Below are 55,797 nucleotides of genomic sequence, written 5' to 3' on the forward strand. Positions count from 1 at the left end.
GTCGACGCGGACGCCGCCCTGCCCGCCGTCGCGTCCGTGGAACACACGATGGTGCTCTACACGGTCGTCATCGTGGTGGTGACGCTCATCATGAGCCTGGTGCTGTGGGCGCTGCGGCGCCCCGCCGGCGAGGTCTCCGTGCGCGCCCGCACCGACCCCCTCACGGGCCTGTCCAACCGCCACCACTTCGAGGTGCGCGGCAACGACGTCCTCCAGGCGGCGCGCCGCCGCGACGGCCAGGTGGTGGTCGCGGTGTTCGACCTCGACAACTTCAAGGCGGTCAACGACGGCGCGGGCCACGAGGCGGGGGACGATGCGCTGCGCGCCGTCGCCGACGGCCTCGCCAGGGCGTCGGGTCCCCGGGACGTCGTGGGGCGCCTGGGCGGCGACGAGTTCGCCGCGGTCCTGTGGCTCAGCGCCGACGAGGACCCCGGACACGCGGTCGAACGGCTGCGCACCAGCGCCCACATGACGCTCGAGCGCGCGGTGGGGGAGCGCTTCGAGGTGGGGGTGAGCGCCGGCTGGGCGGACACCGCGAACGGCGAGTACCGCCTGCCTGTCCTGGTGCGCGCCGCCGACGAGGCGATGGTGGGCGGCCGCCGCAGCGGCAAGGGCGTGTCCTACGAGGCGACGCGGCGCTGAGGTGGGCCGGGCGGCCTACCCGGCCGCGGCATCGTCCTGCTACGGTGGCCGCATGACCACGAGCCAGGCCCGCATCATGCGCCGCGCCGCCGTGCGTCTGTTTCTCTAGGCCCGGGGAGAACCCCCGGGCCTGAACGCATGCCGCGCGCCCGCATCGTCCCGCGCGCGCCCGCTAGACTTCCCCCGGTTGTTTTCGAGGCTGTGAAGGGCCACCCATGACTGAACTCTCCCCGCTCGACGCCGCCGGCGTCGACGCCGCGGTCGCCGAGGCGCTGGCCGCCTTCGCCGCAGCATCCTCCCTGGACGAGCTGAAGGAGGCCCGCCTCGCTCACACCGGCGACAAGGCCGCGCTGACGCTCGCCAACCGGCAGATCGGCGGGCTCGAGCCCGCGGAGAAGGCCGCCGCCGGCAAGGCGATGGGCGCCGCCCGCGCCGCGATGGGCCGCGCGCTCGCCGCGCGCACCGAGGAGCTCGAGGCGGAGCGCGACGCGCGCGTGCTGGTCGAGGAGGCCGTGGACGTCACGCTGCCCGTCTCGCGCCAGGCGCCGGGCGCCCGCCACCCGCTGGAGACCATGCAGGAGCGCATGTGCGACGTGTTCGTCTCCATGGGCTGGGAGGTCGCCGAGGGGCCGGAGATGGAGGCGGAGTGGTTCAACTTCGACGCCCTCAACTTCGACCCGGACCACCCGGCGCGCGAGATGCAGGACACGTTCTTCATCGACCCGCCTAGCTCGGGGCTGCTCATGCGCACCCACACCTCGCCGGTGCAGGTGCGTGCCGCGCTGGAGCGCCGCGACGCCCTGGAGAACGAGGGCCGCGGCATCTACGTCGTGTGCCCGGGCAAGACGTTCCGCACCGACGAGCTCGATGCGACGCACACCCCGGTGTTCCACCAGATCGAGGGCCTCGCGATCGATCGCGGTTTGACGATGGCGCACCTCAAGGGCACGCTCGACCACTTCGCGAAGTCGCTGTTCGGGCCGGACGCGGTGACGCGCCTGCGGCCGTCGTTCTTCCCGTTCACGGAGCCGAGCGCGGAGATGGACCTGCGCTGCTTCGTGTGCGGCGGCGAGGACCCCTCCTGCCGCACGTGCCGCGGCACCGGCTGGATCGAGTGGGGCGGCTGCGGCATGACCCACCCGAACGTCCTGGTGGCGGCGGGGATCGACCCCGAGAAGTACACCGCGTTCGCCTTCGGCATGGGGATCGAGCGCACCCTGATGTTCCGCCACAACGTCACCGACATGCGCGACATGGTCGAGGGCGATGTGCGCTTCTCTCAGCAGTTCGGGATGGAGATCTGATGCCCAAGATTCCGCTTTCTTGGCTCGCGGAGTCGGTCGCCCTGGTCGACGGCGCGACCCCCGAGGACATCGCCACGTCGCTCGCCCGCGTCGGGCTGGAGGAGGAGGGGATCCACGGCTCCGGCGTGGTCGGTCCGCTCGTGGTGGGCCGTGTCATGTCGTTGGTCAAGGAGGAGCAGTCCAACGGCAAGACCATCAACTACTGCCGCGTCGACGTCGGTGCCTTCAACGACCCCGCCGGCCCGGGCCACAAGCCCGACAACAAGGTCGACTACCCGTCCTCGAAGGGCATCGTGTGCGGCGCGCACAACTTCGTCGAGGGCGACTGGGTGGTCGTGGTGCTCCCGGGCGCGACGCTGCCCGGCCCGTTCCCCATCTCGGGCCGCAAGACGTACGGCCACTGGTCGGACGGCATGATCTGCTCGGCGCGCGAGCTGGGCCTCGGCGAGGACCACTCGGGCATCATCGTGCTCACCGAGCTGGGGTTCTCCGCTGACTCCCTCGAGCCTGGCCAGGACGCGATCCCGCTGCTCGGCCTGGACCAGAAGACCATCGAGATCAACGTCACGCCCGACCGCGGCTACTCGTTCTCCATCCGCGGGGTGGCGCGCGAGTACGCTCACGCGACCGGCGCATCGTTCACCGATCCCGCCGGGCTGCCGGTCACCGGGACCGTCGGCGACGGCTTCGCCGTCGAGATCAGGGACGATGCGCCCGTGCGCGGGACGGTCGGATGCGACCGGTTCGTGGCACGGGTGGTGCGCGGGTTCGACCCTGCGGCGGCGTCGCCGTCGTGGATGAAGCAGCGGCTCGAGGCGGCGGGCATGCGGTCGATCTCGCTTGCCGTGGACGTCACCAACTACGTCATGCTCGAGCTGGGTCAGCCGCTGCACGCGTACGACCTCGCGACGCTCGCCGCGCCCATCGTGGTGCGGCGCGCGCGTCCGGCCGAGCAGATCGTCACGCTGGACGACGCGACGCGCGTGCTCGACGGCGAGGACCTGCTCATCACGGACTCTGCTGGTGGGCGCGGCGCTCGCGCGATCGGCATCGCCGGTGTCATGGGCGGCGCGCTGACCGAGGTTTCCGCGTCCACGACGGACGTGCTGCTCGAGGCGGCGCACTTCGACCCGATCACCATCGCGCGCACGGCGCGCCGTCACAAGCTGGGCTCGGAGGCGTCGCGGCGGTTCGAGCGGGCCGTCGACACCGCGCTGCCCCCGGTCGCGGTGCAGCGTGCCGCGAACCTGCTCGTGGAGCACGGCGGCGGCGTGATCGAGGAGATCTACACCGACGTCGACGACGTCGCGCCCGTGCAGGCCATCGAGATGGACCGCGACTACCCGTCGCGGATCGTGGGCGTCGAGTACTCGGTCGAGGAGGTCACCGACTCGCTCGAGCAGGTGGGCTGCACGGTCGAGCGCGATGGCGAGGTGCTCATCGTGACGCCGCCGACGTGGCGTGCCGACCTCGAGGGCCCCATCAACCTGGTGGAGGAGGTCGCGCGCCTGCGCGGCTTCGAGAACCTGCCGTCCGTGCTGCCCGTCGCGCCTCCCGGGCGCGGGTACACGCACTCGCAGATCGTGCGGAAGTCGGTGGCGCGGTCCCTGGCCGAGGCCGGGCTGACCCAGGTGCTCACCTACCCGTTCATCTCGGAGTCCCGCCTCGACGACTGCCTGCTGCCGTCGGACGACGTCCGCCGCGACGTGATCCGCCTGGCGAACCCGCTGTCCGCCGAGCAGCCGCTGCTGCGCACGGCGCTGGTGGAGACGCTGGTGGACGCGGTGCGCGTCAACCTGGGCCGCGGCGCGCAGGACGTCGCCGTCTACGAGACCGGCCGCGCGTACCTGGGCCGCCTGGTGGGTTCTGTGCCTGCCACCTACTCGGGTGACTCGATCACGCCGGACGACGTCGAGGCTCTCAACAAGGCGATCCCGGGCCAGGTGCGCCGCGTTGCGGGCGTGATGGCCGGCAACAAGATCGCCGCCGGCTGGGACGGCCACGCCACGCCGTGGAAGTGGACCGACGCGATGGCGATGGTCGAGAAGGTCGAGCGCGCGTGCGGCGTGGTGCTCGACATCTCGAACGAGGCGGGGGAGCGCCAGTCGACTGCACCGTTCCACCCGGGCCGCGTGGCGATCTACCGCCTCGACGGCGAGATCGTGGGCGCGGCCGGCGAGCTGCACCCGAAGGTGTGCGAGAACCTCGGCCTGCCCGCGCGCACCGTGGCATTCGAGGTCGCGCTCGACCCGTTGATCGAGGAGTCCGAGGGCGTGCTGGTCACGGCGTCGCCCGTCTCCGGTCAGGTGCTCGCGAAGGAGGACTTCGCGTTCGTGGTTCCTGCCTCGGTGACCGCCGGCTCGCTGGTGGACGCCGTGATCGAGGCCGGCGACGGCCTGGTCGAGGATGCGCGTGTGTTCGACGTCTACACGGGCGAGCAGATCGGCGAGGGCAAGAAGTCGCTGGCGATCAACGTGAAGATGCGCGACGCGGACCACACGCTCTCGGCTGACGAGGTGCTCGAGGTCCGCAACGCGATCATCGCGGCGGCAGGGGAGAAGTTCGGGGCCGTGCTGCGCTGACCCGAGCCCCATGGGGAACTCACTGACGCTCTTGCGAGGTCTGGAACTCCTACGGGGAACTCACTGACGGCGGCCGGCAGGAACACCTGCCGGCCGCCGTCTCTGCGCTTCGGGGTGAGACGAGTGCGCCCAAGGGAGTCCCTGTGTGCCTTTCGTGGAGCATCGCGTTGCCATGCTCACCGGCGAGGCGCGCGTCCGAGTCCCGCGAGCGCACCTCACGTCGGACCCATCCCGGCAAGCGTCGTTGCGCGCGCCCGCGTCACCACCGCGCATCGTGCCTCTCTAGACTGGAGGGACAGCAGGGAAGCGTGGATCTGTGACCAGTGCACCGGCACCACCACACGGCGAGTCCTCTCAAGGGCGCCGCGGACACCTCGCGCCGCCCCAGCTGCTCCGCGGCGAGGACTACGTCGCCGACGCGACTCAGCGAGTCCACGACGCGAAGCGGCGCGTGCTCCTGACGACGTTGACCATCGCGCACGACCACCGCACGGACGACCTCATCGAGGCGCTCGTGTGGGCCGCGAGGCGCGGGGTCGAGGTGTCGGTAGCCGCGGATGTGTTCACCTATGCCGACGCCGCCGGCACGTTCCTCCCTACCGGGTATAGGACCAAGTCGTGGCGCAGGTCCGACACCTTGGCCTCCAAACTCATTCGCGAAGGCGTGCGCTTCACCTGGCTGGGGCGCGAGAAGGGTCTCCCGTGGCGAGGCCGGACGCACACGAAGTTCTGCGTCGTGGACGACACCTCGTATGCGTTCGGCGGGGTGAACCTGGACCGCAAGGGCGTCGAGAACGCGGACTTCATGCTCCGGATCGCCGACGCGCGTCTCGCCGACGACCTCGAGACGGTGTACCACCAGATCCAGCACATGAACCTGCACGAGCGGGGTCACGAGTCGCTCGAGTACCGGTACGGCAGCGACCGCGTGCTGGTGGACGGCGGCATCCCCGGCGACTCGATCATCTACCGGCGGGCGGTGGCGTTGGCGCGGCAGTCGGACCGGGTGCTCCTCATGTCGCAGTACTGCCCCACGGGAGAGCTCGGCAAGGTCATCAGCGAACGCGACAGCGAGTTGTGGTTCAACCCGCCGCGCAACGCCAGCCCCGCGAACCGGGTACTGATCGCCTCCTCGATGGCATGGACCGGCCATCGGTCGATGTACACGAGGAGCCGCTATCTGCACGCCAAGGCGATGGTCTTCTTCCGGGTAGATGGTGCGCGTGCGGCGATCACCGGGTCGCACAACTTCGTGGAGGGCGGTGTGCGGCTCGGCACGCGCGAGATCGCGTTGGAGACCCACCGGCCCGACACGATCGATCAGATTCTGGACTTTCACGCACGCCACGTCTGCGGCGACGGCGACGGTGACGACTGAGCGCATCCGCGAGCAGGCCGAGGGCGGTCCCGGGCCGCCGAGAGCGACCCGGGACCGCACTGGTGATCGCTACTCGGACTCGGGCTTCGCTCCAGGCCAGCGGCCGGCCGCGATCTCGGCCTCGAGCTCCGCGCGCGTGACCCACGGCCTCTCCCAGACCTTGAGGTCCTCGAATGCGGGGCATTCGCGCCAGCGGTCCGGCGGCACATACGAGACCTTGCGATCCATGATCTCCGCCAGCCCGTATGTGTACGCGCGGATGTGAGTGCGGTGTCGCGCGATGGCCGCGTGGGCGATCTCGCGCCACTCGTCGTGCATGCACCAGGTCTCGACCTGGTCGCGTGCGTCGAGCGTCGCGACGTAGATGCCCCGTTCGTGGGTGCCGACGATCCGCATGTCACGCGGCGGCCCGTCGCGCAACGCGCGCTTGATCTGGATGATGTGGACGAGGTGTCCGCTCGCCGAGTACAGGCAGCGCGGACGCGTGGCATCAGCCATGGCTCTCTCCTTCAGAGAATCCGTTCTTCCGCGCGCCGGGCGGCGTGCGGCGGATCTTCCTCCAGGGGCACCGTGTCGGGACGCGGTTGCCAGCTGGCCGGCTGGAGGGCTTGTGGCCAGGCTTCGTGATCCAGCACCGACCGTACCAAGGCGCGCCGACACCCGCCAGACCCGGACGGACCAGGCGACATGCGCATCGTCCCTCGCTACGGTGGGAACGCGCCCGCACCGCGGGCTCTCACCGACGAGGCAAGGAGCACGGCATGGACGTCACCATCTCCGCGGGACCCGCGTTCGCGATGGGCACGGTCACGCTGCCACCTGGCGGCTCCGTCCGGGTCGAGGCCGGCGCGATGGCGATGACGCGGGGCGACATCCAGATCGAGACGTCGACCCGGGGCGGGTTCATGAAGGGCCTCAAGCGCTCGCTGGGCGGCGAGAGCTTCTTCGTCAACGACTTCCACTCCGGCAGCGGCGGCCAGGTGGGCGTCGCCTCCACGCTGCCCGGCGACATGGCCAAGGTGACGCTCGATGGCAGCGCCGGGCTGATGGTGCAGTCCGGGTCGTGGAGCGCGTCCGACCCGAGCATCGACGTCGACTCGAAGTGGGGAGGTGGCAAGTCGTTCTTCAGCGGCGAGGGGCTCATCCTGCTGCGCTGCTCGGGCGCGGGCGACCTGCTGCTGTCCTCCTACGGCGCGATCCTCGCCGCCGAGCTTCAGCCAGGAGAGACCATGACGCTCGACACCGGCCACGTGGTCGCATTCGACGAGACCGTCCAGTACAGCGTCCGCAAGGCCGGCAGCTGGAAGTCCACCATCCTCGGCGGCGAGGGACTCGTCACCGACTTCACCGGCCCCGGCCGCGTGTGGCTGCAGACCCGCTCCACCAACGACCTGGTCGAGTGGATCAAGCGCGTCAACCCGCAGCGCACCAACTCATAGCGGGCGGTCGGAGGGCTCCCCGCCCGACCCGGTTGGCGCATCGTCCCCGTCGACCGTGACTCGCGGGATGCCGTGCGTGAACTGGCTCGCGCGCTCCTCGGCCTCGGCGGAGCCGGTGAAGAGCCCACCACCGTCGGCGTGCTCCGCGGGCGCGGCGCTGCGACGGCCGCGCGGGGCGGGCGCGGCGGCCTCGGAGACCAGCACCCTCTGCGCGGGCGCCGCATCCGGCATGACGGACTGGATCCACAGCACCATGGCCTCGCGCACGAAGCAGCGGAGGTCGTAGAGCGTGGGCGCGTCCTTCGCGGTCACCAGGATCCGCACGCGGACGTAGCCGCCGGTCGCCTCGGTCACCTGGAGCACCGAGGCGCGGCCGTCGTACAGCGGCGTCTGCTCCAGCACCGTCTCGAGGTGCTCGCGCATCCGCTGGGGCGACACGCGCCAGTCGAGGTCGAACTCCACCGACCCGAGCAGCTCCGACCCCTGGCGGGTCCAGTTCTCGTACGGCGTGGTCGTGAAGTACGTGCAGGGCAGGACCAGCCGGCGGTCGTCCCACAGGTCGAGCACCACGTAGCTGAGCGTGATCTCACCTACGCGGCCCCACTCGCCCTGGGCCACGATCACGTCGTCGACGCGCAGGGCATCCGAGAACACCAGCTGGATGCCGGCGAACATGTTGCCGAGCACCGATTGCGCCGCGAGGCCCGCGACGATCGACGCGATGCCCGCGGAGGCCAGCACCGACGCCCCGACCGCGCGCACGGAGTCGAACGTGAACAGCGCCGCCCCGATCCCGATCACCACGATCAGCGCGATCGCGAGCCGCCTCACGATGAGGGTCTGGGTACGCAGCCGCCGTGCGAGCCGGTTGTCGGGGATGTCGATGCGGTTGTGGTCGAGCGCCACATCCGAGACGAACCTCACGACCGCGATGAGCAACCATGCGAGGATCGCGATCGCCGCGATGGTGAACACCTGCGAGATCGCGGGCATCCAGTCGCTCCGGCGAAGCGACGCGTGCACCCCGAACCACAGTCCCAGCAGCAGCGTCAGGGCCCAGAACGGCGCGCGCACCTGCGTGACCAGCTCGCCCGCCCACGCGCTCCTCCGCGCGACCGCGCGCATCACCAGCTTGACCGCCAACGCGATCACCACCGCTACCGCGACGCTTGCCGCCACCGTGATCCCGAATCCCAGCCAGTCGTCCACGATCGATCTCCTCCCGTGTCAGTGCTCGCCCTCGACCCTACGAAGGGGATGTTTCGCCGCGATGACGCCCGCCGCATCGTCCCCCGTCACCAGGCACGATGCGCGGGCCGGGGCTAGCGTGAGCGGTGGAGGGGAGGTCCCACATGGCCGAGCAGCCCGCAGCGCCCGCCCACACCCACGAGAAGCGCGAGCACTGGTCCGGACAGACCGCGTTCATCCTGGCCGCCATCGGCTCCGCCGTGGGACTGGGGAACATCTGGCGGTTCCCCGGCCAGGCCTACGAGCACGGCGGCGGGGCGTTCATGATCCCGTACCTCATCGCGCTCGTGACCGCAGGTATCCCGATCCTGTTCCTCGAGCACGCGATCGGGCACCGGTTCCGCGGCTCCGCCCCTTTGGCGATGAAGCGCGTCCACAAGCACGCCGAGGGCGTCGGGTGGCTGCACGTCGCCATCTGCTTCGTCATCGGGCTGTACTACACGGCGATCATCGCGTGGGCGCTCAGCTACTTCTTCTTCAGCTTCAACCTGTCGTACGCGGACGATCCGGCCGGGTTCTTCACCGGCGACTACCTGCAGCTCGGGGAGGCCGGCACCTTCTCGATGTCGTTCGTGCCTCAGGTGATCATCCCGCTGGTCGCGGTGTGGCTCATCACCATCGTGATCCTGGCGCTGGGTCTGCACACCGGCGTCGAGCGGCTCAACATCATCGGCATCCCGGTGCTGGTCGCGACGTTCCTCGTGATCGTGGTGCGCGCGCTGTTCCTCGACGGCGCGGGCGACGGCATCGAGGCGCTGTTCACCCCCGACTTCGCGGCGCTGAGCGACCCGCAGGTGTGGATCGCCGCGTACGGGCAGATCTTCTTCTCGCTGTCGCTCGCCTACGGGATCATGATCACGTACGCCTCCTACCGGCGGCGGCGCTCCAACCTCACCGCGCCGGGCCTGGTGGTCGCGTTCGGCAACAGCTCGTTCGAGCTGCTGGCCGGCATCGGGGTGTTCGCGACGCTGGGCTTCCTTGCGAGCCAGCAGGGCGTCGGCGTGGGCGAGCTCGACGGCATCGCTGGTCCGTTCCTGTCCTTCGTGACGTTCCCTGCGACCATCGCCGAGATGCCGGGCGGCGCGTTCTTCGGCGCGCTGTTCTTCGCGTCGCTCGTGCTCGCCGGCCTCACCTCGTTGGTCTCTGTGCTCCAGGTGGTGTCCTCGGCGCTGCAGGACAAGCTCAACCTCAAGCCGCGCACCGCGGCGCTCCTGGTGGGCGGCGTGAGCGCGGTGCTGTCGATCATCGGGTTCGGCACCACCACCGGGCTGTACCTGCTCGACACCGTGGACCAGTGGTCGAACCAGCTGGGAATCGTCGCCGGCGCGATCACCATGATCGCCGCGGCCGTGTGGATCGGGCGCCGCGGGCACGAGCTCGAACGGCACCTCGCCGCGGTCTCGACGCTGCGCCCGGGCAAGGCATGGCTGTGGCTCGTGAGCGCGGTCGCGCTGCTGCTCATCTACATGTTCGTCGAGAAGGCCGTCTCTCTCGCGATCGACGGATACGGCGGATATCCCACCTGGTACGTCGTGGTTTTCGGGTGGGGGACGGTGCTGTTCCTCGCTCTGGTCGCGTGCCTCATGCCGCTGGCGCGATGGCGGCGCGACATCGTGCACTTCCATCCGTGGCCCACGCGCGAACAGCTCAACCTGCCCGCGGACGTGGGGGAGCGCCACACCGAGGACTACGACCCGAGGAGCCCGTCATGAGCACGTCCGCGGTGGTGCTGCTGGCGGTGTCGATCGCGCTCGTGTGGGGCGGGCTCGCGGTGTCGATCATCGTGCTGGCGCGCCGTCCCGAGAATGACCACATGCCGCCTGGCGGCGAGGACACCGTGGTGCCCGACGAGGTGTGACACCTCTTGCCCGTGCCGCATGGGGAACTTACCGACGGTTGCGGTCGATCTCTGAGCGCTGCGGGGAAGCCACCGTCGCCGCGCACCGGCGGCTCACCCCGCGACGGCCTGGGCGGCGTCCACCACCTCGCCGACCAGCCGCTCGATGACGTCCTCGAGCATCGCCGCGCCCAGCACCTCGCCGTCCGCGCCGCGCACGAGCGCGAGGTGCGTGCCGCGCGACTGCATCGCCGTCAGCGCCTCCTCGAGGGACGCGTCGGGGGAGATGTCGGTGAGCGGGCGCACCGCGTCGGCCGGGACGGGCTTGGTGGCGCCGCCGCGCGGCACCTGCGCGAAGTCCTTGAGGTGGAGGTAGCCGGCCCACTCGCCGGAGGCATCCACCATGGGGAAGCGCGAGTAGCCGGTGCGCACGCACTCCTTCTGCGCGCGCTGCGGCGTCACGTCCACCGGAAGCGTCACCAGGTCGGAGGCGGGCACCATCACGTCGCGCACCGTCTCGAAGCTGAGCGTGAGCGAGCCCGTGAGCACCCGGTGCTCGTGCTCGTCGAGCAGGCCCTCGGAGCGGGACTCCGCGAGGAAGCCCTCGACCTCCTCGGCGCGGAACGTCGAGGCGACCTCGTCCTGCGGCTCGACCTTGAGGAGGCGCAGCACCAGGTTCGCGCTCATGTTGAGCAGCCAGATGAGCGGCTTGAGGACCCACACGATGCCGTACAGCACCGGGCCGAGCGCGATGGCGGACCTCTCCGGCCCCGCGATCGCGATGTTCTTGGGCACCATCTCGCCCAGCACCATGTGCAGGTACACCACGATCACCAGCGCGATCGCGAACGCGATGCCGTGCACCCAGGCGCCCGTGACGCCGATGGCCTCGAGCGGCACCTCGAGCAGGTGCGCGATCGCGGGCTCCGCGATGGCGCCGAGGCCGAGCGAGCAGGCGGTGATGCCGAGCTGCGCGCCGGCCATCATGAGCGACACGCGCTCCATGGCGCGCAGCGTGACGCGCGCGGCCCACGACCCGGCCGCGGCGCGCGGCTCGATCTGGGTGCGGCGCGCGGAGATGAGCGCGAACTCGGCGCCCACGAAGAAGGCGTTGCCGAGCAGCAGCGCGACGGCGATGAGCAGGGCGGTGTAGTCGTTCATCGTTCGACCTCCTCGTCGGCGGACGCTTCCGAGTCGGGCGCGACATCGACCGCCTCGACCACCACGCGATCCACGCGGTGCCCGTCGAGGCGCGTCACGCGCACGCGCGCGATCACGGGCACGGGGATGCCGTCGTCGTCGCGGCGGGCCTCATCCCGGGCATCGAGCGACACCACGTCGCCCACCTCGGGGAAGCGCTCGAGCAGCTCCGTCAGCAGGCCGCCCAGGGTGTCGGACTCGCGTGCCTCGGGCAGCTCGAGGCCCATGACCTCGCCCGCCTCGTCGGGGCGCAGCAGGCCGGACAGCGACCAGCGGCCGTCGCGCAGGCGACGGTGACGGCTGACCGGACGGTCCTGCTCGTCCTCGATCTCGCCGACGATCTCCTCGACCAGGTCCTCGAGCGTGACCACGCCGTCGGTGCCGCCGTACTCGTCGACCACCACGGCGACTTGGGACCCGGACCGCAGCGCCGCCAGCACCGCGGACAGCGGCATCGTGGACGGCACTGACTCCACGGGCAGCGCGATCTCTGCGACGGTGGTGGTGCGACGCGCCCGTGCCGGAACCGCGAGGGCGCGCTTGAAGTGCGCCACGCCCACGATCTGGTCGACGTCCTCGCCGGTGACGGGGAAGCGGGCGTGACCGGTGCGAGAGGCGAGCTCCAGGACCTCGGTGACCGGCGCATCGTGCCCCACGAAGTGGACGCGCGTGCGCGGCGTCATCGCGTCGGAGGCGGTGCGCTCGCCCATCTCTGCGGCGCGGGCGAGGCGCTGCGCGACGCGGGGCTCGAGCGTGCCCTGCTCGGCGGACCGCTCCGCGATGGACTGCAGCTCGCGCGCGGACCGCGCGGACGCGAGCTCCTCTCGTGGCTCGATGCTGAACGCGCGGACGATCCGGTTGGCGGACCCGTTCAGCACACGGATCAGCGGCCCGGCGAACCAGGTGAAGCCGCGCTGGGCGCCCGCGACGGCGCGGCCGATGCGCAGCGGCTCCGCGATCGCCCAGTTCTTGGGCACCAGCTCGCCGAACACCATCTGCGTGCCGGTGGCGATGATGAACGCGAGCGTGAGCGCGACGCCCAGCGAGGAGGCCTCCGGGAGGCCGGCCGCCTCGAGCGGCACGCGCAGCAGCGTCGCGATCGACGGCTCCGCGATGAAGCCGACCATGAGCGACGTCACGGTGATGCCGAGCTGCGCGCCCGACAGCTCGGTGGACAGCTTGCGCAGGCCCTTCTGCAGTGACGCGGCGCGGCGGTCACCCGCGGCGGCCTCTCGGTCCACGGTGGGGCGGTCGACCGTGACGAACGCGAACTCGGCCGCGACGAAGAGCGCGTTCGCGGCGATGAGCAGCAGCGCGAGCAGGAGGAGCAGCCAGGCCTCGGTCACGGGCGGGCTCCCTCACGCGAGGGGTGGACGGGGGCTGGCGCCGGCTGCGGGTCGGTGACCTCGCGCCGGCGCTCGGGACTATGGCCGTCGGACATGGGGAACACTGTAATCGACGTGCGAGGTGTCCTCGATGTGCGCGACCCGCCCGCCATCATGCATAATGATGCATAGCGATGCATGACCCGCAGCGGCGGCCCGCCACCGAGCGGCCCCGAAGGGAGTCCCCACCCCGGACCCGCGGAGTCATGCGCCCTCACACCCTCGAAGGAGCACCCATGCGCACGCCTGCCCTGGTCGCGATCGCCGCGATCTCCGCCGTCTCCCTGTCCGCCTGCACGTACGCGTCGCAGGAGACCGGCTCGACCTCCGGCTCCAGCGCCGGCGCCACCGTCGCGGCCGGCTTCGACCCCGCCACGATCGCGGTCAACGAGGAGGCGGCCGCGCTGCTCCCGCAGGACGTCGTCGACCGCGGCACCCTGCGCATCGGCATGGAGACCACCTATGCGCCCGCCGAGTACCTCGACGTCGACGGCCAGACCCCGATCGGCTACGACGTGGAGATCTCCGAGGCGATCGCCGCGGCGCTCGGCCTCGAGGCCGACATCGAGTCGGCGGCGTTCGACTCGATCATCCCGTCGATCGGCACCAAGTTCGACGCGGGCATCAGCTCCTTCACCATCACGCCCGAGCGCGAGCAGGTCGCCGACATGACCAGCTACCTCAGCGTCGGCGAGGCCTACGCGGTCGCCGCGGGCAACCCCGCCGGCATCGACGCCGCCGACCTGTGCGGCACCACCATCGCCGTCCAGACCGGCACCGTCCAGCAGGACGAGGCAAACCAGATGGCGACCGACTGCGCCGACGCGGGCAAGAACGCCATCGAGGTCCTCAACTACGACTCGCAGGCCGACGCCGCGACCAACGTCGTGGGCGGCAAGGCCGACGTGCTGTTCGCCGACTCGCCCATCATCGGTTACGCCGTCGAGCAGACCGGTGACAAGCTCGAGCAGCTGGGCGACGCGTTCGCGACCGCGTCGCAGGGCATCGTGACCGCGCAGGGCTCGGAGCTCACCGACGCCCTCGCGCTCGCCCTGCAGGGCCTCATGGACGATGGCACGCTGAAGACGATCCTCGACGGCTGGGGTGCCTCCGAGGGCATGCTCACCACCGCCGAGGTCAACCCGGCTTCCTGACCCGAGCCGAGCCGGCGCATCGTCCTCACGGGGGACGATGCGCCGGCCGCCTCGCGTCCGAGAGATGGAGACAGCGATGAGCCAGTCCGCACATGCCGACCCGGTGCCCAACCGCATCCACGCGCGCGCCGTGCCGCGCCCCGGCCGCTGGATCGCGGCCGCCGTGGTCGCGGTGCTCGCCGCCATGGCTATCCACGCGCTCGCTACCAACCCGGCCTTCGGGTGGGACACGGTGGGCCTGTACCTGCGCGACGTCACCGTGCTGCGCGGGGTCGGCTGGACGCTGGTCCTCACGGTCGGCTCGATGATCATCGGCATCGCGCTCGCGGTGATCCTCGCGATCATGCGCCGCTCGGACAACCCCGTGCTGCGCTCCGTCGCATGGTTCTACATCTGGCTGTTCCGCGGCACCCCGATCTGGACCCAGCTCGTCTTCTGGGGCCTCATCTCGGTGCTCTACCCGACGCTGTCGATCGGCATCCCGTTCGGCCCCGAGTTCGTCACGTTCGAGACGCAGGCCGTCATCACGGCCTTCTGGGCGGCGCTGCTCGGCCTGGGCCTCAACGAGGCGGCCTACCTCGCGGAGATCGTCCGCGCCGGCCTCGCCTCGGTCGACGACGGCCAGGAGGAGGCGGCCCGCGCCCTCGGCATGAAGGAGTCGGCGATCCTGCGCCGCATCGTCATCCCGCAGGCCATGCGCGTGATCGTGCCGCCGCTCGGCAACGAGACCATCTCGATGCTCAAGACCACGTCGCTCGTCTCCGCCGTTCCGTTCACGCTCGACCTCACGTTCGCGACCAACGCGATCGGCAACCGCATCTTCGAGCCCATCCCGCTGCTCATCGTCAGCGCGTTCTGGTACCTGCTCATCACGTCGATCCTCATGGTCGGGCAGCACTACCTCGAGCGCTACTACGGCCGCGGCGGCGGCGGAACGCCCCGCGGCAAGGGCCCGCGCAAGCCGCGCACCGGCCGCCAGGCCGCGATCGCCGCGGCCGGCACGGCCAAGGACGACCCCTTCCTGGAGGTGACCCCGTGACCGCGACCGCTGCAGCGACCCCGATGGTCGACGTGCGCCAGGCGCACAAGATGTTCGGCGACCTGCACGTGCTGCGCGGCGTCGACCTGACCGTGCAGCCCGGCGAGGTCTGCGTGGTGCTGGGCCCCTCGGGCTCGGGCAAGTCGACCCTGCTGCGCTGCCTCAACGAGCTCGAGGTGCTCACCGGCGGCTCCGTCCACCTCGACGGCGAGCTGCTGGGCTACCGCGAGGACTCCGCCGGAAGGCTCCACCGCCTGCACCCGACGGCGATCGCGAAGCAGCGCTCGCGGATCGGCATGGTGTTCCAGCGCTTCCACCTGTTCCCCCACATGACCGCGCTCGAGAACGTCATGGAGGCGCAGGTCCAGGTCCTCAAGCGGTCGAAGGGTGCGGCGAGGGTCAAGGCCGTGGAGCTGCTCGAGCGCGTGGGCCTCGCGGACCGCATGGACCACTATCCGGCTCAGCTGTCGGGCGGCCAGCAGCAGCGTGTCGCGATCGCGCGGGCGCTCGCGATGGACCCCGAGATCATGCTGTTCGACGAGCCCACCTCGGCGCTCGACCCCGAGCTGGTGGGCGAGGTGCTCGCCGTGATGAAGGACCTCGCCGCGGGCGGCATGACCATGGTGGTGGTGACCCACGAGATCGGCTTCGCCCGCGAGGTCGCCGACCACGTGGTGTTCATGGACGAGGGCGTCGTGGTCGAGGAGGGCGCGCCGGCCGCCGTGCTCGACGCGCCTCGCGAGGAGCGCACCAAGGACTTCCTCTCGCACGTGCTCTAAGTGCCGGGACCCCACAAGTGGGGGGTGCCTCTGCTCACGTAGCGACTGCTATACCTGGGGCGACACCGCTGAGGGGGACGATCGTGACCATGGTGAGGGTGCCGCTCGGCGGTTCGGCGATCGACGTCCCCGTCCCGCCGATTCCCGAGGTGACGATGCTCGAGCCGGGCCGCTTCGGCGGGCCCGGCTTCACGTCGGGACTGCTGGGCCTGGGCCTCGTGTCGCTCGGGGTGGTGGCGCTCCTCGCGGTGGTCGTCGTCGTAGTGGTGCTCGCCGCGACCAAGCGGTCCTCCGGGTCGGGGCTTCGCATCGCCGCCGGCACCGCGCTCGCAGCGCTCGCGACCGGCACGGTCCTGCTGGTGACCAGCACGCGTGCGAGCGACGCGGCGCAGGCCGAGTACGACACCGCCATCGCGACTCAGGAGGCGGAGCTCGCCGCGCTCGCGGACACCCTCGCGCGCGAGGTGGACGCGGGGCTCGGGGTGGAGCTGGCGAATCCGCTGGACGTGCTGCTGGTCGGGGACGGCCTCCTCGAGTTCCACGCGACCGACGCCGCCGGTGCGCCCGTGGCCTGCCTGGCCTCCGGCACGAGGGACGGCGCCGGCTGGCTCATCCACGTGGAGTGCCCGGCGCCCGCGTGACCCGGGCGGCGCACCTCAGCGCACGTCGCGGCTGAGGTAGAAGGCCCGCTCGCCGGTGTCGGGCTGCATGAGCGCGAACCGGTGGCGCGCGTAGAAGCGCAGCGCGTCGCCGTCGTCCTCGTCCACGTTCACCTCGATGAGAGCACATCCCCGTGCGCGCGCGTCCGCCAGCATCGCCTCGACCAGCTCGGTCCCGGTGCCGCGGTCGCGGTGCTCGGGGTGCACGTAGAGCTCGTCGAGCAGCGCCACCGGGCCGTCGTGCCACACGTTGGTGCGGTACGTCACCAGCGCGATACCGATCGCCCTCTCACCGGCGAGGAGTGCGACCGTGTCGCCCGTGGTGAGGAGCCGCTCGATCCGGATCGCGAGCACGGCCGGTCCCGGGGTCGGGGTGTCGAACTCGCGATTGAAAGCGTCGAGCAACCTCGCGACCTCGGCGGCGTCGCCGGGTCCCGCCGTGCGGATCACCCCACCACGGTACGTCCGCGCGGAGGTGAATGTCCCGTGCGGGGTCAGCTCGCGCGGTACGCGGCCGCCATGTCCTCGTCGCCGTGGCCGTCCGCGACCACGCGGTCGAGCCGCGCCTGCGCCCCCTCGAGCCCGTCGAGGCGCACCCCCGCGAGCGCGGCGGCCGCGAGGATGAGGTCCGCGTCCTTGGCAGCGGTGGCCGCCCCGAAGCTGGCCTCCGCGAGCCTGTCCTCGAGGATCAGCGCCGACTTGGCCCGCAGGTACCCGGAGTCGAGCGGGCCGCCGTCGATCAGCTCGAGGAACAGCTCCGGCGGCACTCCCAGCCCCCGTGCCAGCGCCATCACCTCGCCGGCGGCGTTGTTGAGCGCGAGCACCCAGGAGTTCGCGACCAGCTTGAGCCGCTGCGCGGACCCGGCCGCGGCATCGTCCCCCGTCCAGAAGGTGCGCGTCGCGAGGGCGTCGAAGACGGACGATGCCGTGGCCCGGACGTCCTCGGGCCCGGCGGCGAGCACGGTGAGGGTGCCCAGCTCCGCGGGCTCGCGCGTGCCCAGGACGGGCGCGTCGATGAGGACCACGCCGAGCTCGTCGGCGAGGGCGGCGATCGCGGGCTGCAGGTCGAGCCCGACGGTAGCGGACTGCACCCACAGGGCGCCCGGGCGCAGGCCGGGCGCGGCGTGACGCATCACCTCGAGGGTCACGGGGCCGTCGTGCAGCATGGTGAGGACCACGTCGGCCTCGTGGACGGCCTCGGCGGGGGTGGTGGTCGCGGTGGCGCCGTCCGCCACCAGCGCCGCGGCGGTCGCGTGGGTGCGGTTCCACACGCGCACGCCGTGGCCCGCGCGGACCAGGTTCCTGGTCATCGCCGCACCCATGATGCCGGTGCCGAGCACCGCGATCTCGAGCGAACGGAACACGCCCTCGGGGGAGGGGGTGGGGGCGGTCTGCGTCATCGGGTGCTCCTGACGTCGGCGGATGGGTCCGGAGGGACAACGAGCGGCGGCGCCCACTCCTTCCCGGGTGGTCGACTAGCCTCGTCGCGTGCCCCGCCTCATTCCCGCCGCCCTCGCCGTCCTCGTGCTCGCGGGCTGCGGGCTCGTGGGCGGCGGCGAGGCGTCCGAGCCGCCCGCGCCGTCCTCCGAGGCCGCCACGACCACCCCGCCCACCGCCGAGGCGAGCCCGACGACCGAGGCGACCGGCGAATCGTCCACCGAGGTCCCCACGGACGTGATCGACCTGGGCGAGCACGGCTCGTACGGGGTGGTGACCCTCGCGCTCGACGCGTGGGACGTGCGCGTCGACTGGCCGCGGGATCCCGACGGCACCGACCTGGGGGAGTACATCGAGGCCCATCCGGGGATCGCGGTGCTCACCAACGCGGGGATCTTCTCGGAGGACCTCACGCCCGGCGGCCTCCTGGTCGCCGACGGTGAGGAGCTGCGCGCGCTCAACCTCGCCGACGGCTACGGCAACTTCCACCTCAAGCCCAACGCGGTGTTCGAGATCCGCAAGGACGGCACGGCTGCGGTGGTGGACTCCACCGCCTACCAGGCCAAGGGCGTGCGGCAGGCGACCCAGTCGGGGCCGGCGCTGCTGCTCGACGGCGAGATCCACCCGGAGTTCGCCGAGGGCAGCGAGAACACCGCGCTGCGCACCGGCGTGGGCGTGAGCCCCGACGGGCGCACCGTGTACCTGGTCATCACCCGGACGTACGTCAACCTCTGGGACTTCGCCGTGATGTTCCGCGACGAGCTGGGCGTCGAGGACGCGCTGTACCTCGACGGGCAGATCTCGCAGCTGTGGGTCGAGGGCCACGCGGAGCCCACGCCCTACCTGGGCCCGTACGCGGGCGTGATCGCGGCGTACCCCCGCTGAGGCAGGGCGGCATACGCTGGCGGCATGGCCATCGTCGACCTCGCCGAGCTGCTCGCGGACCTCAGCGTGCGGCTGGACCCCGAGCGCTACGTGTGGTCGTCCGTCGCGGCGGTCCCGGACGGCTGGGACCCCGTGGCGACGGTGGTGGAGTCCGAGGGGACCACGGTGGTGCTGCGGGAGGACGATGCGCTGGCGCTGGGTCTCGCGCACGAGTTCCGCTCCGCGCGCATCACCCTCGAGGTGCACTCCTCGCTCGAGGCGGTGGGACTCACGGCCGCGTTCGCCCGCGCGCTCGCGGACGCGGGCGTGAGCGCGAACGTGGTCGCCGGCTTCCACCACGACCACATCTTCGTCCCCTGGGACCGGCGCGAGGACGCCCTCGCGGCCCTCGAGCGGCTCGAGGCGCAGGCTCGCGGGTAGCGGGATACCGCGGTCGCGGCACGCTCGGCGCCCGCGGCGTACCGCGTTCGCGGACACTTCGGCGCCGAGGGACCGACGTCCCCCGCGACCGCCGTCGCCGTCGCCAAGACTGCAGGTATGAGCCCCATCACCGCGACCGTCACCCGGATCGCCACCCTCGCCGCCACCCGCGGACCCGGAGCGTGGCTGCTCGCCGTCGCCCCGGCCGCGGGGCTCGCGCTCGCGTTCGGCGTCGACGCCATCGTGGGGCTCGGGATCGCCGAGGGGGTCGGCGTGGGTGTGCTCGGCATCATCGATGCCGTCGTGAAGGGGATCGCGGGCGGGCACTAGGCCTGCGATCACCTTCCTCCGCGCGCACGCCGACCCGGCCTGAACGGGCGGGCCGCGGCTGCCGTGGCGGGGGCGTGCGGGCGCGGATAGATTCGAGGCAGAGCCATGCCCATGTCCCTGACGCCGCGCGAGCGGGAGCAGGTCGACGCCGCGAACGCGGCGGACGGCCCCGCCGTGCTGCTCCTCCACGAGATGTGGAGCCTGGCAACCGCGTGGGAGCCCTGGCGAGAGCCGCTCGCGCGCGCGGGATTCGCGGCCGTCGCGGTCGCGTGGCCACACGAGCCCGTCTCGGTCGAGGACGCGCGACACCACCCCGATGCGCTCGCGGGCGTCGGCCTGATCGACATGCTCGACCACGCCGCCGACGTGGCGCGCGTGCTGCGCGAGCCGCCGCTCGTGGTCGGCACCGGCGTCGGGGGGTTGACGGCGCAGCAGCTCGCCGGCCGCGGTCTCGCACGTGCGACCGTCGCGATCGTGCCCGCACCGATGCGCGGCGCGCGCCCCGCGCCGGACACCGTGCTCACCTCGGCGTCGCCCATCCTGCGCGACCGCGACAATCGGGCGCGCGCCGTCACGCTCACGTATCCCGAGTTCCGGTACGCGTGCGCGAATACCCTCACCCCCGACGAGGCGCACGAGCTGTGGGAGACGCAGCACGTCGCGGCGCCCGGGCGCGTGGGCTTCGAGGTCGCGTCGCAGAAGCGCGAGGCGCGCGCACCTGCCGGGGTCGACACCGTCAGTCGCGACCGGGGGCCGTTGCTGGTGGTGGCGGCGGGCAAGGACCGCCTGGTGCCGCCCGAGTCCGCGGCGGAGACCTTCCGCATCCAGAGCCGCAACCCCTGTCCCACGGACTACATCGAGTTCTTCGACCGCGGGCACACGCTCACCGTGGACGGCGGCTGGCCCGAGGTGGCGCGCCGTGTCATCGAGTACCTGGCCCACCACGGTCCCGCGTAGGTCATACGTCGAGGATCGCGTACAACCGGCCCCGATTCGCGCGGATGGACGCGCGATGGCCGTCGAGCCAGTCGCCGGTGAATCCGCGCGGCGCGATCTCCGTGAGCTGCACCGCCATCGACCACAGGCGGTACAGCGCGACGCGAAGCTCGGCGTCGCGGTCCATCACGAGCCGCTGACCCGTGGCCGCCTCGAAGCCGCGCATCTTGTCCGCATCGAAAGGGCCCGCCGAGTGGGTCTCGCCGCCCGCGAGGCCCCACAGAGGGTCGCCGAACAGCGACCGTTCGAAGTCCACGATCCCGGTCACGTCGCCGGTCTGCGGATCCACCAGCACGTTCCCGTGCCAGAGGTCGGCGTGCACGAGGGTGGGCTCGGCGACCTGCGCGAGCGCGGCCTCCGCCGCCTCGACGGCGGCCAGGAGCCGCCGTGGCTGGACGTCGACGCCCCAGGCCGCCGCATCGTCCACCGCGGAGTCGACCAGCCGGCGCAGGAATCCCGGCCACGTCGCGTCGCCCAGCCGGAAGCCGTCCGCAGGGAACCCGAAGAGCGGGCCGTGCAGGGTGCCGAACGCGGCGAGCGCCTCGCCGACCTGGTGGAACGTGCGCGCGTTGCTCGCGGGGCTCATGACGTCCGTCGCGGAGTCCCACGGCATGCCGGGCAGGAGCGACATCACCAGCACCTCGACGTCCACCGTCGCGCGGGTGAGGTCCTCGTGCAGCACGCGGGGGGTCGGCAGGCCCAGGGGCTCCACGAGGCGCAGGTGGTCGCGTTCGGAGCGCAGCATGTCGTGCTCGTAGCCGAGCAGGCGGCGGGTGTCGGGGACGGAGGTCTTCACCGCCACCGTCTCGCCGCCGGTGAGCTCGACGCCCTGGACGGCGGAGAAGGTGCCTCCGGACAGCAGCCAGTGATCCGTGACCGTGCCGAGCGGCGCGAGGACCGCGTTCAGCTCCTCGCGGGTGAGGGCCCGCTGCGTGGGCAGGAGGTCCGTCACGGCTACAGCGTCCGGATCACCTTCGCCGGATTGCCCGCGACCACGGACATCGGCGGCACATCCTTGGTCACCACGGAGCCGGCCGCGACCACGGAGCCGCGGCCGATCGTGACGCCCGGGCAGATCACCACGGACCCGCCGAGCCACACGTCCGCCTCGAGCGTGATGGGGAACGCGCGCTCCCAGCCCTCGCGACGGATCTCCACGTCGAATGCATGGTTGACCGTGTAGAAGCGGGCGTCCGGGCCGATCAACGCGTTGTCGCCGATGGTCACCACACCCGAGCCCAGAATCATGAGGTTCGCGTTGATGAACACGTTCGCCCCGAACCGGACGCGCTCCCGGTACTCCAGGTAGAGCGGCGGGCGGTAGTCGAGGCCCGGTCCGCACTCGCCCACGAGCTCGCTCAGGCCCGCGGTGGAGCCCACCGGGTCGTCGTAGTACCCGGCATTGAGCTCGCGCAGGCGGGCGAGCGTCGCACGCTGCATGTCCGCGAGCTCCGGCCCGGCGCGGTAACGGAACCATTCGTCGTGCGCGAGCTTCTCGTACTCGGTCCGGGTGGGGTCCTCGACGGGAACCTCGGCCATCGCGGCCTTCATCTGCTCGGGGCTGGTCACGGGTACCAACCTACGGCCGCGCACGACCGGCGAGAGCGCCCGAGGTCCTACTCGGCGGCTACTCCTCCTCGACCTGCTCGAACAGCGTCAGCTGCACGCCCACGGGCGTCTCGAGGCGCGCGTTGAGGGAGCCCCACGGCGTGCGGGTGGGCGGCGCGACGTGCTCCGCGCCCGCGGCGAGGGCGGCCGCGGAGGCGACCGCCGCATCGTCCACCTGCAGGGCCAGGCGCACCTCCCGGGCGACGGGACGGCCCACCTCGACCGCGTCGATGTGCGCGCGCTGCGGCGTGTTGACCAGTTCGAGGGTCGCGCGACCCGCCTCGAGCACCACGACGCGGGCGTCGCCGTCCGCGGTCGGGGTCTCGAGGTCGAGCGACACGGGCATGCCGAGCGCGTCGCGGAACAGCGCGAGCGCCTCCTCGAGGTCGGGGGCGTGGAGGACCAGGCGCAGCTGCAGGGGAGCGGTCATCACCCCACCGTGCGCGCGACCGTCCCGCGCGTCAACCGCTCACAGGTACATGGGCGTGAGCGCTTCGTAGTCGTCCACGCCGCCGTCGACGAGGCAGGTCTCGATGATCCGCCTGCCCAGCGGGTCCAGGTCATCCGTCAGGAACTTCGCGAGCTCGGACTTGAAGAAGCCGGTGAGGATCGCGCAACCCGCGTCGTAGGCCGCCTCGCCCACGTGCGACTGGGTCTCGGGGCGCAGCAGCGTCCGGCGGATGGGCTGGCCGTCGAGCGTCATCTCCTTGGGTGCGTAGCCGAACAGCGCGCAGCGCGCCGGCTCGAGCTGGTCGGCGCGCATCCGGCCGCCGCCCTTGCGCGCCAGCCACTCGCGGGTCAGCCACTCCGCGGAGAATCCCACCTGGTAGGCGCCGATGTGCTGGTTCGGGGTGAGGACGTAGCGGGTGCGGTTGAACTCGAGGATCTGCCGCAGCAGCAGGTTCGCCGCCTCGACCTGGGTGCCGGTTGAGAACGGCCAGTACGAGCCCACGCCCTCCGAGACCATGCCGCCGTGCTCGAGGGTCTTCACCGCGTCCGCGGCCTCGCCGATCGACGGATTCTTGTCGCCGCGCGGTGCGATCAGGCGCCACAGCCACGCGATCGCCGGCGGCACGAAGTGCGTCATGCCCATGATCCCGTAGGTGGGCTTGTCGGAGGTGCACGCCGGCATCCGGACGCCGAACGTGCGCACGTCGACCGGCTCGGGCTCGTGCACGATGCCGTGGATCATGGTGCGCGGGATCACCACGCGCGGGTTCGGGCAGGGCTTCCCGGTCGAGTCGAGCGTGTGCTCCCACGGGAGCGCCGTCGCGTCGGGGACGCCGTCGATGCTGAAGAACACCAGCGGTTCGTCGGGGTGGATGACGGCGCGCTCGAAGTGCACGTCCGCGCCGTAGGACTTGAGGTTGTCCACCCGCACGAACCAGCCGGCCTCCGCATCCGCGACGACCATCTTGCCGCTGCCGTCCTGGACGGCCGGGTGGCACAGCGTCATGTCGTCGGTGACGGGCGCGAGGTCCGAGGTCTCCGACAACGTGATGAGGTAGGGCTCGCCGGTGGCCACGTTGGTGCCCAGCAGGATGCGGCCGTCGTCCTCACGGCGCAGCTCCTGGCACATCTCCGACTTGCCACCGCCCGAGGCGCCCTCGTGCATGATGACGGTCTCGTTGTCGTACGGCGTGGTCACCCGCACCGACGAGGCGTGCGCGGTGATCCATCCCTCCTGCTCGCCGATGTCGAGCAGCACCGAGAACACGCCCTTCTTCGCGCTGGGTCCCGGGTACAGGTTGTACGCGAAGATCTCGTGGAGGGTCTCCGAACGGTCGTGGACCACCACCTGCTTGCCGTCGAAGTGGGTGTGGCGGAACGGGGGAGCGACGTACAGGATCGAGCGCGGCGAGAAGTCTCCGAGCTCCTCGAACGTCACCCAACCCTGGAGGTCCACCAGCGCGGTCGCGAAGAACGCCGCGTTCGCGGGCACGATCGCGATCGACGGCGAGCCGTGCCGCGGCCCGCCCGCCTTGAACGGCACCACCACCAGGTCCTGGTGCGCGAGCCACGCCATCGTGTCCGCGCGCGTCGTGTCGAACGAGTGGCCGAAGCGGTCGGCGAAGCGGGTCTTGTCCGTGGGGTGGTCGTCCGCGATCACCATGCACTGCGGGTCGCGGCGGCGCATGTAGTCCTCGGGGTAGTTGACGGCGATGCCGTTGCGACAACGCGTCACGGTCGCCTCCGTCACCACCTCGCCGTCGACGTCGTAGTCGACCCAGAACGTCCGGCCGCCGTCGGGGCCGAGCGAGAGGGCGTACAGCTCGTCGCGCGTGGCGGGGATGGTGACCGACGGCGCGGCCTCGAGGGCGGCGCGCACGTCCGGTGCGAGCTCAAGTCGGTCCAGCTGGGTGAGGGTGTGCATCTGGTCGGCTCCTTCGGCTTCCAGGCGGCTGCTTCCACTGTGCGCCCGTCCCGGCGAGTCTGCCCATTCAAAAGGAAAGGTAAAAGGGACGTAGGTCCGGGGGTTGCGGCGCGGCCCCGCGCGGGACGATGCGCCGGTCGCCCAGGGTGGGCGAGTCGCCCGGTGGTACGGTCGCGGTGGGACGCGCCGGACGCGGCGTGCACCAGGGGGGATGTCATGAGTCGTGGCTGGTGGACGGCCGGTGCGGCCGCGCTCGCGGTCGGCGCGTGGGTGGTCGCGCGGTCGCTGCTGGGCGGGGTGCCGGAGGCCGAGGAGCCGCCGGCCGATCCCGAGGCCTCCGCGATCGGGGTCGCCGGCCTGGAGCCGGTCGCGTACGCATGCATCGGGGGCGGGTGGTACGAGGACGCCCGCACCTACGAGCTGCTGATGGTGGAGACGGTCACGAGCGGATGGCTGGACACGTGCATGGAGGTGTTCCGCGTGCCCGACGAGGACGACTCCGCCGACTACTTCCACGCGGCCGCGACCGCCTACTGGACCACCGAGGGCGGTTGGTCCGCGTCGCCGTGGGCCGCGATCGACGCGCCGCCCCTGGGGCCGGAGACCATCGCGATCCACGTGTCGGAGCCGTCCGTCGACAATGTGTTCCTCGCGGACTCCGCGGCGCTCGAGCCGTGCGCCGACGGCGAGGAGCCCGCGTATCCGGGTCTGGGCTGGGTGCTCTCGGGAGGGTGCGCCGTCGACGCGGACATCGAGCAGGTGATCGACGGCGACGTCGCCTCGTGGACCATGGCCGAGCCGTCCGCGCTCGACGTCACCGTGCACACCCTCGAGGTGAAGGTGGCCCAGGGCGCGACCCCGACGTTCACCCTGGTGACGTCCTCGGCCGCGGGGGAGAGCCGTGCCGAGGTGCGGACCGACGTCGGCTGATCGGGGTGGCTCCGCGCTCGCCTGCCGGTGACGCGCTAGCCTCGCCGCAGACGTACCGAACGATCAGAGGGCGGTGGCCGTGTGCGCACGATGGTGATGATCCTGGTGGGGATCGTGCTCGTGGGGATCGGCTGGTTCTGGTGGCGAGGCGACGTGGTCGACAACGCGCCCACGGTCGACGCCGCCGTCGCCATCCCGCTGCCCGTGGTCACCGGCCCGTACGACCCGGTCGCCTCCGACTGCCGTGAGGGCGTCGCGTGGACGTCGACGCACACGCGTCCCTGGCAGTCGCTCGCGCAGGAGTACGAGGGCACGGTCGACGCGTGCATGGAGGTGTACCGGATCACGGACGAGGAGGTCGGGGACGGTGACTTCTACGTCGCGGTCGTCACGTCCTCGTGGACCCGCACCGACCGCGAGGACTTCTGGTACCCGTGGGACGGCGGCGCCGACGCGCCCGGCCCGGTCGCGATCGAGGTCACGGTCGCGCCCGGGGCGATCGGCAACTCCTACGATGCGTCCCGGCCGTCGGTGGAGGACTGCGCCGCGACCATACCCGACGCCCCGGTGCTGCTCGACGGGGCCGACCCGCTGGGCACCCCCACGTTCGTGGCCGGCGCCTGCGGCGGCACCATCGAGCGCACGAGCTGGGACGCCGATGGTGCGACGTGGACCGCGACGCGCCCCGAGGAGTTCGATCTCACCGTGACGTCGTTCCAGGTGAAGGTGCCCGAGGGCACGGTGCCGCGCTTCCAGCTCTCGGTCGCCCAGGGCTGAGCTCGCGCGTCGCCTTGACCTCGGTTCGAACAGGTGTTCGAATGAGGGCATGCGGTGGGAGGGACAGGCGCTGCGCGCCGAGACGGACGATGCTCTGCCCGCGCTCGCGCGGATGTCGAACCTGGTGCGGACGGTCACCACGCCCGAGTTCGCGGGGGTGACGTTCCACGAGGTCCTCGCGAAGAGCGCGCTCAACCGCGTCGGGCCGGGGTCGGCCGTGCCGTTCACCTGGACCGTCAACCCGTATCGCGGCTGCACCCACGCTTGCGTCTACTGTTTCGCGCGGCCCTCGCACCGGTATCTCGAGCTCGATGCCGGCGCGGACTTCGACAGGCAGATCATCGTCAAGATCAACATCGCCGACGCGCTGCGCAAGGACCTCGCGAAGGGCTCGTGGGCCCGCGAGCACGTCGCGCTCGGCACCAACACGGATCCCTACCAGCGCGCCGAGGGTCGCTACCGGCTCATGCCCGGCATCATCCGTGCGCTCGCGGACTCCGGCACGCCCATGTCGATCCTCACCAAGGGCTCGCTGCTGCGCCGCGACCTGCCGCTCCTCGCCGCCGCGCGCGAGTCCGCGCCTGTCGACCTTGCCCTGTCGATCGCGATCGCCGACGACGACCTCCAGCAGGCCGTGGAGCCCGGCACCCCCACCACCCAGGCCCGCCTCGCCACCGTCACCGCGGCGGCCGAGGCCGGCTTCGAGGTCGCGGTCTTCATGATGCCGATCCTGCCGTTCCTCACGGATTCGGAGGAGCATCTCGACGCCGCGCTGGGCCGCATCAAGGCTGCCGGTGCCGCCTCGGTGACCTACACCGCGCTGCATCTCCGGCCCGGCGTGAAGGAGTGGTACGCGCGGTGGCTGCACGCGCATCGTCCCGACCTGATCTCGCGCTACCGGGAGCTCTACGCGGACGGCTCGTACGCCCCGAAGGAGTACCGGCGCGCGCTCGCCGCGCGCATCAAGCCTCTCATCGCCGCCCATGGACTTGCGCGCACGCCGGAGGACCCCAACACGGGCACGGTCGCCTCGCGCGCCCACGCGCGCGACGACCAGGGCGAGTGGCGCCGCACGCGCGCCCGGGGGGACGATGCGCCGGTCCCGCCGTCAGCGCCCCTCACCCTGTTCTAGGGACGGCTTTGCGTCTGTGCGCGCCGGTGGCCTAGGGTCGGGGTGGGCCCACCCGGGCCCCTCCTCGAGTCGAGTTCGAGGGCGTGCCGCGACGTCGCGGACCGCCCCGCCGCTCACCCGCGGTCGTGTTCCTCGTCGGGACGCGCCCGTGCCGACCACGTCGGCCCACCGCCTCGCGCGAGACCACTGCAGTCCGCCGCGTCCTGACCCTCAGCTCCTCCGTGGCCTCACCGAAGGAGCACCCATGTTCACCGACGACCTCGTGTCGATCGCCCAGGCCATCCGCCTCGTCGCCGCGGCGCTCGCCCGCCGGAGCCGGCGCGGCGCGGCACGCGAGTAACGTCGACAGCAGGGGGGGCCGGCAAGGAGGCCTGCCATGGAAGCCGAGCGCACGTTCCTCGCGTGGATCCGCACCGCGCTGATGCTGGCGATCGCGGCGCTCCTGCTGGTCGCGCTCGACGTGCCGGTGGCTGAGGTCTGGCGGCTCGCCGCCGCCGGGCTCCTGCTGCTGTTGGCGGTCACGGCGGCGGCTCAGGGCCTCTACTCGTGGCGCGTCCACGCGCGTGCGGCCGGCGACGAGGAGCCCCCGCCCGACCTGCGCGTCGCGAGGTGGCTCGTGTGGGGTGTGGTCGCGGCCGTGCTCCTGCTGCTCGTCGGTTGGGTGATGACCTGACCGCACTCGTCGTTTTCATGCACTCTCGCGAGCGCGTGCGGGGGATTCCTCCATGCGCGCGCCGCTTCGTTGCGCTGCGGCCCGCCTCGTGCACGGAATCGGCACGTGAGGCTCCGACACGCGGCCGCGCAGGCGCCTCGAGCCTGCGAAAGTGCATGAAAACGACGAGCGCGGGTGCACGCACCTTGCCGGCGCGCGCCGGTGGTGCGCGCCGGTGGTGTACCTGCGCGCTACTCGCCCGTGGGCTTCTCCTCGTGGCCGCCGAATCCCTTGCGCATCGCGGAGAGGGTGCGCTGGGCGTAGTCGTCGAGGTCGCGCGACGCGAATCGTGAGTACAGCGCGGTGGTGAGGACGGGCGTCGGGACGCCCTCGTCGATGGCCGCGATCGAGGTCCATCGACCCTCGCCCGAATCGGAGACGTGGCCCGAGAACGTCTCCAGATCGGGGTCCGCGCGCAGAGCCTCCGCCGTGAGGTCGAGCAGCCAGGACCCGATCACGGATCCGCGTCGCCACACCTCCGCGACGGCGGCGGTGTCGACGTCGTAGCGGTAGAACTCCGGGTGGGCCAGCGGCGCGGTCTCCGCATCCGCGTCGCGCGCGACCGCGCCGATGTTCGCGTTCCTCAGCACGTTCAGCCCCTCCGCGTACGCCGCCATGAGCCCGTACTCGATCCCGTTGTGGACCATCTTCACGAAGTGCCCCGCCCCGGTCGGGCCGCAGTGCAGCCAGCCCTCCTCGCCAGGAGTGAGATCACCCGCCAGCCCGGGAGTCCGGGCCGCCGCGTCCGCACCCGGCGCGATGGTCCGCCAGATGGGCGCGAGCCGGGCGACCACCGCATCGTCCCCGCCGATCATCAGGCAGAAACCGCGCGCGAGGCCGTGCACCCCGCCCGAGGTGCCCACGTCGACCAGGTGGATCCCGGACTCGGCGAGCGAGGTGGCGTGTGCGAGGTCGTCGCGGTAGTAGCTGTTGCCGCCGTCGATGATGGTGTCGCCCGGCTCGAGCACCGCTGCCAGGCCGGAGATCACTCGCTGCGTGATCTCGCCCGCCGGCACCATCACCCAGACCGCGCGCGGCGCCTCGAGCGCCTCGATGAACCCCTCGAGCGAGCGCACCGGCACAGCGCCCTCCGCGGCGAGCGCGTCGATCGCGTCCGCGGACACGTCGTGGACCGCGACCGTGTGGCCATCGCGCATGAGGCGGCGCGTGAGGCCCGCCCCCATGCGTCCCAGGCCGATCATCCCGATCTGCATGTCACTTCCTTCCGTGCGAGTTGGGTGTGGAGGGGTCGTGCCAGGGGCCGTCCCCTCCGATGAGCGTGTCGGCCTCTGTGGGGCCCCAGCTGCCCGGCGCATACCGGATGGCCGGGGCGTGGTCGGTGAGCACCCCGTCGACCACACGCCATGCCGCCTCGACCGATTCCTCCGAGGTGAACAGCGCGCGATCGCCCTGCATCGCGTCGCCGAGGAGGCGCTCGTAAGGGCGGCGGTCGGCGACGCCGCTGGTCTCGGCGATGAGCTCGCGCTGCTCGCCGACGAACTCCTCGCCCGGCGTCTTCACGCGCGCGCCGAGCGCGATCTCGCCGTCCGGTTGGAGCCGGAAGCGCAGGTGGTTGGGGTGCTGCGCCATCATCGCGTCGTCGAACAGCGCCTGCGGCGGCTTCTTGAACTCGACGATCACCTCGTGCACCGTGGCGGGCAGGTGCTTGCCGGTGCGCAGGTACCAGGGCACGCCCGCCCACCGCCACGAGTCGATGAACAGCCGCGCCGCCACGTAGGTCTCGACGTCGGAGCCGCGTGCCACACCCGGCTCGTCGCGGTAGCCCTCGAACTGGCCGCGCACGATGTCGTTCCTGGTGAGCGGCCGGATCGCGCGGAACACGTTGGCCTTGGCCTCGTGCACCGCGCCGTACCCCTGGTACGCGGGCGGCTCCATCGCGAGCAGCGCCACGATCTGCAGCATGTGGTTCTCGAGCACGTCCCGCAGCGCGCCGGCGCTCTCGAAGAACGCGCCGCGACCCTGCACGCCGAAGTCCTCCGCGATGGTGATCTGCACGCTCGCGATGCGGTCGCGGTTCCACACCGGCTCCAGGAACGAGTTCGCGAAGCGGAAGTAGAGCAGGTTCATGATCTGCTCCTTGCCCAGGAAGTGGTCGATGCGGAACACCGACTCCTCCGGGAAGGCCTTGCGCACCACCGCGTCGAGCGCCTGCGCGGACGCGAGGTCGCGCCCGAACGGCTTCTCGACCACCACCCGGCCGTGCTTGTGCAGCCCGACCGCGGACAGCCCCTCGATCACCGTGGCGAACAGCGTGGGAGGGATCGCGAGATAGTGCACGGGACGATGCGCGTCCCCCACGGCCTCCTTGAGCGCCCGGAAGGTCGCGGGGTCCTGGTAGTCGCCGTCGACGTAGCGGAGCAGGTCCAGCAGCCGGGCCAGCGCCTCGGGCTCGTGGTCCGGGTGAGCCGCCTCGACCGACTCGCGGGCGCGCGTCCGCAGGTCCTCAAGCGTCCACTGCGAGTACGCCACGCCCACCACCGGCACCGTGAGCTCGCCCTCCAGCACCATGCCGTACAGCGCGGGGAAGATCTGCTTGCGGGCGAGGTCTCCGCTCGCGCCGAAGAAGACGAGCACATCCGAGAGGGCGGGCTCGTGGGTCGGGGTGCTCATGCGCTGCCCTCCTTGGCTCGTGCGGCCGCGGCGGCCGCCTCCACGTCCATGCGCTCGCCGGTCAGCGCGATCGAGGCCTCCCACAGCGCCGGGATCCCGGCCTCGATGGCGGCGCGACGCAGCAGGAACCGGCGCGTCGGCGGGCCGCTGAGCCCCCAGCGGGGACCCCACAGGGTGCCGCCGCGGGCGTGCGGGTCGGTCGCGGCCCGCAGCTGCGGAAGCGCCCCCTCGTCGGGATGCATCCCGCGCTGCTCGGCGTACGCCTCCCAGAACGGGCCCTGCCGTCCGCCGCCGCCCTCACGGACGGTGCGCTTCTGCAGGTCGGTGCGCGAGATGCCCGGGTGAGCGCAGAGGGCCCGGGCGGGCGTGGCCGCGGCGCGCAGCGCATCGTCCAGGCCGAAGGCGAGCTGAAGCGCGGCGAGCTTGCTGCGGCCGTAGGAGCGCCAGTCGTCGTACCGGCCCTCGAGATGCGGGTTGGCGGGGTCGACGGCCTCCGCATTGAGGCGCGCGATCGACGTGGTGGTGACGATGCGCGCCGCGGGGGCAGCGACCAGGCTGGGAAGGAGGCGCGAGAGCAGCGTCCAGTGGCCCAGGTGGTTGACGGCGAGCTGGGTCTCGAAGCCGTCCTCGGTGCGGCGCTCGGGCATGGCCATCACCCCGGCGTTCGCGAGTAACAGATCGATCCGCGGGTGCGTGGCGGCGATCGCCGCCGCCGCATCGCGGACGCTCGCCTGCGAGCCCAGGTCGACGGGCACGTGCTCGAGCGAGGCCTCCGGAACCTGCGCGAGGACCGCGGCCCGCGCATCGTCCGTCTTGGCGGTGTCGCGCGCCGCCATCACGACGTGCGCGCCCGCGCGGGCGAGCGCGGTGGTGCAGGCGAGGCCGAGCCCGCCGTTCGCTCCGGTGACGACCGCGATGCGGCCGGTCAGGTCGGGGATGTCTGCGGATGTCCAGGTCACGGGTGCTCCTCTCCCCACTGGCCAACCTAGGGCAATGCGCCGATGTTCCGCAGGGCGACCTAGGGTGGTGCCAGGGAGAAGGGGTGGGCGATGACGGCGGTGCTCTCGGTGCGGCGGGCGGACCTCACCACGCTCGCCGTCGACGCGATAGTGAACGCGGCGAACTCGTCCCTGCTGGGCGGCGGAGGAGTCGACGGTGCGATCCACCGCGCCGCGGGTCCCGGGCTGCTCGAGGAGTGCATGACGCTGCGCGGCTGCGCGGTCGGATCCGCGAAGATCACGGGCGGGCACGCGCTGCCCGCACGGCACGTCATCCACGCGGTCGGGCCGGTCTGGCATGGCGGCGACCAGGGTGAGGCGGAGCGGCTGGCCGGCGCCTACACGGCGTCGATCGCGCTCGCGCAGACGTACGGGTGCCGGTCGGTCGCGTTCCCGTGCATCTCGACGGGGGTGTTCGGGTACCCGAAGGACCTCGCCGCGACGGTGGCGGTGCGCGCCGTGGGGGCGGCGCTCGCCTCCGCGCCCGCGGTCGAGGACGTGGTCTTCTGCGTCTTCTCCGATGAGGACCTGGCGATCTACCGGGGCATTCTCGGTGGGTAGGGTGGCGCGGTGAGAGTGCTGCGGGGTGTCGAGCCGGGGCTTGCCGGGGAGTGGCTGCGGGGGCGGATCGGCGGGTGGGCGACCGTCGGCGGCGTCGCCGGCACGGGGTTCGAGGCGTATGCGCGTGTGCTCCACCCGGTCCCGGCGCGCAGGCTCTCCTGGGAGGACCCTGGCGGCGGCATGGTCCCCCGCGTGGTGGAGGAGCGCGACTGGAGCTGGGCGGAGGTCGCCACCGCGGTGGGCGGCGCGATGCATCCGCTGGTGCAGTGGTACGCGCTGACCTCTGACGAGGACATCGTGAGCCTCGAGAGCGGCTGGGACGTCGGTCAGACCCGTGACGGCTGGCTCGACCCGCGGCTGTGGGCGGCGCTGGTGCCGCACCTCACGCGCGCCGATGCGCCCGACGTGATCCTCGGGTTCTGGACGGGCTTCGGCACCTTCGAACGGGGCCGCCGGCACGTCGCCATCGCCGTCGAGGGGGACGATGCGCGGGCCGGGTCCGAGCCCCATCTCCCCGTGGTGGCGGAGGAGGCTTTCGAGGCGTTCGCGGAGGGTGAGCTGCTCGAGATCCCGGGTCTTGAGGGAACCGGGCGCGGGTACCTCATGCTGCGGGGCGAGCTGGCGCTGCTCGGGGACCCGGACTGGGGGTTCGACGCCGGGATCGGGTGGTGGGGACCCTTCCGCGAGCCCATGCCGCAGTATGCGTGGCCCGCCGACCACTCGTGGCTGGTCGCGAGCGAGATCGACTGGGACTCGACGATCGTGGCCGGGTCGCGTGCCCTGGTCGATGCCGTGCTGGCCGATCCGGCGTTCGAGGCGTTCGAGGTGCGACCCGACGACCGGCTCGACTGGGACGGAGACACGGTGAACCCGCCGCGGGGTGAGCGGCGCTGAGCGCGCCCACCGTCGCGAAGTTATCCCCAGCAAGAAGTTCGTTCGCCGCTCGTCGCTGGGGCGAGTTTTGCATCGTGCCTGATGTGTGGGGTGGTGGTGCTGATGTCCACAGGCGGGACATCGGGGAAGGTTATCCACCCTGGTAGATCTGTGGATTCGTGGTGGGGTGAGTGTCAGAGGGTGGTGGTGGACTGGTCTCATGACGTTCTCGACGGCTCGTTTGACCACCGCGGTGGCGGCGTTGCGCCATTTCGATGGGGTGGATGTCGATGCGCTCGATGATGAGGCGTTCGCGGTGTTCCAGGAGGCGGTGGCGTGCGTGTACCGCCATGCAGGGGTCGCGGCGGCGGAGGGCGCCGCCGCGGTGCAGCGACGATCCGCCGCGGAGAGGGGTGCGTCGGGGTGGGCTCGCCAGCATGGGCACCGTCATGCGCGGGCGAAGGTCGCCGAGGATCTCGGGATCGGTGAGGGCGAGGCTCAGAAGCTGATCGATGCCGCCGATTCGGGCAAGAAGGAGAAGTACCCGCTGGTCGCGGCGGCTCACGCGGAGGGACGCATCGGGGCGGCGGCGGTGACGGTGGTGACGGAGACGTTGGATGCGTTGGCCGGCATCGAGGGGTGCCCCGATGATGTGGAGGCACGCCTGGTCGTGAAGGCGGAGCGGTTGACGCTGCGGGATCTGAAGCGTGCGTGCGAGCGCTTGCGGGCGCGGCTGGATCGTGAGGCGTTGGCCGCGAAGGAGGCCCGCCACCGTGCGCAGCGGTCGGTGGCCGTCTCGCAGGATGCGGACGGGATGACGCGTATCTCGGCGCGGTTGGATGCGGCATCGGCGGCACCGATCGTGGCGTGGCTGGATGCGCAGGTGAAGGACGCGTTCCAGCGCCGCCACGACGATCCTGCCGTCGCCCTGGCAGACCGACGCACGGCCGCACAGATCCGTGCCGACGTGCTGGTGATGCTCGCCCAGCATGGGCTGGGCTGTGACCAGCCCGGCACGGGCGTGCGGACCGAGGTCATCATCCGGGTGAACAAGAAGGACCTGGAGGACGACCTCGCGTTGGGCTCGTGCGACTCGCTGCCGGGCGACATCACCGTGGGCACGCTGCGGATGATGGCGGTGGATGCGCGGATCCTGCCCGCCGTGATGGGCGGCGACTCGGTCCCGCTGGACTGGGGGCGCGCCAGGCGGCTGTACACGGTGGATCAACGCAAGGCCTTGATGGAGCGCGACGGGGGCTGTGCGTGGTGTCTGGCGCCACCGACCTGGTGCATCGTCCACCACTCGAGATTCTGGGCCAGGGACGGGGGACGGACGGACCTCAAGGACGGCGTGCCCTTGTGCACCGGGTGCCACGTGACCGTGCATACGAGCGGCTGGGAGATCCAGATGCGCGACGGGCGACCGTGGTTCATCCCGCCTGCCTCGATCGACCCCACCCGCACCCCGATCCGAGGCGGCGTCGCACGCCTCGAGCTCGACGACCGGCCCGTCCGCCACACCGAACCCCGCGCCGCATGACCAGGGGAGGGCTCTGCCCGCAGCGGCGCTCAGCGGTGGACCACCACCTTGCCGATCATCGACTGCGACTCGACGCGGCGGTGCGCCTCACGCAGGTGGGAGGCCGTGAAGTCCTCGAGGTACTCGCTGGCGGTGGTGCGGACCAGGCCGCGCTCGGCCAGGTGCGCGACCTCGGCGAGGTACTCGCCCTGGACGTGGAGGTCGGAGGCGCCGTGGAGGGCACGCGCGAACATGTACTCGAGGTGCAGCGACATCGACTTCGACTTGAGCGGTGCGAGGTCCTCGAAGCCGCCGTCGATCGCCACGACACCCGCGAAGGGGCGCCCGAGGGCCGCGTAGGCCGCGAGGTTGCCGGGCGTGTAGGCGGACAGCACGTGGTCCACGCCGTCGGGCGCGACCTCCCTCACCGCCGCCTCAAGGTCGTGGTGGTCGACCACCGCGTCGGCGCCCATGTCCGTGGCCCACTCTGCAGAGGCCTCCCGAGCGGCCGTGGCGATCACGCGGAGCCGCGTGGTGGCCTTCGCGAGCTGGATCGCCGCCGACCCGACCCCGCCGGCGCCGCCGACCACCAGCAGGGTCCCCTCGGAGCGGGGGCCCAGCCGCAGGTGGTCACGGAGGGCCTCGAGCGCCGTGAGGGCCGTGAGGGGAAGCGACGCTGCCTGCGCGAAGGTCCACGTCGATGGCTTGTGGGCGACGATCCTGTGGTCGACGGCCTGATAGTCGGCGTTCGAGCCGGCACGGGAGATGTCCCCGGCCCACCAGACCTCGTCACCCGGGGCGAATCCCGTGACCTCCGCGCCCACGGCCTCGACCACGCCCGCGCCGTCGTAGCCGAGGATCCTCGGGCTGTCCGGCGTCGAGCGCGCGACGCGCACCTTCACGTCGACAGGGTTGACGGACACCGCCTCGACCCGGATGAGCAGGTCGCGGGGGCCGTGGTCGGGCAGGGCGATCTCGACGTCGACGAGCGCCTCGTGGCTCTCGATGGGCAACCCGGCGAACGCTGCGATGGCGTGCATGACGGTCCCTTCTCGCCCTTCGACCCTACGCCGACGCGTCAGCCGATGAGGCTCGGCTGGAGGTCCCGGAGGGTGCGGCGGTGCGTCATGCGGGTCACGCCTACGGCCGCCACCAGCAGCGCCCCGACCATCCACGCCGCGAGCATCGCGGCGTCGCCCCAGGCGGCCCCCGCGGAGCCGCCGTACATGACCTGCCGGATGCCGTCGACGGCGAAGCTCATCGGCAGCACGTGGTGCAGCGCGGCCAGCGGCGCGGGGAGGGTCTGCCAGGGGAAGGTCCCTCCCGCCGTGACCAGCTGCACCACCATGAGCACCAGGCCCAGGAACTGGCCCACGGATCCGAGCCAGACGTTGAGAGCGAGGATGACCGCCGCGAACGTGAAGGACGCCAGCGCCATGATCCCGAACGCGCCCCACGCATGGTCGAACCCGAACCCGAGCGCCATGGACACCACCGCGAACAGGCCCGCCATCTGCAGCGCGCCCAGCGCGCCCGGAGTGAGCCACCCCGCAAGGGTGATGCGCACAGGGGAGTGGATCGCCGTGATCGCCCGCTTGGACACGGGCTTCACGATGAGGAAGAGCGCGTAGATGCCGATCCACCCCGCGAGCGAGATGAAGAAGGGCGCGAGCCCGGCGCCGTACGTCCCCGCCGTCGTGAGCTGCGAGGTGCGCAGGTCCACGGGGTTCGCGATGGTCTGCGCCTGCCGGTCGCGGAGCTCCTGGTCGGAGTCCGGGATCTGCGTGACGCCGTCCTCGAGACCTCCGGTCAGCCGTGTCGCGCCGGCGGCGAGGCTATCGAGCCCGTCGTCGAGCGCTTCCGCGCCGGAGGCCGCCTCGGCGGCGCCCGTGGCGAGCGTGCCGGAACCGTCCGCCACGCTGGCGGCGCCCGTGGCGACCCGCGCAGCGCCGTCGGCTGCGGTGGACGCTCCCTCCGCGAGATCCGAAGCGCCGCTCGCCGCGGCCTCGGCGCCGTCGGTGAGCCGCCGCGCGCCGTCGGCCACGGCCGCTGCACCATCGGCGAGCGCGTCGATGTCGTCAACCGTGGACTGCACGGCGTCGTTCGCGTCGGCAAGCTGGCCCGCGACGGGATCGAGCGCCGCGAGGGCGTCGTCGACCTGTGCCCGCGACAGCCCCGAGTCGAGCAGCGCCTGCTCGATCGCGACGCGGGCCTCGGGGATGCGGTCGGCGGCATCCTGCGCCGCCTCGCCCACGGCATCGGCCTTCTCGGCGAGCGCGGCGTTCCCGTCCGCGACCCGGGAGGCCCCCGCGGCGAGGTCCTCGGCGCCGGAGGCGAGCGAGTCCACGCCGTCGGCAAGGTCTGACGCGCCGTCGGCGAGGGACCCCACGCCATCAGCCAGGTCGGCGGCGCCCGTGTCGAGCGTGGACGCGCCGTCCGCGAGCGTGGATGCCCCTGTCGCGAGGCGGGACGTGCCGGTGGCCAGCGCCGACGAGCCGTCGTGAGCGTCGTCGAGCCCATCGGAGAGCGTCGCCGCGCCGTCCGCGGCGTCCACCAGCGAGCTCCGGACGTCGGCGAGGCCGAGCAGGAACCGTGCCGCTGCCTCCTCGTTGACCGTCTCGACGATCGACACCCGGATGGCCTCCGCGGCCTGCTCCCCGATGGTCGACGCGAGGTAGCTGTTGACGTCGCTCGTGGTGAGCGTGACGCGCGCCTGGTGAGGATCGTCCCCCGAGGCGGACGCGAGGGCGTCGGAGAAGTCCGCGGGGAACGTGATGGCGAAGTCGAAGTCCTCCTCGCTCACGCCGGACACGGCGTCCGCGCGGCTCACGATCCGCCAGTCGAAGGTGCCGTCCTCGACCAGCTGCTCCGCGACGTCCTCGCCGTAGGTGACGGCGTCGCCGTCCTGCGTCGCGCCCTCGTCCGCGACCACGATCGCGGCCGGGATGCGGTCGAGCGCCGCGTACGGGTCCTTGTTGGCCCACAGGTACAGGCCGCCGTACAGCAGCGGCACGGTCATGAGCGCGGCCAGCGCGGCCACCGCCATGGGGGTGGCGGTGAGGCGTCGGAGCTCGGCGGCGATCATCGCCGGGATGCGCACCGCGAGCCTCACCGCGCCACCCCCAGCAGCGCGGCGGAGGCGTCGCCGGCGATCACCAGCACCGCGAGGTCGCGCGCCGCGAGCGAGCCCGCCGCCTCCCACCAGCCCGCGGGCTCGCCGCCGTGCCGGTCGGGGGAGACCAGCACCACGCCCTCGACGCCCGGTCGCAGCGCCGCGAGCTCCAGCAGCAGCCGGATCCGGTCGGTCGGATCGACGTTGCCGAACGGCGTGATCGCCCACCGGGACAGCCCGAGGCTTGCGAGCATCCGGCGTGCGGCCGCCGGGGTGGCGCGCCGCCCCGCGAACATCAGCTCCTCCTCGACGATCCCGACGGTCGACACGTGCGCCGCCGGCTCGCTCACCAGGGGCGCGTCGACCAGCGCGATCGCGGCCCGCATGCGCCCGTGGTCCACGCGACCGTCGACCGTGACCACCCCGGTGTCCGCGTGCATGCGGCCCGACGCGAGCAGCCCGAGAACCGTGGGGCGCTGCTGGGTCTCGGCGACCGCGAGGGTCACGGCACCCGTCTCGAAGGCGACCGTGACGGGCTGGAGCGCGTCCTCGCCACGACCCTTCGAGACCTCGGCCAGCTCGACCCTCACCGCGCGCCGTCCGCGAGATCCGCGTCGGCCATTGCGGCCGCGCGTGCCGCGGCGGCTGCACCCACCCCCGCCGCGCACAACGGATGCGTCATCGCGAGCAGACGGCCGGACTCGGGCTCCACCTCCAGCACGTCGAGGGCGGCGCGCTCCACCAGGGAGGCGAGGACATCGACGTCCACGTCGGTGCGCACCGCGCCGGCCTCCGCCGCGCGCGAGAGCGACTCGCGAAGGCGATCTCGCACCGGGGCCAACGCCCGGCCCACCGTCGCGGCGTGCCGCGAGCGCACCGCCATGCGTGCCACTGCGCGCACCTCCGCGATCGCGTCCCACAGGCACGAGCCCAGGCGGGCGATCGCGACCAAGGGGTCCTCGTCGCGCGCGGGCCCCACGGCATCGGCGATGCGCGCGGCGCCGCGCTCGATCACCGCGTCGACCAGCTCGTCGCGGCCGGTGAAGTGGCCGTACACGGCTCGACGGGTGAGGCCGGCCTCGGCGGCGATGGCGTCGAGCGGCGCGTCCACGTCGCGGCGGAGGGCGCGCATGCCCGCGTCGAGCAGCGCCTCACGATTGCGCGCCGAATCGGCGCGGGGGGTCCGGGGAGTCATGACTCCACGGTAGTAACTTGCACAGCCGTGTGCAAGTTAAGCGCCGAGCAGCGAGCTCACGATCCCCACCAGCGCGAATGCGCCGCCCACGATCGCGCACGCCCGGGTGGGGGCATGGCCGGCGTTGAGCGCGTATCCAGCCGAGGCGAGCAGCAGCGCGACCCACGCGAGCAGCGGCATGGTCAGCCCGATCACCCCCAGCGCGATCGACGCGATCGCGAGGGGGAGCGCGACGTCGGGGTCCTTCAGCGCGTCACCAGGTCCAGCGCGTCGCGATAGATCCGGGCGACCCGGTCGAGCATCGCGTTCGCCGCCTCGTCGACCGTCTGCCGGGAAGGGTCCGCCTCGAACCACGCGATCGCGTCCGCGATGCCCTGCGCGAACGGGACCCGTGCCTCCCAGCCGGGCACCAGGCGTCGCAGCTTCGACGTGTCGAATACGGCGGCGTGCATCTTGTCGCCGTAGATCCCGCCCGCGGAGGAGGGTGAGGCGGCCACCAGCGCGTCGGACGGCACGCACACCGCCTGCGCCTCGAAGGTGCCCTCGGACAGCCCCGCCGCCCGCGCGATAGCGGCGTGGATGCCGCGCCAGGTGAGCGCCTCGTCCGAGGTGACATGGACCGCCTGCCCCAGCGCCGCATCGTTCCCCAGGAGACCCAGCATGCCCGCCGCGACGTCGCTCGCATGAGTGAGCGTCCACAACGACGTGCCGTCGCCCGGGATGACGATGTCCGCGCCGCGGCGCATCCGGTCCACCAGCGTCCACGGGTGGGAGGAGTTGCCCGTGTACCCGGGGATCTTCGACGCGCCGTACGTGTGCGCGGGCCGCACGACGGTCCACGGGATGCCGCTCCCGCGCAGCACCGCCTCGCACTCCGCCTTGCGACGCGCATACACCCAGTGCGGGTTCTCTTGCGGCGTTTCCTCGGTCAGGACGTGGAGGCGGTCGTAGGTCCTGTATGCCGCTGACGTCGCCACCAGCACGTACTGGTCGGTGAGAGGGGCGAACGTCTCGACATCCGCCGCGACGTGCTCGGGGCCGAACGCGATGAACTGCACCACCGAGTCGAACCGCTCGCCTCGCAGCCGCATCCCGTGCAGGGCGTCGCGGAGGGACGATGCGTCGGTCGCGTCGGCGTGAACGGCCCGGGTCCCCGGGGGAGCGGCGAGCGGCGAGCGGCCGCGCGTGACCAGGGTGAGCTCGTGGCCCGCGGCCGCGGCCTGGGCGGCCAGCTCGGAGGAGATGAGGCCCGTGCCTCCGACGATGAGGATGCGCATCCTCCGAGCCTAGGCCCCGCGCAGAAGTCGTCGGATATGTCCGATTTGCAGGGGTGCCGCGAGGGCATGCGGCGGGAGTACCGTGGCTCCATGGTCGAGGACCTGGTGCCGAGGTTGAGGGCGGCGCTCGGGGGGATCCTCCCGGCCGGCTGGAGGGACGCCGCGCCGTGGGGCTATCCCGCCCAGAGCGAACTGGCCCTCATCACTGGCGTGTTCGCGGCGCAGCTGCCGGAGCAGGCCGTGGCCGACATCGCCGACTCGGTGATGCGCAGGCGCCCCGGGAGCAGCCTCGACAGCCTCGCCGACCTCGCCGCGATCGACCCGGTCGACCTCCGGAGCGTCCTGGGCGACCGCTGGGGCGACTCGACCGTGCTCGGCGTTCCCCGCCGGCGTGCGGACGTGATCCACGAGTCCGCGCGGCTCCTCGCGCACACCGGGATCCGTACCGCGGCCGACCTGCAGGTCGCGATCCGTGAGCGCACGGACGAGATCCAGCGCCTCCTGCTCGCCGTCCGGGGGCTTGGTCCCGGCACGTGGGCGTCGATCGCCTACATGGTGCACGCGCCCATCCCGCCGAACGACGACGTGGTCGCGCTGCTGCGCGAGGCCGTGTGCGGGGTGGAGGACGACCTCGACCGCGTCGCGGCGGGGGAGCTGATCCGCCGCACGGCGCACCGTCTCGCGTCGGACGAGCGGGTCCTCAGCTACGGGCTCCACCGTGTCGCGGAGGAGCGGTCGCGCGCGCTCGGAATGGCGGCGGCCAAGTAGCGCGTTGTCGTCGGAGTCGATCCGAGGAGTCTCCATGAACCCGTGGCGCGCACTGTGGGCGCTCGTCATCGGCTTCTTCATGATCCTGGTCGACACCACGATCGTGTCGGTCGCGAACCCCTCGATCCAGCAGGGCCTCGGGACGGACACCAGCACGGTGATCTGGGTGACCAGCGCCTACCTGCTCGCCTACGCGGTGCCGCTGCTGGTGACGGGTCGGCTGGGCGACCGCTTCGGCCCCAAGCGCATCTACCTCGTGGGCCTCACGATCTTCACGCTCTCGTCGCTCGCGTGCGGCCTCGCGGACGCGCTGCCCGGCTCCGGCATCGGCAACCTCATCGCCGCGCGCGTGGTCCAGGGCCTGGGCGCGAGCCTGATGACCCCGCAGACGATGGCCGTCATCACCCGCACCTTCCCCGCCGCACGGCGCGGCGCCGCGATGGCGCTGTGGGGCGCCGTCGCCGGCGTGGCCACCCTGGTGGGCCCGCTGCTCGGGGGAGTGCTGGTCGACGGGCCCGGGTGGGAGTGGATCTTCTTCGTCAACGTGCCGGTGGGCGTGATCGCGTTCATCGCCGCGCAGGTGCTGGTGCCCCACCTCGACACGCACGCCCATACGTTCGACTGGCTGGGCGTCGCGCTGTCGGGCGCGGGCATGTTCTTGCTGGTCTTCGGGATCCAGGAGGGGCAGGCTCACGACTGGAATGCGTGGGTGTGGGGCTGCATCGCCGCGGGCGTCGCGGTCCTCGCCGCCTTCGTGATCTCGCAGCGGCGCGACGTCGCGGAGCCGCTGCTCCCGCTCGCGCTGTTCCGCGACCGCAACTTCTCCCTCGCGAACGTCGCGATCTCGAGCGTCGGTTTCGCGATCACCGCGATGTTCATCCCGCTCGTCTACTTCTTCCAGGCGGTGCGCGGCCTCACGCCTACCCAGTCCGCGCTCATGACGGTGCCCACGGCGCTCGCCACGCTGGCGCTCGCCCCGGTGGCCGGGCGGCTCACGGACCGGTTGCACCCCCGCCTCACCGCCGCGCCCGGCATCGTGACCACCGCGGCGGCGCTGGTGCTCTACGCGGTCCTGATGTCGCCGGACATCCCGATCGGGTGGTTGCTGCTTCCCGCGCTGCTCATGGGCATCGGCGCCTCCTTCACCTGGGGGCCGGTGTCCTCGACCGCGACCCGCAATCTTCCGCTCGCCGCGGCGGGCGCCGGATCGGGCGTGTACAACGCGACGCGGCAGGTGGGTGCGGTCCTCGGATCGGCGGCGATCGCGGCGCTCATGGTGAACCGGATCGCCGTCAATCTGGGCGGGGGAGGGCCGGCGGCCATCCCCGAGGGCGCGACGGGGCTGCAGCTGCCCGAGCCGCTGCGGGACGCGTTCACCACGGCGATGGCGCAGTCGCTGCTGCTGCCCGCGGCGGTGCTGCTGGTCGGGGTCGCCGCGGCGGCGTCCTTCGAGCGCCCCGCGCACCTCGCCGAGGCGGTGGGCCGGCGGCCCGAGCGCGAGCCTCAGTAGACGGTGCGCGCGAGCAACGCCACGTGCACCGTGCCGCCCCGGGTGTGCTGCTCCGCGACCCGCTGGAACCCCAGGTGCTCGTGGAACGCGACGGAACCCGGGTTGGGCGGGTCCAGCTGGACCTCCGTGGTGATCTCCGTCGCGCCGCGCTCGCGCGCCCGCTCGAACACGGACTCGTACAGCGCCCGCCCGACGCCGGTGCCCTTGGCGGACGGCGCGACCACGATCCGGTCGATGTACTGGTGACGCACCCCGCGGGTCTCGAACCAGCGGTAGTTCTCCGACTCGTAGGCCTGCCCCATGCCCAGGCTCAGGAGGAACGCGATGATGGCGCGCTCGCGGTTGGTGGCGACCAGCGCGACGTCGCACATCCCGTGCAGCGCCGTGAGCTCGTCCTCCGACAAGGTGTTGACGGCCGGGGACGCGCCCGCGTTGAGGGCGGCGACCGCCGGGATGTCGGCGGGCCGCATCACGCGGAGTCGCAGGGTCTGCATGGGCACATTGTGCCTGGTCGATGTGTCGGGAATGTGTCCTAGGGGTGGAGCAGGAGCTTGCCCGACGTGCGGCGCGACTCGAGCGCCCGATGCGCCTCCGCGGCCTCGTCCAGCGAGTAGCCGTGGTCGATCCTCACGCTGAGGTCGCCCAGCAGGATCCCGTGGAAGATGTCGCTCGCGCGCCACTCGCGCTCCTCGGCGTCCGCGGTGAAGTCACCGAGCGTGGGGCGGCTCAGGACCACCGAGCCGGCGGCGTTGAGGCGCTGCGGGTCCACGGGCTCGACGGGCCCCGAGGCCGCGCCGAACAGGACCATCGCGCCCCGCCGCTTGAGCGACGCGAGCGATGCGTCGAACGTGGTGCGGCCCACTCCGTCGTACACCACCTCGACACCCTCGGGCACGATCGCGCGGACCGCCGCCGGGAGGTCGCGGGCGACGTCGGCCATGAGGTCGTAGCGCAGCACATGCGAGACGCCGGCCTGCATCGCGATCCGCTCCTTCTGCTCGGAGCCGACCGTGCCGATCACCGTGGCCCCGCGCGCGACCGCGAGCTGCGTGAGCAGCAGCCCCACGCCCCCGGCGGCCGCATGGACCAGCACCGTCTCGCCCGGCATGACCGGGTGGGAGGACGTCACGAGGTAGTGCGCGGTCAGGCCCTGGAGCAGTGCCGCCGCCGCCATGTCGAGCTCGACATCCTCGGGCACGCGGTAGAGATCCGTCACGGGCACACGGATGTACTCGGCGTACGACCCCTGCGTGAACGCCCATGCGACGCCCTCGCCCTCGACGAAGTCCTCGACACCCTCGCCCACCTCGACGATCTGCCCCGCGCCCTCCTTGCCGGGCACGAACGGCAGGTCCATCGCGTACAGCCCGGAGCGCTGATACGTGTCGATGTAGTTGACACCCGCCGCCTCGACGCGGACCACGACGTGCCCGGGAGTGGCCGCCGGACGCTCGAGCTCGACCAGCTCGAGCACCTCCGGACCACCGGGCCGCGCCACCTGGATCGCTCTCACAACACGCATGGTACGTGGTGCATCGCGGGTACATGCATCCCCATGTATGGTTATGCATATGAGCATCAGTGTGGCGGTCTCCGGCGCCTCCGGCTACGTCGGCGGCGAGGTTCTGCGCGTGTTCTCCGCACATCCCGAGGTGGAGTTCGGCGCGCTCACGGCGCACTCGAGCGCGGGCGACGCGCTCGGGGTGCACCAGCCCCACCTGCGCCACCTCGCCGACCGCGTCATCGTCGACACCACCCCCGAGGCCCTCGCGGGGCACGACGTGGTGGTCCTCGCGCTGCCGCACGGCGCCTCCGCGGAGATCGCGGCGCAGCTGCCACCCGAGACCCTGGTGATCGACTGCGGCGCGGACCACCGGCTCGCCAGCGCCGAGGCCTGGGGCGAGTACTACGGCGGCGAGCACGCGGGCACGTGGCCGTACGGCATGCCCGAGCTCATCACCGCCGCCGGTCACCAGCGCGACGTGCTCCCGGGCACGAAGCGGATCGCGGTGCCCGGCTGCAACGTCACCGCCGTCACCCTCGCGCTCCAGCCCGGCATCGCCGCCGGCGTGATCGACCCGACGGACATCGTCGCGGTCCTCGCCAACGGCTACTCCGGCGCGGGCAAGAAGCTCGCTCCGCACCTGCTCGCCTCCGAGGCGCTCGGCAACGCCCAGCCTTACGCCGTGGGCGGCTCGCACCGCCACATCCCCGAGATCATCCAGAACCTCGAATCGGCCGGCGCGGAGGGCGTGCGGATCTCGTTCACCCCGACCCTCGTCCCCATGGCGCGCGGCATCCTCGCCACCGTGACGGCGCCCCTGCGCGGCAGCGTCGAGGCGGTCAGGGGCGCGTGGGAGGAGGCCTACGCCGACGAGCCCTTCGTCCATCTCCTGCCCGAGGGGCAGTGGCCCACCACGGCCGCGACGCTGGGCGCCAACACCGCGCTCGTCCAGGTCGCCGTCGACGGCAAGGCGCGCCGCGTCGTCGTGATCGCCGCGATCGACAACCTCGTCAAGGGCACCGCCGGCGCCGCCCTCCAGTCCATGAACGTCGCCCTCGGCCTCCCCGAGACCACCGGGCTCAGCACCATCGGAGTAGCACCGTGAGCGTCACCGCAGCCCAGGGGTTCGTCGCGGCGGGCGTCGCCGCCGGCCTCAAGTCCACCGGCAAGCGCGACGTCGCCGTGGTGCTGAACCAAGGGCCGTCGCATGTCGCCGCCGGGGTGCTCACCTCGAACCGTGTGGTCGCCGCGCCCGTCACCTGGACGCGCCAGGCGCTCGCCGACGGCCGCCTCGACACCGTGGTCCTCAACTCGGGCGGCGCCAACGCCGCCACCGGGCCCGAGGGCTTCCTCGACACGCACCGCACCGCCGAGCACGCCGCCGCCGCGCTCGGCGTCTCCGCCGGCGACGTCGCGGTGTGCTCGACGGGCCTCATCGGCGTGCGCCTCCCGCTCGAGAAGCTCCTGGCGGGGGTGGACGATGCGGTGGCCGGCTTGAGCGCCGCCGGCGGCCCCGACGCGGCGCTCGCCATCATGACCACCGACACCGTGCCCAAGGAGGCCGTCGCACGCGGCGACGGCTGGACGGTGGGCGGCATGGCCAAGGGTGCGGGCATGCTCGCTCCCGGCCTCGCAACCATGCTGTGCGTCATCACGACCGACGCGGACGTCGACCCGGCCCGCGCGCAGGCGGCCCTCGACGCCGCCACCCGGGCGACCTTCAACCGCGTCGACTCCGACGGCTGCATGTCCACCAACGACACGGTGCTGCTGCTCGCGAGCGGTGCGTCGGGCATCGTCCCCGGCGCGGACTTCGAGGACGCCCTCCTGAACGTGTGCGCGGACCTGGCCCGAGGCCTCGTCGCGGACGCCGAGGGCGCGTCCCACGACATCGCCGTGCGGGTGGTCAACGCCACCACCGAGGACGCCGCGGAGGCGGTGGCCCGCGCGATCACGCGCTCCAACCTGTTCAAGGCAGCGATCTTCGGCCAGGACCCCAACTGGGGACGCATCATCTCCGCCGCCGGCACCGTGCCGGAGGAGGTGGCGCCCTTCGATGCCACCACGCTCGACGTCACCATCAACGGCGTCCAGGTGTGCCGCGCGTCGGGCGTCGGCGACGACCGCGACCTGGTCGACCTGTCCGGACGGGAGGTGAGCATCGTCCTCGACCTCCACGCCGGCGACGCCGAGGCCACCGTCTGGACCAACGACCTCACCCACGACTACGTCCACGAGAACAGCGCGTACTCCTCATGACAGTTGACCTCACCCCCCAGCAGAAGGTGGGCGTCCTCATCGACGCCATGCCCTGGATCGAGCAGTTCCGCGGCGCCACCGTCGTCGTGAAGTACGGCGGCAACGCCATGATCGACGAGTCGCTCAAGCGCTCGTTCGCGCAGGACATCGTTCACCTGCGCCTGCTCGGACTGCACCCGGTGGTGGTGCACGGCGGCGGCCCGCAGATCTCCGACATGCTCGGCAAGCTCGGCATCGAGTCGGAGTTCCGCGGCGGCCTGCGGGTGACCACGCCCGAGGCGATGGACGTGGTCCGCATGGTCCTCACGGGCCAGGTGTCGCGCGAGCTCGTCGGCCTCATCAACGACCACGGACCCTTCGCCGTCGGGCTGTCGGGCGAGGACGCCGGCATGCTGCAGGCCAAGCGCCGCCATGCCGTGGTCGACGGCGAGGCCGTCGACGTGGGCCTCGTGGGCGACGTGGTGAAGGTCAACCCGGGCGCGATCGTCGACATCATCGAGGCCGGCCGCATCCCCGTGGTCAGCACCGTCGCGCCCGACATCGACGACCCGACCACGGTCCTCAACGTCAACGCGGACACCGCGGCGGCGGCCGTCGCGGTCGCGCTGCGCGCCCGCAAGCTCATCGTCCTCACCGATGTCGAGGGCCTCTACTCGGACTGGCCGAACCGCGACTCGCTCATCTCGGAGATCAGCGCCACCCACCTCGAGCAGATGCTCCCGTCGCTGGAGTCCGGGATGCGGCCCAAGATGGAGGCGTGCCTGCGCGCCGTCCGCGGCGGCGTCCCCCAGGCCCACGTGATCGACGGCCGCGAGGCCCACTCGATCCTCGCGGAGGTGTTCACCTCCGCCGGCTTCGGCACGATGGTGATGCAGGACAAGGAGGTCTGGGTATGAGCCTCACCAGCCACGGAGGGGCCGGCATCGAGCGCGGTCGCGTCGACACCCAACGCTACGAGCACGCCGTCATGGGCACGTTCGGCACGCCGCTGCGTGTCCTCGCGCGTGGCGAGGGCTCGTGGGTCTGGGACGCGGACGGCAACCGCTACCTCGACCTGCTCGGCGGCATCGCCGTCAACGCTCTGGGACACGCACACCCCGCGTGGGTCGCCGCGATCACCGCGCAGGCGTCCACGCTGGCGCAGGCGTCGAACTTCTTCGCGACCGAGCCGCAGATCCGCCTCGCCGAGCGCCTCCTCGAGCTTGCGCAGGCGCCCCACGGCTCGCGTGTGTTCTTCGCGAACTCCGGCACCGAGGCGAACGAGGCCGCGTTCAAGATGTCCCGCAAGGTCGGCGGCACCGTGATCGCCCTCGAGGGCGCCTTCCACGGCCGCTCGATGGGCGCGCTGTCGATGACGCACAAGGAGGCGTTGCGCGCGCCGTTCGCGCCGCTGCTCGAGCGCGTGGTGTTCGTGCCGCTCAACGACGTCGACGCGCTCGAGGTCGCCGTCGCGGAGGCGGGCGAGGACCTCGGGGGAGTGATCCTGGAGCCCATCCAGGGGGAGAGCGGTGTCCAGCCCCTCACCCACGCATTCCTCGAGGCGGCCCGCGAGCTCACGCTCCGCCACGACGCGCTGCTCATCCTCGACGAGATCCAGACGGGCGTCGCGCGCACCGGCGCCTGGTTCGCGCACCAGCTGCACGGCATCCAGCCCGACGTCATGACCCTCGCGAAGGGACTGGGCGGCGGCTTCCCGATCGGCGCCGTCGTCGCGTTCGGCGAGCGCGCCGGCGCGCTGCTGGGCAAGGGCGACCACGGCTCCACGTTCGGAGGCAACGCCCTCGCGTGCGCCGCCGCCCTCGCGACGCTCGACGTCATCGAGGCGGACGGACTGCTCGAGAACGTCAAGGCCGTGGGCGAGCACCTGCGGTCGGCGCTCGTCGACATCCCCGGGGTGGTCGAGGTCCGTGGCGAGGGGCTCATGCTCGGCATCGGGCTCGCCGCGCCCGCCAGCGCGGCCGTCGCCGCCGCCGCGGTCGACGCCGGGTTCATCGTGAACCCGCCCTCGCCCGACACGATCCGCCTGGTCCCGGCCCTCACTCTGAGCACCGCCGAGGCGGACCTCTTCATCGACTGGATGGCCGGTCCCGGCTCCCGCATCATCACGGAAGGCACCGCATGACCCCGACCGTCCGCCACTTCCTGCGCGACGACGACATCTCCGCCGCCGAGCAGCGTGAGATCCTCGAGCTCGCGCTCGCGTTCCGCCAGGATCGCCACCTGCACCAGCCCTTCGCGGGGCCGCAGGCGGTCGCGATCATCTTCGACAAGCCGTCGACCCGCACCCGCGTGTCCTTCTCCACGGGTGTCGCGGAGCTGGGCGGCTATCCGCTGGTGATCGACTCGGCGACCTCGCAGCTGGGCCGCGGCGAGCCGGTCGCGGACACCGCGCGCGTGCTCGAGTCGATGGTGAGCGCGATCGTGTGGCGCACGTTCGGCCAGGACCTCATCGAGGAGATGGCGGCGCACTCGTCGAAGCCGGTGGTCAACGCGCTCACCGACAGCTTCCACCCGTGCCAGATCCTCGCGGACCTCGCCGCCGTCGCCGACGCGCGGGGCGGGGTGGACGCCCTCGCCGGGCTGTCGCTGGCGTACGTGGGCGACGGCGCGAACAACATGGCCCACTCGTATCTCCTCGGCGGCGCCCTCGCCGGCATGCACGTCCGCGTCGGCGCGCCCGTCGAGTACATGCCCGACGAGCGCATCGTCCTCGACGCCAAGCGCATCGCCGCCGAGCAGGGCGGCTCGATCACCGTGACCACCGAGATGGACGATGCGGTGGCCGGGGCGGACGTCATCGCCACCGACACCTGGGTGTCGATGGGCGACGAGGACGAGTACGCCGCCCGTGCCACCGTCTTCGGGGGCTACCAGGTGAACGCCCGCTCGCTCGAGCTCGCCCACGACGGTGCGCAGGTGCTCCACTGCCTGCCCGCCTACCGCGGCAAGGAGATCACCGCCGAGGTCATCGACGGCCCGCAGTCGATCGTGTGGCTCGAGGCCGAGTACCGCCTGCACGCGCAGAAGGCGCTGCTCACCTGGCTGGCGACGCGATGAGCAGCCACGCGGTCCCGCAGACCAAGGCGGCGCGCCAGGCGCTGGTGCGCCAGCTCATCGAGACCGCGGCGGTCGAGTCGCAGACCCAGCTCGCCGCGATGCTCGAGCAGCAGGGCCTCCACGCGACCCAGGCCACGCTGTCCCGTGACCTGGTCGAGATCGGGGCCATCAAGGTCCGCAACGCGGACGGCCGGCTCACGTACGCGACGCAGGCGATCCTCGAGTCGATCGAGGACACCGGCGCGCGGCTCAACCGGCTGTGCGCGGAGCTGCTGCACTCCGCCGCCGGCAGCGCCAACCTCACCGTGCTGCGCACCCCCGAGGGGGCCGCGCAGTTCCTCGCCATGGCGATCGACTCGCACGACGACCCCGACCTCCTGGGCACGGTCGCCGGCGACGACACCATCATCGTGATCGCGGCGGACCCCGTCGGCGGCGAACGCCTGGCGCAGAAGTTCCTCGACCGCGCGAGCGGTCTTTCCAGCTGAACCCCCACCCAACGTAAGGAAGAAGAACCATGGCAGAGCGCATCGTCCTGGCCTACTCCGGAGGCCTCGACACCTCCGTCGCCATCGGCTGGATCGCGGAGGCGACCGGCGCGGAGGTCATCGCGGTGGCGGTCGACGTCGGCCAGGGCGGCGAGGACCTCGAGGTGATCCGCCAGCGTGCCCTCGACTGCGGCGCCGTCGAAGCGTACGTCGCGGACGCCCGCGACGAGTTCGCCGAGGAGTACTGCATGCCCGCCCTCAAGGCGAACGCGCTGTACCACGACAAGTACCCGCTGGTCTCGGCGCTGTCGCGGCCCGTGATCGTCAAGCACATCGTCAAGGCCGCCCGCCAGTTCGGCGCCTCGACCATGGCGCACGGCTGCACCGGCAAGGGCAACGACCAGGTCCGCTTCGAGGTCGGCATCGTGTCGATGGCCCCCGATCTCAAGTGCATCGCGCCGGTGCGCGACCTCGCTCTGACCCGCGACAAGGCGATCGACTACGCCGAGCGCAACAACCTGCCGATCGCGACCACCAAGAAGAACCCGTTCTCGATCGACCAGAACGTCTGGGGCCGCGCCGTCGAGACCGGCTTCCTCGAGGACATCTGGAACGCGCCCACCAAGGACATCTACGACTACACCGACGACCCGGCATTCCCGCCGGTGCCCGACGAGGTGGTCATCACGTTCGAGCAGGGCATCCCCGTCGCGATCGACGGGCAGAAGGTCACCCCGCTCCAGGCGATCGAGGAGATGAACCGCCGCGCGGGCGCGCAGGGCATCGGCCGCATCGACATCGTCGAGGACCGCCTGGTGGGCATCAAGAGCCGCGAGATCTACGAGGCACCCGGTGCGATCGCGCTCATCGAGGCGCACCGCGAGCTCGAGAACGTCACCGTCGAGCGCGAGGTCGCGCGGTACAAGCGTCGGATCTCCGACGAGTGGACCGAGCTGGTCTACGACGGCATGTGGAACGCCCCGCTCAAGGGTGCGCTCGACGCGTTCATCGAGGAGACGCAGCGCCACGTCAACGGCGACATCCGCATGGTGATGCACGGCGGCAAGGCCGTGGTCACCGGCCGTCGCTCCGACACGGGCCTGTACGACTTCAACCTCGCGACGTACGACGAGGGCGACACGTTCGACCAGTCCGCCGCGCGCGGCTTCATCGAGATCTACGGCCTCGCCGCGAAGCAGGCGGCCGCGCGCGAGGCGCGCCTGGGCCTCTAGGGTCGTCGTAGTCGGCGGCCGCGTCCGGACCCGGGCGCGGCCGCCTCCACATCTGAGCAGCAGGGAGCAGTGATGGCAGGGGAGCAGGGCACCAACGAGGGCGCGCTCTGGGGCGGACGCTTCGAGGGCGGACCCGACGCGGCGCTCGCGCGGCTGTCGAAGTCGACGCACTTCGACTGGCGCTACGCGGACGACGACCTGCGCGGCTCGATCGCGCACGCGCACGCTCTCGAACGGGCGGGACTGCTCACCGCCACGGAGGCCGCGGACATGACCGCGGCGCTCGAGGGGATGCGTGCCGACGTCGCGGCCGGCAGCCTGCTGCCCGCCGAGTCCGACGAGGACGTGCACGGGGCGCTCGAGCGCGTGCTCATCGAGCGCGTGGGCACCGACCTGGGCGGAAAGCTCCGCGCCGGCCGGTCGCGCAACGACCAGATCGCCACGCTGCCGCGCATGTACCTGCGCCGTCACGCCCGCCTGATCGCGGCCGAGCTCCTCGACCTGGTCGACGCGCTGCTCGGCCAGGCCGACCGCCACCTCGACGCGCCCATGCCGGGGCGCACCCACTTCCAGCACGCGCAGCCCGTCACCCTGGGCCACGCCCTGATGGCGCACGCGTGGCCGCTGCTGCGCGACGTCGAGCGACTCACCGACTGGGACGCGCGCGCCGCGTTCTCCCCGTACGGCGGCGGCGCCCTCGCGGGTAACACCCTCGGCCTCGACCCGGCCGCCGTCGCCGCGGAGCTCGGCTTCCTGGGCCCCTGCGAGAACTCCATCGACGCCACCGCCTCGCGCGACGTGGTGGCGGAGTTCGCGTGGGTGGCGGCCATGATCGGGGTCGACCTGTCGCACATCTCCGAGGAGATCATCGCGTGGGCGACCGTGGAGTTCGGCTTCGTCGCGCTCGACGACTCGTACTCGACGGGCTCCAGCATCATGCCGCAGAAGAAGAACCCTGACATCGCGGAGCTCGCGCGCGGCAAGGCGGGCCGTCTCATCGGGGACCTCACAGGCCTGCTCGCGACGCTCAAGGGCCTGCCGCTCGCGTACAACCGCGACATCCAGGAGGTGCACGAGCCCGTCTTCGACGCGGTCGACACCCTCGAGGTGATCCTGCCCGCGTTCACCGGCATGGTGCGGACGCTCGTGTTCAAGGTCGAGCGGCTCGCGGAGCTCGCGCCCGCCGGGTTCTCCCTCGCCACGGACATCGCCGAGTGGATGGTGAAGAACGGCACGCCGTTCCGCGAGGCCCACGAGGTCGCCGGTGCGTGCGTGCGGCTGTGCGAGAAGCGCGGCAAGGAGCTCCACGAGCTCACCGCCGAGGAGATGGCCGCGATCCACCCCGAGCTCACGCCCGGGGTGCTCGAGGTGCTCACCGTGGAGGGGTCGCTCGCGGCACGCGACGGTGTCGGGGGCACGGCGCCGGCCAGGGTGGTGGAGCAGGGCAAGGCGGCGCGGGCACGGGTCCGGCACTTCCGCCCCTGGACCACCGCCTGAAGCGCCTGCTAGCGCTGCCAACCGTGGCGCGGGGCTCAACAATGGCGCGCCCCGCGCCGATGAGGGTGGGGTGAACCCTCCCGCCATCCCCGGTCGCCTGCGCGCGCGGGTCGCCGCCGCGCTGATCGTGGCGATGAGCGCGGTCGCGGTGTCCGTGAGCGCGACGCCGGCGGAGGCCGCGCAACCATCCGTGGTGGCGGGGTCGCGCGCCGCGATCGTGGCCGGAGCGAAGTACGCGGTGGACCGCGAGGTGCCCTACGGGAGGTCGGCCGGGTACGGTCACTCGACGCGCGGCCCGGGCCCGACCGCGAGCCTCGCCAACGACGCCCGGATCACCTGGGCGGACGGCTTCCTCGACTGCTCCGGGCTGGTGCGGTACGCCTACTCGCGGGCCGGAATCGACCTGGGCACCGGCGGGACCAATGCGCAGGTCAAGCAGTTCTACGCCCTGCCCGACGCGTCCGCCGCCCTGCCCGGCGACGTCGTGTTCTTCGGAGAGCACTGGGATGGGAAGACGGCGTCGCAGAAGGACTACCGGGACCCCGAGACCGGCATCTGGTGGAACGTCACCCACATCTCCGTCACCGACGGCGCGGGACACGACTATGAGGCCGTCGCCCCGGGCTCCGTGGCGGCGTACGGCAACGTGTCGACCAAGGAGGGCTGGTATGTCGGCTACTTCCGGCTGAAGTCCTCGGTCGGCACGCTCGACGGCGCGGCGGTGGAGCCGGTCGAGGACGGCACCGTGACGACCACCACGACCGGCGGCACGGTCGAATGCGGCAGCGACAACCCCGACCGCGACGCGTCGACCCAGTACTGCCACGGCGTGCGCGAGTGGCAGGTGGACGTCGACGGCGATGACCGCGCCGACATCGTCGACTTCGCCAGCGTGACCGCCACGAAGGCGGACGCCGGCGGCGCCAGGGGTTGGCGCACCTCGCGCGGCGCGCCGGTCATGACCCGGTGGACCGCCGCGCTCGACACCCTCACCGGTCCGACGACCACGTCGCTCGAGTACGGCGACTTCGACGGCGACGGCCACACCGACGTCATGAATCTCACCGGTCTCGCCGGCGGCGAGACCACCGGATGGCAGATCGCGTACGGCACCGCGACCAGCGCGTTCACGCCGTGGGTGAAGGCGCGCACCTCGACCGTCACCTCCGCCAACGCGCAGCTGGAGCTCGGCGACTTCGACGGCGACGGCGCCACCGACGTGCTGTGGTTCACGGGTGCGTCCAAGTCCGCGGTCGCGGCGGGCCAGCCCTACGGATGGGTGATCGCGTACGGCGGCGCGCGTGGGTCCATGAGCGGGTGGCGCTCCGTGCTGGCGTCGACCGCGACGCCTGCCAAGCAGCGCCTCGCGTTGGGCGACTTCGACGGCGACGGTCGCACCGATGTGCTCCAGTTCACGGGACGCACGCCAGCGCAGCACCCGCAGCTCTACGGCTGGGTGGTCGCGTACGGACGGGAGTCCCGCTCCTTCTCCTGGCCCGCCAGCGTTCTCCCCAGCACCGCCACGCCGGCCTCCACCCCGGTCGAGCTGGGCGACTTCGACGGCGACGGCAGCACCGACGTGCTCGCGTTCACCGGTTCCACCTGGGCGGTGTCCTACGGAGGCGTGCGCGGCGACATGCCGCCCGCGGTGACGGTGCTCCGCACCGACGTCACCCCGGTCAAGCAGCGGCTCGCGCTGGGCGACTTCGACGGCGACGGTCGTACCGACGTCCTGTGGTTCACGGGACGCGCGTCCTCGCAGGACGGATCGCCCGCCGGTTGGGCGATCTCGTACGGCCGCGGCAACCGGAGCATGACGCGGTGGGCGGACGCGGTGGCGCGCGGCGTCACGCCGAGCTCCCGCGAGATCGCGCTCGGAGACGTCGACGGCGACGGCAGCACCGACGTCCTGCAGTTCACGGGCGTCACCAAGAAGGCGGCCACCGGCGCGACCTACGGTTGGCAGGCCTCGTGGGGCGGGACGCGTGGCACGCTCGGCGCGTGGTCCACCGTCCGCAACACCGCCATCCAGCCGTCGACCTGGCGGCTGAGCGTCGAGCCTCTCTAGGACTCGACGGCGACCTCCGCGGCGCCGGTGAGGCTCACGAGGTCGTCGTACGAGATCTCGAACACCGCATGGGGCGTGCCTGCGGCGGCCCACAGCTCGCCGTGCTTCTTCAGCTCGACGTCGATGTACGTCGGCACCGGCGACGGGTGGCCGATGGGGGCGACCCCGCCGATCGGCTGGCCGGTCGCCGCGCGCACCGCGGCGGCGTCCGCGCGCGCTATCATGCGAGCGCCGATCTGGTCCGCGAGCAGATCCGTGTCCACGCGGTGCGAGCCGCTCGTGAGCACCAGGATGGGGGCGCCGTCGGAGAGGAACACCAGGCTCGACGCGATCGCCCCCACCTCGCAGCCCAGCGCCGCCGCTGCCTCCGCGGCCGTCCGCGTCGACTCGGCCAGGGTGCGCACCTGCGAGTGCAGGCCGTGCGCCGCGAGCAGGTCCATGATCTTCGCGCTCGACGGGTGCATGGCTCCACCGTAGCCCTCGATGTCGGAGCCTCGTCGTAGCGTCGAGGCAAGGAAGGGAGAGGTGCATGTACGGACTCGTGGGGCAGTTGCGGACCACCGTGGACGGGCGGCCCGAGGTGGTCGCCGCGCTGGTGGAGGGTGCTCGCGACATGCCGGGCAACCTCGCCTACCTCGTCGCAGAGGATGCCGAGGATGCGGGCGCGGTGTGGGTGACCGAGGTGTGGGAGTCCGAGGCTGCGCACCGCGCGTCGCTCGAGCTGCCGTCCGTGCGCGACGCGATCGCGCGCGCCCGGCCCCACCTTGTCGGCATGGGGGTGCGGGCCGTGACGCGGCCGGTGGCTAGCCTGGGCGCGTGAATCCGACTCTCGGGGAGCTCGTCGTCGGGACGCTGGGCGCGCCCGCGCGCCTGGGGCGTACCCGGCTGGTGCTGGTCGACGGTCCCGCAGGATCCGGCAAGACCACCCTCGCCGCGCGCCTGGGCGCCGCGCTCGGCGCGCAGGTGCTCCACGGTGACGACATGTACGAGGGCTGGACCGG

Annotated in this window: 57 protein-coding genes and 1 riboswitch (2 of these 58 cut by a window edge); of the genes, 35 read left to right on the forward strand and 22 right to left on the reverse strand. The window is 72.1% G+C overall.

Annotation, left to right across the window (positions count from 1 at the left end; translation table 11 throughout):
* The 4 genes from AOM01_RS14765 to AOM01_RS13430 all read left to right on the forward strand — a co-directional run.
* Positions 1-642: the 3' end of a GGDEF domain-containing protein gene (locus AOM01_RS14765; protein ID WP_062294453.1), read on the forward strand. Its footprint begins 786 nt before the window's first position; only the last 642 of its 1,428 coding nucleotides appear in the window; its start codon lies beyond the left edge, outside the window; the stop codon is at positions 640-642.
* Between the two features lie 215 nt (positions 643-857).
* Positions 858-1,946, forward strand: a complete 1,089-nt coding sequence (pheS, locus tag AOM01_RS13420) for a phenylalanine--tRNA ligase subunit alpha (protein ID WP_062294455.1) — start codon at positions 858-860, stop codon at positions 1,944-1,946.
* Positions 1,946-4,528, forward strand: coding sequence for a phenylalanine--tRNA ligase subunit beta (gene pheT, locus AOM01_RS13425; RefSeq protein ID WP_062294457.1), 2,583 nt, complete (start codon positions 1,946-1,948; stop codon positions 4,526-4,528). The genes pheS and pheT overlap by 1 nt, the downstream gene beginning before the upstream one ends.
* Positions 4,529-4,844: 316 nt before the next feature.
* The gene (locus AOM01_RS13430) at positions 4,845-5,906 is read left to right on the forward strand and encodes a phospholipase D-like domain-containing protein (RefSeq protein WP_082110262.1); all 1,062 of its coding nucleotides are present in this window, start codon (positions 4,845-4,847) and stop codon (positions 5,904-5,906) included.
* A 69-nt stretch (positions 5,907-5,975) separates the two neighbouring features.
* Here the strand turns inward: AOM01_RS13430 and AOM01_RS13435 are convergent, their stop codons facing one another.
* A complete protein-coding gene (locus AOM01_RS13435) occupies positions 5,976-6,404 on the reverse strand; it encodes a hypothetical protein (RefSeq protein WP_062294461.1) in 429 nt (142 codons plus the stop codon).
* A 17-nt stretch (positions 6,405-6,421) separates the two neighbouring features.
* A riboswitch (SAM riboswitch) is annotated at positions 6,422-6,535 on the reverse strand.
* A 132-nt stretch (positions 6,536-6,667) separates the two neighbouring features.
* On the opposite strand from AOM01_RS13435, the gene AOM01_RS13440 reads away from it, so the two are divergent.
* A complete protein-coding gene (locus tag AOM01_RS13440) occupies positions 6,668-7,345 on the forward strand; it encodes a TIGR00266 family protein (RefSeq protein WP_062294464.1) in 678 nt (225 codons plus the stop codon).
* Here AOM01_RS13440 and AOM01_RS13445 read toward each other — a convergent pair.
* Positions 7,340-8,554, reverse strand: a complete 1,215-nt coding sequence (locus tag AOM01_RS13445; RefSeq protein WP_228374314.1) for a mechanosensitive ion channel family protein — start codon at positions 8,552-8,554, stop codon at positions 7,340-7,342. The two genes, AOM01_RS13440 and AOM01_RS13445, sit on opposite strands and share 6 nt — an antisense overlap.
* A 143-nt stretch (positions 8,555-8,697) precedes the next feature.
* Between AOM01_RS13445 and AOM01_RS13450 the strand changes: the two genes are divergently transcribed.
* On the forward strand, positions 8,698-10,305 hold the full coding sequence (locus AOM01_RS13450) for a sodium-dependent transporter (protein ID WP_082110264.1): 1,608 nt from the start codon (positions 8,698-8,700) through the stop codon (positions 10,303-10,305).
* Positions 10,302-10,451, forward strand: coding sequence for a methionine/alanine import family NSS transporter small subunit (locus AOM01_RS14515; RefSeq protein ID WP_156155994.1), 150 nt, complete (start codon positions 10,302-10,304; stop codon positions 10,449-10,451). The genes AOM01_RS13450 and AOM01_RS14515 overlap by 4 nt, the downstream gene beginning before the upstream one ends.
* Before the next feature lie 93 nt (positions 10,452-10,544).
* Here AOM01_RS14515 and AOM01_RS13455 read toward each other — a convergent pair whose 3' ends face one another.
* Positions 10,545-11,591 (reverse strand): hemolysin family protein, encoded by a 1,047-nt coding sequence (locus AOM01_RS13455; protein ID WP_062294466.1) that lies wholly within the window; start codon positions 11,589-11,591, stop codon positions 10,545-10,547.
* A complete protein-coding gene (locus AOM01_RS13460) occupies positions 11,588-12,976 on the reverse strand; it encodes a hemolysin family protein (RefSeq protein ID WP_062294468.1) in 1,389 nt (462 codons plus the stop codon). The genes AOM01_RS13455 and AOM01_RS13460 overlap by 4 nt, the downstream gene beginning before the upstream one ends.
* Positions 12,977-13,251: 275 nt before the next feature.
* Here AOM01_RS13460 and AOM01_RS13465 point away from each other — a divergent pair, with 275 nt between their 5' ends.
* The 4 genes from AOM01_RS13465 to AOM01_RS13480 all read left to right on the forward strand — a co-directional run bounded on the left by AOM01_RS13465 (position 13,252) and on the right by AOM01_RS13480 (position 16,628).
* Positions 13,252-14,169, forward strand: coding sequence for an ABC transporter substrate-binding protein (locus AOM01_RS13465; protein ID WP_062294470.1), 918 nt, complete (start codon positions 13,252-13,254; stop codon positions 14,167-14,169).
* A 76-nt stretch (positions 14,170-14,245) separates the two neighbouring features.
* Positions 14,246-15,208, forward strand: coding sequence for an amino acid ABC transporter permease (locus AOM01_RS13470; RefSeq protein ID WP_062294472.1), 963 nt, complete (start codon positions 14,246-14,248; stop codon positions 15,206-15,208).
* A gap of 23 nt (positions 15,209-15,231) precedes the next feature.
* Positions 15,232-15,987, forward strand: coding sequence for an amino acid ABC transporter ATP-binding protein (locus AOM01_RS13475; RefSeq protein WP_062294579.1), 756 nt, complete (start codon positions 15,232-15,234; stop codon positions 15,985-15,987).
* Positions 15,988-16,070: 83 nt separating this feature from the next.
* A complete protein-coding gene (locus AOM01_RS13480; RefSeq protein WP_156155995.1) occupies positions 16,071-16,628 on the forward strand; it encodes a hypothetical protein in 558 nt (185 codons plus the stop codon).
* 15 nt (positions 16,629-16,643) lie between these two features.
* Here the strand turns inward: AOM01_RS13480 and AOM01_RS13485 are convergent, their stop codons facing one another.
* Together AOM01_RS13485 and AOM01_RS13490 are read right to left on the reverse strand one after the other, a co-directional pair.
* Positions 16,644-17,096, reverse strand: coding sequence for a GNAT family N-acetyltransferase (locus AOM01_RS13485; protein ID WP_062294476.1), 453 nt, complete (start codon positions 17,094-17,096; stop codon positions 16,644-16,646).
* Positions 17,097-17,140: 44 nt separating this feature from the next.
* Complete coding sequence (locus AOM01_RS13490; RefSeq protein WP_062294478.1) at positions 17,141-18,046, reverse strand: NAD(P)-dependent oxidoreductase; 906 nt, start codon at positions 18,044-18,046, stop codon at positions 17,141-17,143.
* Between the two features lie 88 nt (positions 18,047-18,134).
* Here AOM01_RS13490 and AOM01_RS13495 point away from each other — a divergent pair, with 88 nt between their 5' ends.
* From AOM01_RS13495 to AOM01_RS13510, 4 genes are all read left to right on the forward strand, one after another.
* The gene (locus AOM01_RS13495; RefSeq protein WP_062294480.1) at positions 18,135-18,968 is read left to right on the forward strand and encodes a phosphodiester glycosidase family protein; all 834 of its coding nucleotides are present in this window, start codon (positions 18,135-18,137) and stop codon (positions 18,966-18,968) included.
* Between the two features lie 24 nt (positions 18,969-18,992).
* Positions 18,993-19,388 carry an ACT domain-containing protein gene (locus AOM01_RS13500; protein ID WP_062294482.1) on the forward strand — a complete coding sequence of 132 codons (396 nt, stop codon included), beginning with the start codon at positions 18,993-18,995 and terminating at the stop codon, positions 19,386-19,388.
* A 117-nt stretch (positions 19,389-19,505) separates the two neighbouring features.
* Positions 19,506-19,718 carry a hypothetical protein gene (locus AOM01_RS13505; RefSeq protein WP_062294484.1) on the forward strand — a complete coding sequence of 71 codons (213 nt, stop codon included), beginning with the start codon at positions 19,506-19,508 and terminating at the stop codon, positions 19,716-19,718.
* A gap of 105 nt (positions 19,719-19,823) precedes the next feature.
* A complete protein-coding gene (locus AOM01_RS13510; protein WP_062294486.1) occupies positions 19,824-20,675 on the forward strand; it encodes an alpha/beta fold hydrolase in 852 nt (283 codons plus the stop codon).
* Position 20,676: 1 nt separating this feature from the next.
* Here the strand turns inward: AOM01_RS13510 and AOM01_RS13515 are convergent, their stop codons facing one another.
* Genes AOM01_RS13515 through AOM01_RS13530 form a run of 4 tightly spaced genes read right to left on the reverse strand, consistent with a single transcriptional unit; the run spans position 20,677 to position 24,696 of the window.
* Positions 20,677-21,666 carry an aminoglycoside phosphotransferase family protein gene (locus AOM01_RS13515; RefSeq protein WP_062294488.1) on the reverse strand — a complete coding sequence of 330 codons (990 nt, stop codon included), beginning with the start codon at positions 21,664-21,666 and terminating at the stop codon, positions 20,677-20,679.
* A 2-nt stretch (positions 21,667-21,668) separates the two neighbouring features.
* Positions 21,669-22,283, reverse strand: coding sequence for a sugar O-acetyltransferase (locus AOM01_RS13520; RefSeq protein WP_228374315.1), 615 nt, complete (start codon positions 22,281-22,283; stop codon positions 21,669-21,671).
* Between the two features lie 58 nt (positions 22,284-22,341).
* Positions 22,342-22,752, reverse strand: coding sequence for a VOC family protein (locus AOM01_RS13525; RefSeq protein WP_062294489.1), 411 nt, complete (start codon positions 22,750-22,752; stop codon positions 22,342-22,344).
* A 39-nt stretch (positions 22,753-22,791) separates the two neighbouring features.
* Positions 22,792-24,696: a DUF4914 family protein gene (locus AOM01_RS13530; RefSeq protein WP_062294492.1), complete on the reverse strand. Its 1,905-nt coding sequence runs from the start codon at positions 24,694-24,696 to the stop codon at positions 22,792-22,794.
* 216 nt (positions 24,697-24,912) lie between these two features.
* Here AOM01_RS13530 and AOM01_RS13535 point away from each other — a divergent pair, with 216 nt between their 5' ends.
* The 4 genes from AOM01_RS13535 (at position 24,913) to AOM01_RS13550 (ending at position 28,208) form a co-directional block, all read left to right on the forward strand.
* On the forward strand, positions 24,913-25,626 hold the full coding sequence (locus AOM01_RS13535) for a hypothetical protein (RefSeq protein ID WP_062294494.1): 714 nt from the start codon (positions 24,913-24,915) through the stop codon (positions 25,624-25,626).
* A gap of 81 nt (positions 25,627-25,707) precedes the next feature.
* Positions 25,708-26,403, forward strand: a complete 696-nt coding sequence (locus AOM01_RS13540; protein ID WP_062294495.1) for a hypothetical protein — start codon at positions 25,708-25,710, stop codon at positions 26,401-26,403.
* 49 nt (positions 26,404-26,452) lie between these two features.
* Complete coding sequence (locus tag AOM01_RS13545) at positions 26,453-27,535, forward strand: Rv2578c family radical SAM protein (protein WP_082110266.1); 1,083 nt, start codon at positions 26,453-26,455, stop codon at positions 27,533-27,535.
* Positions 27,536-27,911: 376 nt separating this feature from the next.
* Positions 27,912-28,208, forward strand: coding sequence for a DUF202 domain-containing protein (locus AOM01_RS13550; RefSeq protein WP_062294497.1), 297 nt, complete (start codon positions 27,912-27,914; stop codon positions 28,206-28,208).
* Positions 28,209-28,438: 230 nt separating this feature from the next.
* Here AOM01_RS13550 and gnd read toward each other — a convergent pair whose 3' ends face one another.
* From gnd to AOM01_RS13565, 3 genes are read right to left on the reverse strand one after another with little or no spacing between them, the layout of a single operon-like run.
* On the reverse strand, positions 28,439-29,461 hold the full coding sequence (gene gnd / locus AOM01_RS13555) for a phosphogluconate dehydrogenase (NAD(+)-dependent, decarboxylating) (protein WP_062294499.1): 1,023 nt from the start codon (positions 29,459-29,461) through the stop codon (positions 28,439-28,441).
* Position 29,462: 1 nt separating this feature from the next.
* On the reverse strand, positions 29,463-30,878 hold the full coding sequence (gene zwf, locus AOM01_RS13560; protein WP_062294501.1) for a glucose-6-phosphate dehydrogenase: 1,416 nt from the start codon (positions 30,876-30,878) through the stop codon (positions 29,463-29,465).
* On the reverse strand, positions 30,875-31,837 hold the full coding sequence (locus AOM01_RS13565) for an SDR family NAD(P)-dependent oxidoreductase (protein WP_062294502.1): 963 nt from the start codon (positions 31,835-31,837) through the stop codon (positions 30,875-30,877). The genes zwf and AOM01_RS13565 overlap by 4 nt, the downstream gene beginning before the upstream one ends.
* 90 nt (positions 31,838-31,927) lie before the next feature.
* Between AOM01_RS13565 and AOM01_RS13570 the strand changes: the two genes are divergently transcribed.
* The 3 genes from AOM01_RS13570 (at position 31,928) to AOM01_RS13580 (ending at position 34,850) form a co-directional block, all read left to right on the forward strand.
* The gene (locus AOM01_RS13570) at positions 31,928-32,437 is read left to right on the forward strand and encodes an O-acetyl-ADP-ribose deacetylase (RefSeq protein WP_062294505.1); all 510 of its coding nucleotides are present in this window, start codon (positions 31,928-31,930) and stop codon (positions 32,435-32,437) included.
* A 9-nt stretch (positions 32,438-32,446) separates the two neighbouring features.
* The gene (locus AOM01_RS13575) at positions 32,447-33,331 is read left to right on the forward strand and encodes a hypothetical protein (protein WP_156155996.1); all 885 of its coding nucleotides are present in this window, start codon (positions 32,447-32,449) and stop codon (positions 33,329-33,331) included.
* A gap of 199 nt (positions 33,332-33,530) precedes the next feature.
* Entirely contained in the window at positions 33,531-34,850 is a 1,320-nt protein-coding gene (locus tag AOM01_RS13580) for an HNH endonuclease signature motif containing protein (RefSeq protein ID WP_062294509.1), read from the forward strand.
* A gap of 29 nt (positions 34,851-34,879) precedes the next feature.
* Here the strand turns inward: AOM01_RS13580 and AOM01_RS13585 are convergent, their stop codons facing one another.
* The 6 genes from AOM01_RS13585 to AOM01_RS13605 are packed head-to-tail and all read right to left on the reverse strand — an operon-like array spanning position 34,880 to position 40,413.
* The gene (locus AOM01_RS13585; protein ID WP_062294511.1) at positions 34,880-35,869 is read right to left on the reverse strand and encodes a zinc-binding alcohol dehydrogenase family protein; all 990 of its coding nucleotides are present in this window, start codon (positions 35,867-35,869) and stop codon (positions 34,880-34,882) included.
* Between the two features lie 38 nt (positions 35,870-35,907).
* Complete coding sequence (locus AOM01_RS13590) at positions 35,908-37,929, reverse strand: YhgE/Pip family protein (protein WP_062294582.1); 2,022 nt, start codon at positions 37,927-37,929, stop codon at positions 35,908-35,910.
* A gap of 8 nt (positions 37,930-37,937) precedes the next feature.
* On the reverse strand, positions 37,938-38,531 hold the full coding sequence (locus AOM01_RS13595; protein ID WP_062294513.1) for a hypothetical protein: 594 nt from the start codon (positions 38,529-38,531) through the stop codon (positions 37,938-37,940).
* Positions 38,528-39,136: a TetR/AcrR family transcriptional regulator gene (locus AOM01_RS13600; RefSeq protein ID WP_062294515.1), complete on the reverse strand. Its 609-nt coding sequence runs from the start codon at positions 39,134-39,136 to the stop codon at positions 38,528-38,530. Before AOM01_RS13600 ends, AOM01_RS13595 begins: the two co-directional genes overlap by 4 nt.
* A gap of 36 nt (positions 39,137-39,172) precedes the next feature.
* On the reverse strand, positions 39,173-39,331 hold the full coding sequence (locus AOM01_RS14520) for a hypothetical protein (RefSeq protein ID WP_156155997.1): 159 nt from the start codon (positions 39,329-39,331) through the stop codon (positions 39,173-39,175).
* Between the two features lie 50 nt (positions 39,332-39,381).
* A complete protein-coding gene (locus AOM01_RS13605; RefSeq protein ID WP_062294518.1) occupies positions 39,382-40,413 on the reverse strand; it encodes an NAD-dependent epimerase/dehydratase family protein in 1,032 nt (343 codons plus the stop codon).
* A gap of 90 nt (positions 40,414-40,503) precedes the next feature.
* Between AOM01_RS13605 and AOM01_RS13610 the strand changes: the two genes are divergently transcribed.
* Positions 40,504-41,181: a DUF8548 family protein gene (locus AOM01_RS13610; protein ID WP_062294521.1), complete on the forward strand. Its 678-nt coding sequence runs from the start codon at positions 40,504-40,506 to the stop codon at positions 41,179-41,181.
* A 34-nt stretch (positions 41,182-41,215) separates the two neighbouring features.
* Positions 41,216-42,691, forward strand: coding sequence for a DHA2 family efflux MFS transporter permease subunit (locus AOM01_RS13615; RefSeq protein WP_062294523.1), 1,476 nt, complete (start codon positions 41,216-41,218; stop codon positions 42,689-42,691).
* Here the strand turns inward: AOM01_RS13615 and AOM01_RS13620 are convergent.
* Both AOM01_RS13620 and AOM01_RS13625 read right to left on the reverse strand, forming a co-directional pair.
* Positions 42,685-43,185 (reverse strand): GNAT family N-acetyltransferase, encoded by a 501-nt coding sequence (locus AOM01_RS13620; RefSeq protein WP_062294525.1) that lies wholly within the window; start codon positions 43,183-43,185, stop codon positions 42,685-42,687. The two genes, AOM01_RS13615 and AOM01_RS13620, sit on opposite strands and share 7 nt — an antisense overlap.
* Before the next feature lie 38 nt (positions 43,186-43,223).
* Entirely contained in the window at positions 43,224-44,204 is a 981-nt protein-coding gene (locus AOM01_RS13625) for a quinone oxidoreductase family protein (RefSeq protein ID WP_062294527.1), read from the reverse strand.
* A 52-nt stretch (positions 44,205-44,256) separates the two neighbouring features.
* Here AOM01_RS13625 and argC point away from each other — a divergent pair, with 52 nt between their 5' ends.
* The 9 genes from argC to AOM01_RS13670 all read left to right on the forward strand — a co-directional run bounded on the left by argC (position 44,257) and on the right by AOM01_RS13670 (position 54,796).
* Positions 44,257-45,300, forward strand: coding sequence for an N-acetyl-gamma-glutamyl-phosphate reductase (argC, locus tag AOM01_RS13630; protein ID WP_228374316.1), 1,044 nt, complete (start codon positions 44,257-44,259; stop codon positions 45,298-45,300).
* Positions 45,297-46,454: a bifunctional glutamate N-acetyltransferase/amino-acid acetyltransferase ArgJ gene (argJ, locus tag AOM01_RS13635; protein WP_062294531.1), complete on the forward strand. Its 1,158-nt coding sequence runs from the start codon at positions 45,297-45,299 to the stop codon at positions 46,452-46,454. The genes argC and argJ overlap by 4 nt, the downstream gene beginning before the upstream one ends.
* Positions 46,451-47,350, forward strand: a complete 900-nt coding sequence (argB, locus tag AOM01_RS13640) for an acetylglutamate kinase (protein ID WP_062294533.1) — start codon at positions 46,451-46,453, stop codon at positions 47,348-47,350. Before argJ ends, argB begins: the two co-directional genes overlap by 4 nt.
* Positions 47,347-48,576, forward strand: coding sequence for an acetylornithine transaminase (locus AOM01_RS13645; protein ID WP_062294535.1), 1,230 nt, complete (start codon positions 47,347-47,349; stop codon positions 48,574-48,576). The genes argB and AOM01_RS13645 overlap by 4 nt, the downstream gene beginning before the upstream one ends.
* Positions 48,573-49,511 (forward strand): ornithine carbamoyltransferase, encoded by a 939-nt coding sequence (argF, locus tag AOM01_RS13650; RefSeq protein ID WP_062294537.1) that lies wholly within the window; start codon positions 48,573-48,575, stop codon positions 49,509-49,511. The genes AOM01_RS13645 and argF overlap by 4 nt, the downstream gene beginning before the upstream one ends.
* A complete protein-coding gene (gene argR / locus AOM01_RS13655; RefSeq protein WP_156155998.1) occupies positions 49,508-49,999 on the forward strand; it encodes an arginine repressor in 492 nt (163 codons plus the stop codon). The genes argF and argR overlap by 4 nt, the downstream gene beginning before the upstream one ends.
* Positions 50,000-50,028: 29 nt before the next feature.
* Positions 50,029-51,231, forward strand: coding sequence for an argininosuccinate synthase (locus tag AOM01_RS13660; RefSeq protein ID WP_062294538.1), 1,203 nt, complete (start codon positions 50,029-50,031; stop codon positions 51,229-51,231).
* A gap of 72 nt (positions 51,232-51,303) precedes the next feature.
* Positions 51,304-52,728 (forward strand): argininosuccinate lyase, encoded by a 1,425-nt coding sequence (gene argH, locus AOM01_RS13665; RefSeq protein ID WP_062294540.1) that lies wholly within the window; start codon positions 51,304-51,306, stop codon positions 52,726-52,728.
* 70 nt (positions 52,729-52,798) lie between these two features.
* Positions 52,799-54,796 carry a C40 family peptidase gene (locus AOM01_RS13670; protein ID WP_062294541.1) on the forward strand — a complete coding sequence of 666 codons (1,998 nt, stop codon included), beginning with the start codon at positions 52,799-52,801 and terminating at the stop codon, positions 54,794-54,796.
* On the opposite strand, the gene AOM01_RS13675 is transcribed toward AOM01_RS13670, so the two are convergent.
* Positions 54,793-55,260, reverse strand: coding sequence for a YbaK/EbsC family protein (locus tag AOM01_RS13675; protein ID WP_062294543.1), 468 nt, complete (start codon positions 55,258-55,260; stop codon positions 54,793-54,795). The genes AOM01_RS13670 and AOM01_RS13675 overlap by 4 nt on opposite strands.
* Before the next feature lie 65 nt (positions 55,261-55,325).
* On the opposite strand from AOM01_RS13675, the gene AOM01_RS13680 reads away from it, so the two are divergent.
* Positions 55,326-55,616: a putative quinol monooxygenase gene (locus AOM01_RS13680; RefSeq protein WP_062294545.1), complete on the forward strand. Its 291-nt coding sequence runs from the start codon at positions 55,326-55,328 to the stop codon at positions 55,614-55,616.
* Positions 55,613-55,797 carry the beginning of an AAA family ATPase gene (locus AOM01_RS13685; protein WP_062294547.1) on the forward strand. 370 nt of this gene lie beyond the right edge of the window, so only the first 185 of its 555 coding nucleotides appear in the window; its start codon is at positions 55,613-55,615; its stop codon lies beyond the right edge, outside the window. Before AOM01_RS13680 ends, AOM01_RS13685 begins: the two co-directional genes overlap by 4 nt.

It is taken from the genome of Demequina phytophila (genome assembly GCF_000971135.1).
Classification (GTDB): domain Bacteria; phylum Actinomycetota; class Actinomycetes; order Actinomycetales; family Demequinaceae; genus Demequina; species Demequina phytophila.

Excerpts from the sequence above, each read along its gene's own strand:
- pheS (WP_062294455.1), top strand. The coding sequence starts at position 858 with ATGACTGAACTCTCCCCGCTCGACGCCGCCGGCGTCGACGCCGCGGTC.
- pheT (WP_062294457.1), top strand. The coding sequence starts at position 1,946 with ATGCCCAAGATTCCGCTTTCTTGGCTCGCGGAGTCGGTCGCCCTGGTC.
- AOM01_RS13435 (WP_062294461.1), bottom strand. The coding sequence starts at position 6,404 with ATGGCTGATGCCACGCGTCCGCGCTGCCTGTACTCGGCGAGCGGACAC.
- AOM01_RS13440 (WP_062294464.1), top strand. The coding sequence starts at position 6,668 with ATGGACGTCACCATCTCCGCGGGACCCGCGTTCGCGATGGGCACGGTC.
- AOM01_RS13450 (WP_082110264.1), top strand. The coding sequence starts at position 8,698 with ATGGCCGAGCAGCCCGCAGCGCCCGCCCACACCCACGAGAAGCGCGAG.
- AOM01_RS14515 (WP_156155994.1), top strand. The coding sequence starts at position 10,302 with ATGAGCACGTCCGCGGTGGTGCTGCTGGCGGTGTCGATCGCGCTCGTG.
- AOM01_RS13455 (WP_062294466.1), bottom strand. The coding sequence starts at position 11,591 with ATGAACGACTACACCGCCCTGCTCATCGCCGTCGCGCTGCTGCTCGGC.
- AOM01_RS13465 (WP_062294470.1), top strand. The coding sequence starts at position 13,252 with ATGCGCACGCCTGCCCTGGTCGCGATCGCCGCGATCTCCGCCGTCTCC.
- AOM01_RS13470 (WP_062294472.1), top strand. The coding sequence starts at position 14,246 with ATGAGCCAGTCCGCACATGCCGACCCGGTGCCCAACCGCATCCACGCG.
- AOM01_RS13475 (WP_062294579.1), top strand. The coding sequence starts at position 15,232 with ATGGTCGACGTGCGCCAGGCGCACAAGATGTTCGGCGACCTGCACGTG.
- AOM01_RS13490 (WP_062294478.1), bottom strand. The coding sequence starts at position 18,046 with ATGACGCAGACCGCCCCCACCCCCTCCCCCGAGGGCGTGTTCCGTTCG.
- AOM01_RS13500 (WP_062294482.1), top strand. The coding sequence starts at position 18,993 with ATGGCCATCGTCGACCTCGCCGAGCTGCTCGCGGACCTCAGCGTGCGG.
- AOM01_RS13505 (WP_062294484.1), top strand. The coding sequence starts at position 19,506 with ATGAGCCCCATCACCGCGACCGTCACCCGGATCGCCACCCTCGCCGCC.
- AOM01_RS13510 (WP_062294486.1), top strand. The coding sequence starts at position 19,824 with ATGCCCATGTCCCTGACGCCGCGCGAGCGGGAGCAGGTCGACGCCGCG.
- AOM01_RS13525 (WP_062294489.1), bottom strand. The coding sequence starts at position 22,752 with ATGACCGCTCCCCTGCAGCTGCGCCTGGTCCTCCACGCCCCCGACCTC.
- AOM01_RS13530 (WP_062294492.1), bottom strand. The coding sequence starts at position 24,696 with ATGCACACCCTCACCCAGCTGGACCGACTTGAGCTCGCACCGGACGTG.
- AOM01_RS13535 (WP_062294494.1), top strand. The coding sequence starts at position 24,913 with ATGAGTCGTGGCTGGTGGACGGCCGGTGCGGCCGCGCTCGCGGTCGGC.
- AOM01_RS13545 (WP_082110266.1), top strand. The coding sequence starts at position 26,453 with ATGCGGTGGGAGGGACAGGCGCTGCGCGCCGAGACGGACGATGCTCTG.
- AOM01_RS13550 (WP_062294497.1), top strand. The coding sequence starts at position 27,912 with ATGGAAGCCGAGCGCACGTTCCTCGCGTGGATCCGCACCGCGCTGATG.
- gnd (WP_062294499.1), bottom strand. The coding sequence starts at position 29,461 with ATGCAGATCGGGATGATCGGCCTGGGACGCATGGGGGCGGGCCTCACG.
- zwf (WP_062294501.1), bottom strand. The coding sequence starts at position 30,878 with ATGAGCACCCCGACCCACGAGCCCGCCCTCTCGGATGTGCTCGTCTTC.
- AOM01_RS13570 (WP_062294505.1), top strand. The coding sequence starts at position 31,928 with ATGACGGCGGTGCTCTCGGTGCGGCGGGCGGACCTCACCACGCTCGCC.
- AOM01_RS13580 (WP_062294509.1), top strand. The coding sequence starts at position 33,531 with ATGACGTTCTCGACGGCTCGTTTGACCACCGCGGTGGCGGCGTTGCGC.
- AOM01_RS13585 (WP_062294511.1), bottom strand. The coding sequence starts at position 35,869 with ATGCACGCCATCGCAGCGTTCGCCGGGTTGCCCATCGAGAGCCACGAG.
- AOM01_RS13600 (WP_062294515.1), bottom strand. The coding sequence starts at position 39,136 with ATGACTCCCCGGACCCCCCGCGCCGATTCGGCGCGCAATCGTGAGGCG.
- AOM01_RS13605 (WP_062294518.1), bottom strand. The coding sequence starts at position 40,413 with ATGCGCATCCTCATCGTCGGAGGCACGGGCCTCATCTCCTCCGAGCTG.
- AOM01_RS13610 (WP_062294521.1), top strand. The coding sequence starts at position 40,504 with ATGGTCGAGGACCTGGTGCCGAGGTTGAGGGCGGCGCTCGGGGGGATC.
- AOM01_RS13615 (WP_062294523.1), top strand. The coding sequence starts at position 41,216 with ATGAACCCGTGGCGCGCACTGTGGGCGCTCGTCATCGGCTTCTTCATG.
- AOM01_RS13620 (WP_062294525.1), bottom strand. The coding sequence starts at position 43,185 with ATGCAGACCCTGCGACTCCGCGTGATGCGGCCCGCCGACATCCCGGCG.
- argC (WP_228374316.1), top strand. The coding sequence starts at position 44,257 with ATGCATATGAGCATCAGTGTGGCGGTCTCCGGCGCCTCCGGCTACGTC.
- argB (WP_062294533.1), top strand. The coding sequence starts at position 46,451 with ATGACAGTTGACCTCACCCCCCAGCAGAAGGTGGGCGTCCTCATCGAC.
- AOM01_RS13645 (WP_062294535.1), top strand. The coding sequence starts at position 47,347 with ATGAGCCTCACCAGCCACGGAGGGGCCGGCATCGAGCGCGGTCGCGTC.
- argF (WP_062294537.1), top strand. The coding sequence starts at position 48,573 with ATGACCCCGACCGTCCGCCACTTCCTGCGCGACGACGACATCTCCGCC.
- argR (WP_156155998.1), top strand. The coding sequence starts at position 49,508 with ATGAGCAGCCACGCGGTCCCGCAGACCAAGGCGGCGCGCCAGGCGCTG.
- AOM01_RS13660 (WP_062294538.1), top strand. The coding sequence starts at position 50,029 with ATGGCAGAGCGCATCGTCCTGGCCTACTCCGGAGGCCTCGACACCTCC.
- argH (WP_062294540.1), top strand. The coding sequence starts at position 51,304 with ATGGCAGGGGAGCAGGGCACCAACGAGGGCGCGCTCTGGGGCGGACGC.
- AOM01_RS13675 (WP_062294543.1), bottom strand. The coding sequence starts at position 55,260 with ATGCACCCGTCGAGCGCGAAGATCATGGACCTGCTCGCGGCGCACGGC.
- AOM01_RS13680 (WP_062294545.1), top strand. The coding sequence starts at position 55,326 with ATGTACGGACTCGTGGGGCAGTTGCGGACCACCGTGGACGGGCGGCCC.